General features: G+C 69.8%; 58 protein-coding genes (1 of these 58 running past the window's edge). 33 read left to right on the top strand and 25 right to left on the bottom strand.

Annotated elements, in window-relative coordinates:
- Nucleotides 1–737, top strand: partial view of an epoxide hydrolase family protein gene (locus Air01nite_RS18880; RefSeq protein ID WP_203703955.1) — the 3' portion only. It extends 403 nt beyond the left edge of the window; only the last 737 of its 1,140 coding nucleotides appear in the window; its start codon lies beyond the left edge, outside the window; its stop codon occupies nt 735–737.
- Between the two features lie 117 nt (nt 738–854).
- Here Air01nite_RS18880 and Air01nite_RS18875 read toward each other — a convergent pair whose 3' ends face one another.
- Together Air01nite_RS18875 and Air01nite_RS18870 are read right to left on the bottom strand one after the other, a co-directional pair.
- Nucleotides 855–1,232 carry a hypothetical protein gene (locus Air01nite_RS18875; protein ID WP_203703954.1) on the bottom strand — a complete coding sequence of 126 codons (378 nt, stop codon included), beginning with the start codon at nt 1,230–1,232 and terminating at the stop codon, nt 855–857.
- A 32-nt stretch (nt 1,233–1,264) separates the two neighbouring features.
- The gene (locus Air01nite_RS18870) at nt 1,265–1,936 is read right to left on the bottom strand and encodes a DUF305 domain-containing protein (protein ID WP_203703953.1); all 672 of its coding nucleotides are present in this window, start codon (nt 1,934–1,936) and stop codon (nt 1,265–1,267) included.
- A gap of 259 nt (nt 1,937–2,195) precedes the next feature.
- Between Air01nite_RS18870 and Air01nite_RS18865 the strand changes: the two genes are divergently transcribed.
- Entirely contained in the window at nt 2,196–4,871 is a 2,676-nt protein-coding gene (locus tag Air01nite_RS18865; RefSeq protein WP_203703952.1) for a discoidin domain-containing protein, read from the top strand.
- Here Air01nite_RS18865 and Air01nite_RS18860 read toward each other — a convergent pair.
- The 7 genes from Air01nite_RS18860 to Air01nite_RS18830 form a co-directional block, all read right to left on the bottom strand.
- On the bottom strand, nt 4,862–5,737 hold the full coding sequence (locus tag Air01nite_RS18860; protein WP_203703951.1) for an aminoglycoside phosphotransferase family protein: 876 nt from the start codon (nt 5,735–5,737) through the stop codon (nt 4,862–4,864). The genes Air01nite_RS18865 and Air01nite_RS18860 overlap by 10 nt on opposite strands.
- 813 nt (nt 5,738–6,550) lie before the next feature.
- Nucleotides 6,551–7,576, bottom strand: coding sequence for an FAD-dependent monooxygenase (locus Air01nite_RS18855; protein ID WP_203703950.1), 1,026 nt, complete (start codon nt 7,574–7,576; stop codon nt 6,551–6,553).
- A gap of 299 nt (nt 7,577–7,875) precedes the next feature.
- Complete coding sequence (locus Air01nite_RS18850) at nt 7,876–8,268, bottom strand: ribonuclease FAU-1 family protein (protein WP_203703948.1); 393 nt, start codon at nt 8,266–8,268, stop codon at nt 7,876–7,878.
- Nucleotides 8,232–8,417 carry a hypothetical protein gene (locus tag Air01nite_RS18845; protein ID WP_203703947.1) on the bottom strand — a complete coding sequence of 62 codons (186 nt, stop codon included), beginning with the start codon at nt 8,415–8,417 and terminating at the stop codon, nt 8,232–8,234. Before Air01nite_RS18845 ends, Air01nite_RS18850 begins: the two co-directional genes overlap by 37 nt.
- Entirely contained in the window at nt 8,414–8,791 is a 378-nt protein-coding gene (locus Air01nite_RS18840; RefSeq protein ID WP_239090802.1) for a YchJ family protein, read from the bottom strand. The genes Air01nite_RS18845 and Air01nite_RS18840 overlap by 4 nt, the downstream gene beginning before the upstream one ends.
- Nucleotides 8,792–8,869: 78 nt before the next feature.
- On the bottom strand, nt 8,870–9,664 hold the full coding sequence (locus Air01nite_RS18835; RefSeq protein WP_203703945.1) for an ABC transporter permease: 795 nt from the start codon (nt 9,662–9,664) through the stop codon (nt 8,870–8,872).
- Entirely contained in the window at nt 9,661–10,557 is an 897-nt protein-coding gene (locus Air01nite_RS18830; RefSeq protein WP_203703944.1) for an ABC transporter ATP-binding protein, read from the bottom strand. Before Air01nite_RS18830 ends, Air01nite_RS18835 begins: the two co-directional genes overlap by 4 nt.
- Nucleotides 10,558–10,692: 135 nt before the next feature.
- On the opposite strand from Air01nite_RS18830, the gene Air01nite_RS18825 reads away from it, so the two are divergent.
- The 4 genes from Air01nite_RS18825 to Air01nite_RS18810 are packed head-to-tail and all read left to right on the top strand — an operon-like array spanning nt 10,693 to nt 14,092.
- A complete protein-coding gene (locus tag Air01nite_RS18825; RefSeq protein ID WP_373310432.1) occupies nt 10,693–11,904 on the top strand; it encodes a sensor histidine kinase in 1,212 nt (403 codons plus the stop codon).
- Entirely contained in the window at nt 11,901–12,563 is a 663-nt protein-coding gene (locus Air01nite_RS18820) for a response regulator (RefSeq protein WP_203703942.1), read from the top strand. Before Air01nite_RS18825 ends, Air01nite_RS18820 begins: the two co-directional genes overlap by 4 nt.
- Before the next feature lie 10 nt (nt 12,564–12,573).
- Complete coding sequence (locus Air01nite_RS18815) at nt 12,574–13,731, top strand: low temperature requirement protein A (RefSeq protein ID WP_239090801.1); 1,158 nt, start codon at nt 12,574–12,576, stop codon at nt 13,729–13,731.
- Between the two features lie 10 nt (nt 13,732–13,741).
- Complete coding sequence (locus Air01nite_RS18810; protein WP_203703941.1) at nt 13,742–14,092, top strand: DUF2255 family protein; 351 nt, start codon at nt 13,742–13,744, stop codon at nt 14,090–14,092.
- A 125-nt stretch (nt 14,093–14,217) separates the two neighbouring features.
- Here Air01nite_RS18810 and Air01nite_RS18805 read toward each other — a convergent pair whose 3' ends face one another.
- Nucleotides 14,218–14,832, bottom strand: a complete 615-nt coding sequence (locus tag Air01nite_RS18805) for a TetR/AcrR family transcriptional regulator (RefSeq protein WP_203703940.1) — start codon at nt 14,830–14,832, stop codon at nt 14,218–14,220.
- A 111-nt stretch (nt 14,833–14,943) separates the two neighbouring features.
- Between Air01nite_RS18805 and Air01nite_RS18800 the strand changes: the two genes are divergently transcribed.
- On the top strand, nt 14,944–16,407 hold the full coding sequence (locus Air01nite_RS18800) for an MFS transporter (RefSeq protein WP_203703938.1): 1,464 nt from the start codon (nt 14,944–14,946) through the stop codon (nt 16,405–16,407).
- 218 nt (nt 16,408–16,625) lie between these two features.
- Here the strand turns inward: Air01nite_RS18800 and Air01nite_RS18795 are convergent, their stop codons facing one another.
- The 4 genes from Air01nite_RS18795 to Air01nite_RS18780 form a co-directional block, all read right to left on the bottom strand.
- Complete coding sequence (locus Air01nite_RS18795) at nt 16,626–18,386, bottom strand: pectate lyase-like domain-containing protein (RefSeq protein ID WP_239090800.1); 1,761 nt, start codon at nt 18,384–18,386, stop codon at nt 16,626–16,628.
- 94 nt (nt 18,387–18,480) lie between these two features.
- A complete protein-coding gene (locus tag Air01nite_RS18790) occupies nt 18,481–19,272 on the bottom strand; it encodes a PIG-L deacetylase family protein (protein ID WP_203703937.1) in 792 nt (263 codons plus the stop codon).
- An 18-nt stretch (nt 19,273–19,290) separates the two neighbouring features.
- The gene (locus Air01nite_RS18785; RefSeq protein WP_203703935.1) at nt 19,291–20,424 is read right to left on the bottom strand and encodes a hypothetical protein; all 1,134 of its coding nucleotides are present in this window, start codon (nt 20,422–20,424) and stop codon (nt 19,291–19,293) included.
- Nucleotides 20,421–21,503, bottom strand: a complete 1,083-nt coding sequence (locus Air01nite_RS18780) for a helix-turn-helix domain-containing protein (RefSeq protein ID WP_203703934.1) — start codon at nt 21,501–21,503, stop codon at nt 20,421–20,423. Before Air01nite_RS18780 ends, Air01nite_RS18785 begins: the two co-directional genes overlap by 4 nt.
- 306 nt (nt 21,504–21,809) lie before the next feature.
- On the opposite strand from Air01nite_RS18780, the gene Air01nite_RS18775 reads away from it, so the two are divergent.
- Genes Air01nite_RS18775 through Air01nite_RS18765 form a run of 3 tightly spaced genes read left to right on the top strand, consistent with a single transcriptional unit; the run spans nt 21,810 to nt 23,442 of the window.
- Nucleotides 21,810–22,052 (top strand): hypothetical protein, encoded by a 243-nt coding sequence (locus Air01nite_RS18775; protein ID WP_203703933.1) that lies wholly within the window; start codon nt 21,810–21,812, stop codon nt 22,050–22,052.
- Nucleotides 22,053–22,096: 44 nt separating this feature from the next.
- Complete coding sequence (locus Air01nite_RS18770; protein ID WP_203703932.1) at nt 22,097–22,588, top strand: GNAT family N-acetyltransferase; 492 nt, start codon at nt 22,097–22,099, stop codon at nt 22,586–22,588.
- Nucleotides 22,589–22,605: 17 nt separating this feature from the next.
- Nucleotides 22,606–23,442 (top strand): LLM class flavin-dependent oxidoreductase, encoded by an 837-nt coding sequence (locus Air01nite_RS18765; RefSeq protein ID WP_203703931.1) that lies wholly within the window; start codon nt 22,606–22,608, stop codon nt 23,440–23,442.
- Here Air01nite_RS18765 and Air01nite_RS18760 read toward each other — a convergent pair.
- The 4 genes from Air01nite_RS18760 to Air01nite_RS18745 form a co-directional block, all read right to left on the bottom strand.
- Nucleotides 23,439–23,933, bottom strand: a complete 495-nt coding sequence (locus tag Air01nite_RS18760) for a beta-class carbonic anhydrase (RefSeq protein ID WP_203703930.1) — start codon at nt 23,931–23,933, stop codon at nt 23,439–23,441. The two genes, Air01nite_RS18765 and Air01nite_RS18760, sit on opposite strands and share 4 nt — an antisense overlap.
- A gap of 87 nt (nt 23,934–24,020) precedes the next feature.
- Nucleotides 24,021–24,458, bottom strand: a complete 438-nt coding sequence (locus tag Air01nite_RS18755; protein ID WP_203703929.1) for an organic hydroperoxide resistance protein — start codon at nt 24,456–24,458, stop codon at nt 24,021–24,023.
- A gap of 9 nt (nt 24,459–24,467) precedes the next feature.
- Nucleotides 24,468–24,776, bottom strand: a complete 309-nt coding sequence (locus tag Air01nite_RS18750; protein WP_203703928.1) for a lipopolysaccharide assembly protein LapA domain-containing protein — start codon at nt 24,774–24,776, stop codon at nt 24,468–24,470.
- A gap of 106 nt (nt 24,777–24,882) precedes the next feature.
- On the bottom strand, nt 24,883–25,245 hold the full coding sequence (locus Air01nite_RS18745) for an STAS domain-containing protein (RefSeq protein ID WP_239090799.1): 363 nt from the start codon (nt 25,243–25,245) through the stop codon (nt 24,883–24,885).
- A 112-nt stretch (nt 25,246–25,357) separates the two neighbouring features.
- On the opposite strand from Air01nite_RS18745, the gene Air01nite_RS18740 reads away from it, so the two are divergent.
- The 8 genes from Air01nite_RS18740 (at nt 25,358) to Air01nite_RS18705 (ending at nt 36,941) form a co-directional block, all read left to right on the top strand.
- Nucleotides 25,358–25,831, top strand: a complete 474-nt coding sequence (locus Air01nite_RS18740; protein WP_203703925.1) for a MarR family winged helix-turn-helix transcriptional regulator — start codon at nt 25,358–25,360, stop codon at nt 25,829–25,831.
- The gene (locus Air01nite_RS18735) at nt 25,828–26,634 is read left to right on the top strand and encodes an ABC transporter ATP-binding protein (protein WP_203703924.1); all 807 of its coding nucleotides are present in this window, start codon (nt 25,828–25,830) and stop codon (nt 26,632–26,634) included. Before Air01nite_RS18740 ends, Air01nite_RS18735 begins: the two co-directional genes overlap by 4 nt.
- Nucleotides 26,594–27,415, top strand: coding sequence for an ABC transporter permease (locus Air01nite_RS18730; RefSeq protein WP_239090798.1), 822 nt, complete (start codon nt 26,594–26,596; stop codon nt 27,413–27,415). Before Air01nite_RS18735 ends, Air01nite_RS18730 begins: the two co-directional genes overlap by 41 nt.
- Nucleotides 27,416–27,538: 123 nt before the next feature.
- Nucleotides 27,539–31,195, top strand: coding sequence for a methionine synthase (gene metH / locus Air01nite_RS18725; protein ID WP_203703923.1), 3,657 nt, complete (start codon nt 27,539–27,541; stop codon nt 31,193–31,195).
- A gap of 4 nt (nt 31,196–31,199) precedes the next feature.
- Entirely contained in the window at nt 31,200–32,066 is an 867-nt protein-coding gene (locus tag Air01nite_RS18720) for an alpha/beta fold hydrolase (RefSeq protein WP_203703921.1), read from the top strand.
- Between the two features lie 126 nt (nt 32,067–32,192).
- Entirely contained in the window at nt 32,193–32,648 is a 456-nt protein-coding gene (locus Air01nite_RS18715; RefSeq protein WP_203703920.1) for a DUF1203 domain-containing protein, read from the top strand.
- A gap of 104 nt (nt 32,649–32,752) precedes the next feature.
- On the top strand, nt 32,753–34,891 hold the full coding sequence (locus tag Air01nite_RS18710) for a bifunctional diguanylate cyclase/phosphohydrolase (protein ID WP_203703919.1): 2,139 nt from the start codon (nt 32,753–32,755) through the stop codon (nt 34,889–34,891).
- A 73-nt stretch (nt 34,892–34,964) separates the two neighbouring features.
- Nucleotides 34,965–36,941: a substrate-binding domain-containing protein gene (locus tag Air01nite_RS18705; protein WP_203703916.1), complete on the top strand. Its 1,977-nt coding sequence runs from the start codon at nt 34,965–34,967 to the stop codon at nt 36,939–36,941.
- Here Air01nite_RS18705 and Air01nite_RS18700 read toward each other — a convergent pair whose 3' ends face one another.
- Both Air01nite_RS18700 and Air01nite_RS18695 read right to left on the bottom strand, forming a co-directional pair.
- Nucleotides 36,942–37,907 (bottom strand): SEC-C domain-containing protein, encoded by a 966-nt coding sequence (locus Air01nite_RS18700; RefSeq protein WP_239090797.1) that lies wholly within the window; start codon nt 37,905–37,907, stop codon nt 36,942–36,944.
- A gap of 74 nt (nt 37,908–37,981) precedes the next feature.
- Nucleotides 37,982–39,070, bottom strand: a complete 1,089-nt coding sequence (locus tag Air01nite_RS18695) for an FAD-dependent monooxygenase (RefSeq protein ID WP_239090796.1) — start codon at nt 39,068–39,070, stop codon at nt 37,982–37,984.
- A 76-nt stretch (nt 39,071–39,146) separates the two neighbouring features.
- On the opposite strand from Air01nite_RS18695, the gene Air01nite_RS18690 reads away from it, so the two are divergent.
- Nucleotides 39,147–39,743 carry a TetR/AcrR family transcriptional regulator gene (locus tag Air01nite_RS18690; protein ID WP_203703914.1) on the top strand — a complete coding sequence of 199 codons (597 nt, stop codon included), beginning with the start codon at nt 39,147–39,149 and terminating at the stop codon, nt 39,741–39,743.
- Here the strand turns inward: Air01nite_RS18690 and Air01nite_RS18685 are convergent, their stop codons facing one another.
- Nucleotides 39,744–40,217: an SAM-dependent methyltransferase gene (locus Air01nite_RS18685; protein WP_203703913.1), complete on the bottom strand. Its 474-nt coding sequence runs from the start codon at nt 40,215–40,217 to the stop codon at nt 39,744–39,746.
- Between the two features lie 531 nt (nt 40,218–40,748).
- Here Air01nite_RS18685 and Air01nite_RS18680 point away from each other — a divergent pair.
- Nucleotides 40,749–41,639, top strand: coding sequence for a DUF2637 domain-containing protein (locus tag Air01nite_RS18680; RefSeq protein WP_203703911.1), 891 nt, complete (start codon nt 40,749–40,751; stop codon nt 41,637–41,639).
- A gap of 92 nt (nt 41,640–41,731) precedes the next feature.
- Here Air01nite_RS18680 and Air01nite_RS41945 read toward each other — a convergent pair whose 3' ends face one another.
- A complete protein-coding gene (locus tag Air01nite_RS41945; RefSeq protein WP_373310430.1) occupies nt 41,732–42,922 on the bottom strand; it encodes a DUF1152 domain-containing protein in 1,191 nt (396 codons plus the stop codon).
- Between Air01nite_RS41945 and Air01nite_RS18670 the strand changes: the two genes are divergently transcribed.
- The 12 genes from Air01nite_RS18670 to Air01nite_RS18620 all read left to right on the top strand — a co-directional run bounded on the left by Air01nite_RS18670 (nt 42,888) and on the right by Air01nite_RS18620 (nt 51,007).
- Nucleotides 42,888–43,631 (top strand): GntR family transcriptional regulator, encoded by a 744-nt coding sequence (locus tag Air01nite_RS18670; RefSeq protein ID WP_203703909.1) that lies wholly within the window; start codon nt 42,888–42,890, stop codon nt 43,629–43,631. The genes Air01nite_RS41945 and Air01nite_RS18670 overlap by 35 nt on opposite strands.
- 302 nt (nt 43,632–43,933) lie before the next feature.
- Entirely contained in the window at nt 43,934–44,200 is a 267-nt protein-coding gene (locus Air01nite_RS18665) for a hypothetical protein (RefSeq protein ID WP_203703908.1), read from the top strand.
- A 20-nt stretch (nt 44,201–44,220) separates the two neighbouring features.
- Nucleotides 44,221–44,463, top strand: coding sequence for a hypothetical protein (locus tag Air01nite_RS41170; protein WP_239090807.1), 243 nt, complete (start codon nt 44,221–44,223; stop codon nt 44,461–44,463).
- Nucleotides 44,460–44,819, top strand: coding sequence for a hypothetical protein (locus Air01nite_RS18660; RefSeq protein ID WP_203703907.1), 360 nt, complete (start codon nt 44,460–44,462; stop codon nt 44,817–44,819). Before Air01nite_RS41170 ends, Air01nite_RS18660 begins: the two co-directional genes overlap by 4 nt.
- A gap of 205 nt (nt 44,820–45,024) precedes the next feature.
- Nucleotides 45,025–45,579, top strand: coding sequence for a helix-turn-helix domain-containing protein (locus Air01nite_RS18655; protein WP_203703906.1), 555 nt, complete (start codon nt 45,025–45,027; stop codon nt 45,577–45,579).
- A 114-nt stretch (nt 45,580–45,693) separates the two neighbouring features.
- Nucleotides 45,694–46,110, top strand: coding sequence for a hypothetical protein (locus Air01nite_RS18650; RefSeq protein WP_203703905.1), 417 nt, complete (start codon nt 45,694–45,696; stop codon nt 46,108–46,110).
- Nucleotides 46,110–46,493: a DUF397 domain-containing protein gene (locus Air01nite_RS18645; protein ID WP_203703904.1), complete on the top strand. Its 384-nt coding sequence runs from the start codon at nt 46,110–46,112 to the stop codon at nt 46,491–46,493. The genes Air01nite_RS18650 and Air01nite_RS18645 overlap by 1 nt, the downstream gene beginning before the upstream one ends.
- Nucleotides 46,493–47,068 carry a GntR family transcriptional regulator gene (locus Air01nite_RS18640; protein WP_203703903.1) on the top strand — a complete coding sequence of 192 codons (576 nt, stop codon included), beginning with the start codon at nt 46,493–46,495 and terminating at the stop codon, nt 47,066–47,068. The genes Air01nite_RS18645 and Air01nite_RS18640 overlap by 1 nt, the downstream gene beginning before the upstream one ends.
- Nucleotides 47,065–47,493 (top strand): helix-turn-helix transcriptional regulator, encoded by a 429-nt coding sequence (locus tag Air01nite_RS18635; protein ID WP_203703902.1) that lies wholly within the window; start codon nt 47,065–47,067, stop codon nt 47,491–47,493. The genes Air01nite_RS18640 and Air01nite_RS18635 overlap by 4 nt, the downstream gene beginning before the upstream one ends.
- Before the next feature lie 172 nt (nt 47,494–47,665).
- Nucleotides 47,666–48,562: a radical SAM/SPASM domain-containing protein gene (locus tag Air01nite_RS18630; protein WP_203703900.1), complete on the top strand. Its 897-nt coding sequence runs from the start codon at nt 47,666–47,668 to the stop codon at nt 48,560–48,562.
- Nucleotides 48,559–49,608, top strand: a complete 1,050-nt coding sequence (locus tag Air01nite_RS18625) for a mevalonate kinase family protein (protein ID WP_203703899.1) — start codon at nt 48,559–48,561, stop codon at nt 49,606–49,608. Before Air01nite_RS18630 ends, Air01nite_RS18625 begins: the two co-directional genes overlap by 4 nt.
- A gap of 28 nt (nt 49,609–49,636) precedes the next feature.
- Complete coding sequence (locus tag Air01nite_RS18620) at nt 49,637–51,007, top strand: phosphomannomutase/phosphoglucomutase (RefSeq protein ID WP_203703999.1); 1,371 nt, start codon at nt 49,637–49,639, stop codon at nt 51,005–51,007.
- Nucleotides 51,008–51,314: 307 nt separating this feature from the next.
- Here Air01nite_RS18620 and Air01nite_RS18615 read toward each other — a convergent pair whose 3' ends face one another.
- Both Air01nite_RS18615 and Air01nite_RS18610 read right to left on the bottom strand, forming a co-directional pair.
- Nucleotides 51,315–51,851, bottom strand: coding sequence for a hypothetical protein (locus Air01nite_RS18615; protein ID WP_203703898.1), 537 nt, complete (start codon nt 51,849–51,851; stop codon nt 51,315–51,317).
- Nucleotides 51,852–51,857: 6 nt separating this feature from the next.
- The gene (locus tag Air01nite_RS18610) at nt 51,858–52,301 is read right to left on the bottom strand and encodes a hypothetical protein (RefSeq protein ID WP_203703896.1); all 444 of its coding nucleotides are present in this window, start codon (nt 52,299–52,301) and stop codon (nt 51,858–51,860) included.
- 1,562 nt (nt 52,302–53,863) lie between these two features.
- On the opposite strand from Air01nite_RS18610, the gene Air01nite_RS18605 reads away from it, so the two are divergent.
- Nucleotides 53,864–54,775 (top strand): replication-relaxation family protein, encoded by a 912-nt coding sequence (locus tag Air01nite_RS18605; RefSeq protein WP_203703895.1) that lies wholly within the window; start codon nt 53,864–53,866, stop codon nt 54,773–54,775.
- Between the two features lie 297 nt (nt 54,776–55,072).
- On the opposite strand, the gene Air01nite_RS18600 is transcribed toward Air01nite_RS18605, so the two are convergent.
- On the bottom strand, nt 55,073–55,252 hold the full coding sequence (locus Air01nite_RS18600) for a hypothetical protein (RefSeq protein ID WP_203703894.1): 180 nt from the start codon (nt 55,250–55,252) through the stop codon (nt 55,073–55,075).
- Nucleotides 55,253–55,661 lie beyond the last annotated feature (409 nt).

Below are 55,661 nucleotides of genomic sequence, written 5' to 3'. Positions count from 1 at the left end.
CGGGCTTCGGCCTCTCCGGCGGGGTCGCGGAGGCGGGTTGGGACAGCCGCCGGATCGCGGGCGCGTTCGCCGAGCTGATGCGCCGCCTCGACTACTCGCGCTACGGCGCACAGGGCGGCGACTACGGCGCCTTCATCGCACCGGACCTCGGCCGCGTCGACCCCGACCACGTGATCGGCATCCACGTCAACGCGGCGACGCTCGGCTTCATCCCGTTCGGCGAGGTGCCGGAAGAGGAGCAGGCGACGATGACCGACGCAGAGCGGGTGCGGCTGGGCCGCCTGGCCAACTACATGCAGGACATGAACGGCTACTTCCAGATCCAGGCGACCCGGCCACAGACTCTGTCGTACGCCCTGGCGGACTCACCGGTCGGTCAGCTCGCCTGGATCGTCGAGAAGTTCCAGGAGTGGACCCACGGCGGCAAGCTGCCTGAGGACGTCGTCGACCGCGACCACATCCTCACCAACGTGATGCTCTACTGGCTGACCAACACGGCCGGCACGTCGGCCAACCTCTACTACGAGAGCATGCACAGCGGCAACTGGCCGACGAACAGCGGCGTCCCGACCGGCGTGGCGGTCTTCGCGGAAGACGTCTCGATCCGCCGCTACGCGGAACAGACGAACAACATCACCCACTGGACGGAGTACGACCGCGGCGGCCACTTCGCGGCCCTCGAAGCCCCGGACCTGTTCGTCGACGACGTCCGCACGTTCTTCCGCACCCTCCGCTGACCCCACCGCGCGCCACCGGGCGCGCCTGTGACGCGGTGGCCGCGCGCGACGCCAAACGGGGGCGTCACCGCGGCCACCGCCGCATGCGTGTCCGCGGGCGTTCTCGTTGCCGTCCGGCTAGCTGTCCGCGTCGCCGGCCAGGTTGCGGAGGTCGGTTATCTCGGCGCCCGGCAAGCCGGCGATGCCTGTCGTGCCGTGTTGGGCTGCCTGGTCGTCGATCCACCTGGCGTGGGCCTCCCAGGCCGCCTGTTTGCTCGTGCCCAGGGCCGCCCCGATCTGGGACCAGGACGCCCCACTGGCGCGGGCGGTCCGCACGCTGAGCTGCCGGCCATAAGCCGCCTTGCGGGACAGCACCTCGCTCAGCGCGAGCAGTTCCAAGACCTCCGCCTGACCCAGCGCGGGCTCGCCCAGCGCCTCCCAGGTCCGCAGTTGGTCGAAGCGCGCGGTGGCGGTGGCGAGCGTGTGTTCCCGCTCCAGGGCCTCAGGCGTCGTCATAAGACCAGGCCTACCGTCAAGACAGCTTGACGTCAACGCGTGTTCGCGCTGGGCGAAGCGGCCCGGGCGTCCAGTGCGGACGCCCGGGCTCGCTCCTCGCCGACTCCGCGCGCGATCGATTCCGCGAGCGAACGGAACGCCGGGTCGGCGCCGGCGTTCTGTTCGCCCGTGCAGAGTCGGGAGGTCTGGTCGAGGTGCGCGATCATCGCGGCCGCGAAGCCGCGGTCGAAGGCCTTTCCGCTGGATCGCGTCATCTCGTCCCGTTGGGCAGCGGTGGGCATGCCGGGCATGTCGTGCTGTAGGTGCGGGTTGTCGCTGGGCATCGTCACCCCGGCCGCCAGCTTGCGCAGCGACTCGAGTTCCGCCTCGCGCGCCCGTCGCGCCACCGACGCGTAGAGCTGCACCGCCGGGTCGCCGCTGCGGCTCGGCACCAGGTCGAAGATGGGCAGCAGCCGCTCGTTCATCGCGATCAGAAGCTGCAGCCATGCGATGTCGGTCGTGTTCGGTCCCGCGCCGTCCGCGGCACCGTCGCCCGAAGCGGGCCCGCCCGAGGCAGGCCCGCCCGAGCCGGGGCGGCTCCGGGGAGTCGGCGAGCCCGGCACGCCCGGTCCGGCGCCGGCGCGATCCGGCGTCGAGCAAGCCCCGGCCCACCCGCTGACAAGAGCGAGCGGCACGAGCGCGAGCACGGCACGGCGGCGGGTCATCGGTCAGCTCCTCGACGGGGACGGTCGTCGCTGAGAGATCTTGGTTCATCGATGAAATTCTGCGAGAGAGCGCTCTCGCCAGAGGCCAGTTTGTGCGACATTGCGATGCGTGTCAATCCCCGGAAAGCGCTCCCCAGGATATTGACGAGAACCGAATCGCGGTTCAAACTCAGAGCCGCTCGGAGAGCGCTCTCCGAGCGCCACGCCCCCGTCCCGGCGTGCATTTCGCGCGCGCCGCCTATCACCGTTAGGCAGGCACATGAGACCCGAAACACCGCCCCTCGCCGCACCGCCGCCCGAACCGACCCGGTCCAACAAGCGACGGCGTCACGCCGCCACGGCGGCCCTCGCCGCCGCGACCCTGGTCGCGGCCGTGCTGACCGTGTCGTCCGCGGCCAGCGCCGCCGACGCGGTCATCTCGCAGGGCAAGCCGGCCACCGCCTCTTCGACGGAGAACGCCACCTTCCCCGCGAGCGCCGCCGTCGACGGCAACGCCGGCACCCGCTGGGCCTCGGCCTTCTCGGATCCACAATGGATCCAGGTCGACCTCGGCGCCACGGCGAACGTCACCCAGATCACGCTCCAATGGGAAGCCGCGTACGGCCGGTCGTTCCAGATCCAGACCTCCGCCGACGCCAGCGCCTGGACCAACATCTACTCGACCACCACCGGCACGGGCGGCACCCAAGTGCTCCCGGTCACCGGCAGCGGCCGCTACGTGCGCCTCTACGGCACCGCGCGGGCCACCGCCTGGGGCTACAGCCTGTTCGAGTTCCAGGTGCACGGCACGTTCGGCAGCGGGCCCACCAACCCGCCGGCCGGTTGCGGCACGACCAACGCCGCGCAGGGCAAGCCCGTCACTGCGAGCTCGGTCCAGAACGCCGGCTTCCCGGCGACCGCGGCCGTCGACGGCAACGCCGGCACCCGCTGGTCCTCGGCCGCCTCCGATCCACAGTGGATCCGCATCGACCTGGGCAGCGTGCAGAGCATCTGCCAGGTGGTGCTGCAGTGGGAGGCCGCGTACGGCCGCGCGTTCCAGATCCAGACGAGCAGCAACGACTCGACCTGGACCAGCATCTACAGCACCACGACCGGCACCGGCGGCACCCAGACGATCGACGTCACCGCCAGCGCGCGCTACCTGCGGATCTACGGCACCGCGCGGGCGACGGGCTACGGCTACTCACTCTGGGAGATTCGGATCTTCACCGGCACCGGCACGACCAACCCACCGACCGACCCGCCGACCGGCGACCCGGTCGAGCCCACCGACCCGCGCAACCCCAACCTCGGCTCCAACACGTTCGTGTTCGACCCGTCCACGCCGACCGCGACCATCCAGAGCCGGCTCAACACCATCTTCACCCAGCAGGAGACCAACCAGTTCGGCCCGGAGCGGTACGCCGTGCTGTTCAAGCCGGGCAACTACACCGCCGACGTCAACCTCGGCTTCTTCACCCAGGTCGCCGGGCTCGGCATGTCGCCCGACGACGTCAACCTCAACGGGCACGTGCGCGCCGAGGCGTTCTGGTTCGGCGGCAACGCCACGCAGAACTTCTGGCGTGCGGCCGAAAACCTGTCGGTCACCCTGCCGGCCGGCGTGAGCGTCGAGCGGTGGGCGGTCTCGCAGGCGGCACCGTACCGCCGCATGCATTTGCGTGGTGCCGGCAACCAGATCCAGCTCTGGAACGGCGGCGACGGTTGGTCGAGCGGCGGCTTCATGGCCGACACCAAGATCGACGGCATGGTCGTCTCGGGCTCGCAGCAGCAGTGGTACTCGCGCAACAGCGAGTTCGGCTCGTGGTCCGGGTCGGTCTGGAACATGGTGTTCCAGGGCGTGACCGGCGCGCCGCCCAACCACTTCCCGAACCCGTCGCACACGGTCGTCGCCAACACGCCGACCGTACGCGAGAAGCCGTTCCTCTATGTCGACGGCACGGGCGAGTACCGGGTGTTCGTGCCCGCGCTGCGCGCCAACTCGACGGGCACCACGTGGTTCAACAAGACCCCGGCCGGCTCGTCGCTGTCACTGTCGACGTTCTTCATCGTGCGCCCGGGCACGCCGGTCGCGACCATCAACAACGCGCTGTCACAGGGCAAGAACCTGCTGTTCACGCCGGGCGTACACCATGTGACGCAACCGATCCAGGTCAACCGGGCCAACACCGTGATCCTCGGCCTGGGCCTGGCCACGATCCAGGCGGACAACGGCTCGGTCGGCATGCGGATCGCCGACGTCGACGGCGTCAAGGTCGGCGGCATCATGTTCGAGGCCGGCGCGACCAACTCGCCGGTGCTCATGGAGGTCGGCCCGGCCGGCTCCAGTGTGGACCACGCCGCCAACCCGGTCTCGCTGCACGACGTGTTCTTCCGGATCGGCGGCCCCGGCGTCGGCAAGGCGACCAACACGCTCACCGTCAACAGCGACGACGTGATCGGTGACCACATGTGGCTGTGGCGCGCCGACCACGGCGCCGGCGTGGGCTGGTCGGTCAACACCGCCGACACCGGGCTCACGGTCAACGGCGACGACGTCACCATGTACGGCCTGTTCGTCGAGCACTTCCAGAAGTACCAGACCGTCTGGAACGGCGAGCGCGGCCGGACGTACTTCTACCAGAACGAGTTCCCGTACGAGATGCCCAACCAGGCCTCCTGGATGAACGGCACGACACGCGGGTACGCGGCCTACAAGGTCAACGACGCGGTCAACGAACACTTCGCCATCGGGCTCGGCTCGTACTGTGTGTTCACATTGGACGAATCGGTGGTCGCGGAACGCTCGTTCGAGGTGCCGACCAAGGCCGGCGTGCGGTTCCAGAACATGGTGACCGTCTCGCTAGGCGGTCAAGGCACGATCAACCGCATCATCAACAACACCGGTGGTACGGCCCAGCGCGGCGCCGAAACGCAGTATCTGACCAACTATCCCTGATCCGCCAACACCTGAGTGATCGCGTGTTCGCCGGCATCCGCCAAACCGGGGTGGATGTCGGCGAACACCGCAATCGCGGTGCCGATCGCCAGCGCCCAGGCCCGCGCCCGGGTCCAGGTCGCGTCGTCGGCGTCGACCCCGGCCTGGAACGCGGCGCGCCCCTGAGCGTCGAACACCAGCCAGGCGGCCGCGAGGTCAGTCGCCGGATCGCCGGCGTTGAGGTCCCCGAAGTCGAGCACGGCGGCCAGCCGCGACCCGCGCAACACAAGATTGGCCGGGTGCGGGTCACCGTGCACCCAGACCGGCGGCCCGGCCCACACCGGCGCGGTGATCAGCTCGTCCCAGAGCCGGCGCAACTCGTCTTCGCGGGCCAGCTTGCCGCTGGTCAGCCGGTCTTGGATCTGCTCGTCGCGCACGGCCAACGGCACGCCGCGCACGGGGCTGACCGGCGCGTCGGCGGGTGCGGGCACGTGCAGCCGGCGCATGAACTCAGCCAGCTCGCCCGCGACCGCGCGACGCTCGGCCACGGGCACCAGTGAGGCGATCTCGCCGTCAACCCATTCGCAGATCGACCAGGGGTACGGGTAGTCGTCGCCCGGCACACCCACCCGGACGGGCGCGGGAACCCGAGCGGGCAGGGTTTCCGCCAGGGCAGGCAGCCAACGCTGTTCGTTGACAAGCAAGGGCACCGCGACGGCGCGCCGAGGCAATCGCAGGCAGAGATCGTCACCGAGCCGGAAAATCGCGTTGTCCCAGCCGTTGGCGACGAGCCGGAGGGACCGATCGGCGAGATCGGGATGCTGCGCCCGAAGCAGTCGGCCGACGAGCTCGGCGTCGATATCGATGTCGGCAACGGGTGCGGTCACCGGGCAATTGTGCCAGCCACGCCGCGATCGCCACGGGCCGCGACGAAAGCATCAGCGCCCGAGCCGCCAGCCAGGCCCGGGTCGTCGGGCCGGCCAGTGCGCGCGCTGCGATTCAACGTGCCAAACCAATAGCCGGCGCCGCCGTCGCGGCGTGCGGGTCGATGCGGCCCTGCGCCCAGGAGTCGAACCCGCGTCGACACGGACGCTCGGGTCGCTCTGCCCGCAGTCGACGCACGGGCGCGCGGTGGCTAGTTGTCTCGCTGCGCTGCTCCTGGAGGCACGCAGCGGTCTGACTCAGAGCCTGGCACCAACCCGGCCACTCGCGCGCCGAGAAAGGTCGTGCCCACGGGCCCGCCCCACCTCGTTCACAACCGAGGAAACCCACCGGGCTGCCGGGCCCACAGGTCCGCGTCAGGGCAGGGTGCCTGACTGGGTGGGTCGCGCAGCGGTCGGAAGGCGGCCATGAAGCACCGCGAGCCTACGGTGCGGAGCACGGCGTTGCGCAGAGCGGGAACAGGCGGCGAGCGCGATCCCGGCGGTGTGTCTGGTCGGAACGCGGCCTTGAGGAGGCGTGGGCCGACGATGCGCAGCACCGCGTCGCGCAGTGGCGGAGGCAGGTGGCGAGCGCGGCCGCGCGGTCGTGTGGTCGCGGACCCAGCGGGTCCCGCGGCTGTCAGGGAGGGTCATGTAGCGGTCGGAACGCGGCCCTGAAGAGGCACAGGCCCACGGTGCGGAGCGCTGGGTCGCGCAGTGGCGGCGCTAGGTGGTGGGCGCGGTCGCGTCTGGTCGCGGACTCAGCGGGTCCCGCGCCTGTCAGGGTGGGTCGTGCAGTGGTCGGAACGCGGCCTTGAAGAGGCGCGGGCCCACGGTGCGGAGCACTGCGTCGCGGAGTGGGGGTGGCAGGTGGCGGGCGCGGTCGCGGCGGCGGGTCTGGTCGCGGACCCAGCGCGCCCGTGCCACCCGGCGCCGGGCATAGCTGGCCAGGTCGTCGAGGTGCTCGGCCAGCACCAGCCCATCTTCGAGGGCGAGTGCCGCACCCTGCGCCATGTTGGGTGAGAAGGCGTGCGCCGCGTCGCCGATCAGGACCGTCTTGCCACGGGCGACGGTGTCGAGGAAGACGTCTTCGATCGTGCTCGCGTGTGCGTCGGTCGCGCGGGCTACCAGGTCGCGCACCGTCTCCGGGAACTCGTCGAAGACCCGACGCCAGTCGCCGGGCGGCGGTGCGGCAGCGGTCAGGTCGGCGTAGCAGTAGACCTGACCGCCCCCGAGCGAGACGGCCAGAAACGTGCGTCCGTTGCCCTGCCACGTGCACCAGAGGTGGTCGACCACGTAGCCGTCCGCGACGAACCGCCAGGCGAGCTCGCCGACCCGCCGCGGCGCCGCGTCCGGAAAGACCCACCCCCGCACCGCCGACCGTATGCCGTCGGCGCCGACCACCAGGTCATACGGCGCGGCATCGTCGGAGACGAACGTCTTGACGACGATCTCGCTCTCGAGCCCGGACCGCAGAATGCGCCGCAGCTCGGCGTGCCGCACCGCGACGCTCGGCGCGATGCCACCCCAGACCTGCTCGATCGGCAGATCGAGCAACACCTTCCCGCGGTGGTCGAGCAGCCGCTGCCGGCGGATCTCATGGCCGACGGAACGAATCTCGTCACCGAACCCGAGCGAGGTGAGCGCCCGCACGGCATTGGCGGGCAGATAGATCCCGGTGCCGCCGGCGTCGGCCTGCGGATGGCGCTCGACCACGTCGGCCTTAATCCCGTGGGCCCGCAACGCCTGCGCCGCACCCAACCCGGCGATCCCGGCACCCACGATCAACACTCGCGGATCGGTCATGCCGCCCAGTGTCCTCCTACGACGACGATCGGGGTGACCCCGGAACAAGACCAGCCGCTGGGCTCGGGTGGCGCCGGCTTGTCCCGGATCGGCAGCACCTGCGATCGGCTGTGGCATGAGATCCCCGGCGACCAGGCCACCACGACACGGAGAACGTCGGTAATCGGTTGCTGCTACAGCAGCAGCCGATTACCAAGATCTGCCGCCGAGCGACCCAGCGCGGACATGGCAGCGCAGCGAAGCGGAGCGGTGTCCAGCGGGAGCGACGGTCCGCACCACCGCGAGCCCGGGACAGCCCTTTAGGCGCTTCGCGCCGCTTTCATGTCGGTTGCGCTCAGGGCCGGAAGGGCACAGTCCGATGTGGGCGACCAGTCGTGCCAACGGGTGTCGGCGAACGCGCCGCGGCGGGCTTGGGCCAGGGCCAGGGCTCGCTCGCGCGCCGCGGTGAGACGCACATGGTCCGCGGCGTCGATCAACCCCGACCGGCGGCCATCCGCGTACTCGTCCTCGTCCTTCCAGGTCGCCGAGGTCAGGTCGTCGCTGAGCACCAGGTCGACCAACAGGTCGAAGGTGTCGACCGTGCCCGGGCCGCGGACGCACGGGCGTTGGAAGTTGACGTACCACCAGGCGCCCGTGCCAGGAGCCCGAGAGCAGATCAGCGAGCAGGCCCGAACGGGTCGCCGTCGAGCCATGCCGTGGGCACCGCGCACGACACGCCTGGCCAGTGTGCGGCCGTGACCACCCGGCCCGTGTCGTGCAGGACCCGCGTCGGGATCGCCGACCACAGCCGGCCCCCGAAGACGTTGCGCCACGCGACCGTGGTGCCCGGCGCGAAGGTCACAGCGCGCCGACGTAAACCCACTCGCCGTCCTCCCGGACGAATCGGCTCCGCTCGTGCAGGTCGTCCGTGCGCCCGCCATGCCGATAGCTCGCCCGGAACTCGACGACGCCCGACCGGTCGTCGACCCCGCCCGTGCGGGTGGCCAGCACCTCCAGGCCCACCCAGCGCTGCGCCGGGTCGAGTTCCAGCGACTCCGGCCGCGTCCGGCTGTGCCAGGTTCGCAGCAGATAGTCGGCGTCCCCGACCGCGAACGCGCTGTAGCGCGAGCGCATCAGCCGCTCCGCGGTGGCCGCGACGGCCGCGCCGCGGTGCAGTGGACCGCAGCACCGGTCGTACGACTGCCCACTGCCGCACGGGCACGCACCCTTCGCCATACCAGCCATTCTGCGCACAGCGGCGTGGGCGGCCGCGGGACCCCCGACCCGCGACCGCCCACGCCACCTTCTCGGAATTCAGCTCACTTCGCGCTTCAGCAGGCGGACCAGGCCGAGTACGCCCGGCAGCACCACCCAGAAGCTGATCGACGCCGCCAGCCGCGCCCACTCTCCGCCGGACAGCGCCGCGTTCTCGAAGAGTGGCGTCGACGTCATGCTCAGGTCGAACCATTCCGACGGGGTACGCATCGCGGAGATCAGCTGGGTGAGGATCGTCCACACGGTCGGGACGACGAAGTACAGCACGATCGCCACGGCCGAGTTCATGAACAGCATGCCGAACGCCAGGCCGACCAGCACGTTGACGACGTTGAACAGCACCGCGTACGCGAGCAGCAGCGCGCTGAACGACCAGTCGCCCGCCGCGCTGTCCATGCCGCCCGCGACCGCGTTGCCGATCGCCGCCACGCCGAGGCTCGGCAGCAGCGCGACGATGCCCAACACCACCGCGGCCAGGGCCTTCGCGGCCGCGATCCGCTGGCGCTGCGGTGTGATCGCGAACGTGGTCAGCGCCGTGCGCTGGGTCCACTCGCTGGTCACCGACAGGATGCCCAGGACCGGCAGCAGCACCGCCACGGGGAACAGCGTCGATTGGAACAGGTTCTTGAACGTCTGGTCCGGCGGGTCCGCGGCGAACAGCTGGATGACCACGATCGCCACCGAGATCAGCGCGGTGGCCACCATGAGCCAGAACCCGGCCCGGGTGTCGGCCATCTTGCGCAGCTCGATGCCGGTGAGCCGGAGGATGCCGGGCCGGGTGAACGTCCGCGGCGTGGTGGCGGCGGCGGGCGTCGTCGTCAGGGTGGCGGTCATCGCGCGGTCTCCTTGGCCTCGCCGGCGGTCAGGGTCAGGAACAGCTCTTCCAGGCCGCCGGTGTCGACCGGCCGCAGTTCGATCAGCACCGCCGAGATGCTGGCCGCGACCTGCCCGACCTGCTCCGCCTCGGCCTGCACGATCAGCGCACCGTCGGCGCCACCGGTCACCGCGAGGCCGGCCCGCTCCAGGGCCACCCGCAGCGTGGCCGGGTCCAGCGCCCGCACCCGCACGCCGCCGCCGGCCAGCAGCTCGGCCTTGGTGCCGTTGGCCACGATTCGACCGCCCCCGATAACCACGAGTCGATCCGCGACCGCCTCCACCTCGCGCAGCAGGTGAGAAGAGAGCAGCACCGTGCCGCCCCGATCGGCGAACTCGCGCAGCAGGCTGCGCATCCAGAAGATGCCCTCGGGGTCGAGCCCGTTGGCCGGCTCGTCGAGGATCAGCACCCGCGGGTCGCCGAGGAACGCGTGCGCGATGCCGAGCCGCTGCCGCATGCCGAGCGAGTAGCCGCGCACGCGCCGTCCGGCCGCCGGACCGGCCAGCCCGACGGTCGAGAGCAGCTCGTCGACCCGTTCGCGGGCGACACCCTGCGTGCGCGCCGACAGGGCGAGCACCTCCCGCCCCGTCCGCCCCGGGTGTTGCGCCGAGGCGTCGAGCAGCACGCCGACCTCGCGGGCCGGGTTGGGCAGCTGCCGGTACGGACGCCCGGCCACCGCCGACGTGCCGGACGTCGGTGGGGTCAGCCCCGTGATCATCCGCATCGTGGTCGACTTGCCGGCACCGTTGGGGCCGAGGAAGCCGGTCACGGTGCCAGGGGCGCATTCGAAGGAGACGTCGTTGACGGCCGTGTGCGCCCCGTACCGCTTGGTCAAGCTGGTCACACTGATCATGCCGATAAGCCTGCCGGCGCCGGGTGGTCCAGCGCTTCGGGCCAAGGTCGATGCCGCGCGCCGAAGGTAGCCGACCGATATCGACTTTGGTCTGATGCCGCCCGCGCCGGGTGGTCGTACCATTTGATCATGAGTCTGGCAACCCGGGTCGGCCCGGACATACCGTCCATGCTGCCGGGCGGGCTGCTGCACACGGTCGATGCGCGGCCGGTCCGGCGCTCGACCCGGGACTGGGTGGTCGACTCACTGATCTTCGTGCTGGCCATGTTGTCGACGGCGGCCTTGGCCGGCAGTGTGTGGGTCGACGACTCTCTGCCCCTCTGGGTGAAATGCGCCGACATCGCCCTGGGCGTCGCGTCGTCCGCGGCGTTGTGGCTCCGGCGCCGCTGGCCGGTCGGGCTCGCGCTGGTCCTGGTGCCGATCGGCGCGTTCTCGCTGACCGCCGCCGCTGCGGGCCTGGTCACCCTGTTCACCGTCGCGGTGCACCGCCGGGTCGGCATCTCGGCGCCGGTCGCGGTGCTCAGCGCCGCCACGACGCCGGTTTTCCTGGCCTGGCGCCCGGACGAAGCGATGCCCTACTGGGTGGTTTCCGGCTTCGGGATCCTCGCCACGTTCGCGATCTTCGCTTGGGGGATGTTCGTCCGTGCCCGCCGTCAGCTCGTCGTGTCGCTGCACGACCGGGCCAACCGCGCCGAGTCCGAGCAGCAGCTCCGGGTGGCGCAGGCCCAGCATCTGGAACGCACCCGGATCGCCCGCGAGATGCACGACGTGCTGGCCCACCGCATCTCGCTGCTGAGCCTGCACGCCGGTGCGCTGGAGATCCGCCCGGACGCGCCGCCGGACGAGGTGGCCCGGGCGGCGGCGGTGATCCGGAGCAGCGCGCACCAGGCGCTGCAGGACCTGCGGGAGGTGATCGGCGTGCTGCGCGAGGAGGACAGCGAGCCGATTCGCCCGCAGCCCACGCTCGCGGACGTGCCCGCCCTGATCGAGGAGTCGCGGGGCGCCGGGATGAAGGTCCGGGTCGACTGCAAGGTCGAGGATCTCGACGCGGTGCCGGCCGCGGTCGGGCGCAACGCGTACCGCGTGGTCCAGGAGGGTTTGACCAACGCCCGCAAGCATGCGGCTGGCGTCGTGGTCGACATTCTTTTCGAGGGTACGGCCGGCAGCGGTCTGACCATCGCGGTGCGCAACCAGGCCCCGGTCGGCGCGCCCGCGAGCATTCCGGGCACCGGCACGGGGATCGTGGGTCTGGTCGAACGCACCGGCCTGGCCGGCGGCCGGCTGACCCACGGCCGCACCGACACGGGCGAGTTCGAGCTGCGCGCTTGGCTACCGTGGCCGGCATGACTGACGAGCCCGTCCGCGTTCTGATCGTCGACGACGACCCGCTGGTCCGGGCCGGGCTCTCGATGATCCTCGGCGGCACGCCCGTGCTGACCGTGGTCGGCGAGGCCGCCGACGGCAGCGAGGTGGCCGCCGCCGTCGCCGAGGTGCGGCCCGACGTCGTGCTGATGGACATCCGGATGCCCAAGATGGACGGTCTGACCGCCACGGAGCGCCTGCGCCGCACGGAGGGCGCGCCCGAGGTCTTGGTGCTGACAACCTTCGAGGCCGACGAGTACGTGCTGCGCGCGCTGCGGGCCGGCGCCAGCGGCTTCCTGCTCAAGGACACCCCGCCGGCCGAGATCGTGGAGGCGGTGCGCCGCGTCGCGGCCGGCGACCCGATCCTCTCGCCGCGGGTCACCCGGCGGCTGATCGCGCACCTCGCGGACGACGGCGTCGACGCGCGCCGCAACCGGTCGCGCGAGCTCCTGGCCCGGCTCAGCGAGCGGGAGCTCGAGGTCGCGATCGCGGTGGGCCAGGGCAAGTCCAACGCGGAGATCGCCGCCGAGCTGTTCATGAGCGTGGCCACGGTCAAGGCGCACATGACCCGCATGCTCACCAAGTTGGACCTCAACAACCGGGTCCAGGTCGCGCTCCTCGCGCAGGATGCCGGATTGACCTAGGGTCCGGGGCGTGACCGAAGCGGCAGCGACGCCCATCGAGCCCACCGTGCGGGTCTCGACCCTCGAGCTCTTCTTCGACCTCGTCTTCGTCTTCACGATCACGCAGCTCACCGACACCCTGGCCGACCACCTCGACTGGGGCGGGCTCGGGCAGTCGCTGCTGATGCTGGCGATCATCTGGTGGATGTACTCGGGCTACGCCTGGCTCACCAACGCGATGGCGCCGACGAGCACGTACCGCCGGACGCTCCTGCTCGTCGGCATGGCCGGCTTCCTGGTCATCGCGCTGGCGATCCCGGAGGCGTTCGGCGAGACGGGGTGGGCGTTCGGCGTCGGCTATCTGGTCGTCAACCTGGTGCACAGCGCGCTGTTCCTGCGTTCGGCCGGCGAGGCGGCGGTCCGGGCCGCGACCACGCTCGCGCCGCTCAACCTGTTGTCCGCGGGGCTCGTGCTGGCCGGCGGGTTCCTGCCGTCGGACCAGCGGGCATGGTGGTGGGGCGCCGCGCTGGCCGTCCAGTTCGTAACGCCGTACCTGGCCCGGATCGGCGGCTTCACGATCAACGCGCACCACTTCGTCGAGCGCCATGGGCTCGTCATGATCATTGTGATCGGCGAGTCGATCGTGTCGATCGGCCTCGGCTTCGCGGGCGTCGACCTCGACGGTTCCGCGCTGCTGGTGGCACTGCTCGGACTCGGTGTGGCCTACTACTTCTGGTGGGCGTACTTCGCCGGCGACGAGGAGCGCTCGGCGCAGGCTCTGGCCGGGATCACGGACCCGCGACGCAAGGCCTTGATCGCGGTCTTCGCGTGGGCGTACGCGCACTACCCGATGATCATCGGTGTCGTGCTCTTCTCTGCTGGGATCAAGAAGGCGATCCCGGCCGCGTTCGATCCGCTGAAATGGAATGCGGCCGCGGCACTGGCGGCCGGTGCGGCCCTGTTCCTGGTCGGCCACGCCGCGTTCCTGATGCTGCTGAAGATCTGGCGGGGAGTGCCACACCGCCTGATGGCGGCCGTCCTCTCGATGCTCACGATCTTCATCGGCCACATCGACGCGACCGCGCAGGTGGTCGCGCTGCTGGCGATCATGGCGGTCGCCCTGATCATCGAGGACCTGCCGCAGGTGATGCGCACAAGGACGACAAACCTGCACTCATTTGGTCGGTAGGCTCGCGGTTATGACCGCTTTGGACTATCTCGCGAACACCGGCGTCGTCCGCATCGCAACCCCGCTACGCGCCGGCGGCGAGGTGGTGACACCGATCTGGGCGGTGGTGGCCGCGGGCGTGCCATACGTACGCAGCGGCTATGGCCCGGATTCGAAGTGGTATCGGCGAGCCACCCGCGCGGGCCAGGTCACCTTCGTCGACGCGGACCACCGCTACCAGGCGACCGTCTCGCCGATCACCGACACCTCAACGCTGGACGCGGTCGACCAGGCTTACCGAGAGAAATACGCGGGCCAGCCCGGCACAAGCGAAATGATCGCCACAACGGCCAGGGACTGCACCCTCCGGGTGAACCTGTAACGACGAACACCCAGCGGCAAAGGGGTTGATCCCGTTTCGGCCTACGCGGACAACGGAACCGCCCCGCCCTTCCCTGTGGGTCCTCGCAGCTCGGCGGGGTCCGGGGAAGAGCCCCGGAGACGTCCCTATGGGCAAGGCTGAGCAGGCGCCCGCAACCCCGTGATCAGCATCTCGGCGAACAGCTCCCACTTCTCGGTCTGAGCGATCGCCGCCGACAGCCCACCGAGAATCGCCTGAAAATCGGCCACGCTCACGTCGCTCCGGATCGCACCCACGGCCCGGGCCCGCGCGAGCACCTCCTCGGTCCGCGCGACCAACAGGTCAGGAAATGGGCAGGTCCCACCGGACACCCCGCTGAACAGATGACACAGCCCGGCATCACCGGCCATGTCCTCGGCGGTACGCCGGACGAACCACCCGAACGCCTCGGCCGGATCAGGCATCTCGAGCGCCTGGTCGACGATCTCGACGCGCTCGTCCATCCACCGGTCGGCCAGCTCCGCGATCAGCGCCTGCTTGGTCGGGAAGTTGCGGTAGAGCGTGCCGACGCCCACCCCGGCCCGCTTGGCGATCTGCTCCATCTGCACCTCGGCGCCGTCTTCGGCGAAGGCGGCGCGGGCAGCGTCGAGCACCCGGGCGCGGTTGCGGGCGGCGTCGCCGCGCATCGGCCGGGGCGCGCCCGCCAGCTCGGGGCGCAGTGTCTTGCCCTCGGGCGAACCGGGCTGGGCTGTGGTGGTCATCACGCTGATCCTACCGAATCCGATTGACAACCGGAATCTCGATTCCGTAGGTTCGAAGCATACCGGAAGCGGAATTCGACTTCCACTTCAAACCTCGGGGGGAACGCGGAGATGAGCCGCGCTGAACAAGCAGCACCGCACAAGACCTTGGCCTTGGCCTTGCTCGCGGTGACCCAGTTCGTCCTGGTCCTCGATGCGTCGATCGTCAACGTGGCGCTCCCGTCGATCGGCCGCGAACTGAACTTCTCCCAGGACTCGCTGTCCTGGGTGACCAACGCCTACACGTTGGCCTTCGGTGGCTTCCTGCTGCTCGGCGGCCGAATCAGCGACCTGCTCGGCAGACGCCGGATGTTCATGGCCGGTCTCGGGCTCTTCGTCGTCGCGTCGTTCGTCGGCGCGCTGGCGCAGAACCCGGCGATGCTGGTCAGCGCCCGGGCCGCACAGGGCCTCGGCGCCGCGCTGGTCGCACCGGCGGCACTGTCGCTGCTGATGACGATCTTCCCGGCCGGCGCCGAGCGCAACCGCGCGCTCGGGGTCTGGGGCGCGGTCGCCGGCGGCGGCGCGGCCGCCGGTTCGATTCTCGGTGGCTTGCTGACCGAGTGGATCGGCTGGGAGGCCGTCCTCTGGGTCAACGTGCCGATCGGCATCGCCGCACTCGCCCTCGCACCGCGGCTGCTGCCTGCCGCCCGTGAGGCGGTCGGGGCCAACGGCTTCGACGTCATGGGCGCCATCACCGTCACCGCCGGTGTCGCCCTGGGCGTTTACGCCCTGGTCGACGGCAACAACGCCGGTTGGGGTTCGACGCAGACGATCGTCTCCGCGGCCATCGCGATCGCGTTGCTGATCGCGTTCGTGGTGATCGAGTCGCGAGCCAAGCACCCGCTGGTGCCGTTGCACGTCTTCAAGCAGAAGACGCTGCGCAGCGCCAACCTGATCGCGTTGACCGTGACGGCCGCGGTGTTCCCGATGTTCTTCGTGTTGACGCTGTTCATGCAGCAGGTCTGGGGTTACAGCCCGATCGAGGCCGGCTTCGGCCAACTGCCGTTCGCGATCACGCTGATCCTGTTCGCGGGGCTCACCTCGCGCATCGTGACCCGCATCGGCTTCAAGACCCCACTGCTGGCCGGCATGATCATCACCGCCGGCTCGCTGGTCTGGCTGGCACTGCTGCTGACGGCGCAGGGCAGCTACTGGACCGAGCTGCTCGGCCCGTCGCTGCTGGCCGGCGTCGGCGGTGCGCTGATGTTCATCCCGGTCACCCTGGCCGCGACGGCCGGCGCCCGGTCGGACGAGTCGGGCCTGGCATCCGGCCTGATCAACACAACCCAGCAGGTCGGCGGCTCGATCGGCCTGGCAATCGCGGTGGCGATCGCCACGGCGGCCACCACGTCGTCGCTGACCAACGGCAACACGCCACCGGTAGCCGCCACCGACGGCTTCCAGCTGGCCCTGCTGGGCGGCGCCGCGGTAGCGGCACTGGGCGCGCTGTTCACCGCCTGGCTGCTGCCAGGCCTCAAGAACCAGCCGGCTGCTGTCGACGACGAGGTCGACGACCGCGTAGCCGTCACGGTCTGACCTTCGGGGGAATGGGGGCGAGGGCCCGCGCCGGTTCGGCGCGGGCCCTCGCGCATGCACCCGACCCAGAGATACGCCACATCGCTCCAGCCACAGGACCAGGTCGGTGCGGGTTCGCCGTGCTGACTCAGGATGGCTCAGGTTGCGGGTGCGTCCGGTGTTGGACGGCTGGGGCGTGGCGGGCCCGCACCCGGTCCGGGCGGGCCCGCCGCGCCGGATCAGGCGGGGTATTCCGTCAGTGCGCTCGTGCTGAATGAGCCCACGCAGGGCGTGCCCGCGTCGTTGATAGTGCGTTCGATGCCACCGCTGCCGTCCAAGAAGACGGTGATCATGTTGTGGAACCGCACCCCGGGTCGGTCCGGCACCTCGATGCCGCGCGCGGCCCGGATGTCGACACCTTGGTTGAAGTATGAGTAGACGCCCAGGCCCCACGCCTCATGCGTCCGCACGGACGGTGCGACCTTGTAGGACGCCCAGCCGTTGCCCGTCGGGCTGGTCCATGCTGCCTGGCTCGGCGGGTCGTACGGCATCTCGCTCTGGTAGAAGATCGTTCGGCCGCGCTCGCCGTTCCAGATCGTCTGCCACTTCTGATAGTGCTCGACGAACAGGCCGTACGCGGTGACGTCGTCGCCGTTGACCACCACGCCCACGTCGGCCGTGTTCTGGGTCCAGCCGATGCCGTTGCCGTGGTCGCCACGCCACGCCCAGATGTTCTCCAGGATCGTGTCGTCGCTGTTGACCACCAGGCTGGTCTTCGCCCGGCCGACCCACGGGCCGCCGATCCGGATGAAGACGTCCTGCAGCGAGGTCGGGTTGCGCGAATGGTCGCGCCGGCCACCGCGCGAGCCCACCTCGATCAGCGTGTCGGACTCCCGCGCGCCGGCGTCGACCAGCACGCCGGCCACCTTGACGCCGTCGACGTCCGCGATCTTCAGTGCGGCCTCGCCGGTGTCGGGCGCGAGGCTCGGCATGCCGAGGCCGAGCACCACGGTGTTCTTGTGCAGCACCCGCAGCGGCCGGTCGAGGTGGTAGACGCCGGGAGTGAGCAGCAGGTGCTTGCCGAGCGCGAGAGCCAGGTTGATCCGCGCCGCACTGTCGGACGGCTTGGCGATGAAGAAGTCGTCGATGTCGATCGACGAACCGGCCTCGCTGCCGTCGGACCAGGTGGTGCCGGCCGTGTCGCGCTGCAGCGCCGGCACGAAGACGCGGTAACGACCTCGCTCGTCCACGTACAAGTAAGGCTTCTCGCGGGTCACCGGGCTGGTCGGCAGCGTGGTGTAGGGCGGGTTCGGGAAACCGGTCGCCGGCGCTCCGGTCACGCCGGAGAAGACCTGGTTCCAGACACCGTTGGTCCACACGTCACCGAGCTCGCTGTCGCGGGTCAGCCACTGCTGCTGCGAGCCGTTGATGGTGATGCCGTCCACCTTGGAGTTGGCGATGAAGCCGCCGCTGGAGTAGCCGCCGTTGCCGGGCTCCAACCAGAGGATCCCCTTCACGTGTACGCGTCGCATCGGCGACGCCTGGGAAACCGCCCACTGGTTGGACCAGTCGGTCGGCGTCACCGTGAAGTTCTCGGCGGAGCGCCAGAAGTTGGTCAGCGCCGAGACACCGCCGGGCACGTTGGGGTTGACCTGGCCGACCACCCGGACGGCACCGGTGATGTCCACATCGGCCGGCGACCGCCCGAGCCCGGACACCGTGGTGTAGTAGCCGAGCCGGGCGTTGACGTCGTAGTGGCCGGGCTTGAAGAGCACCGCGTACCTGTTGGTGCCCATCTCGTTCTTCTCTTGCTGCGCGAACAGCTCGTCGAACTTGGCCTGGATCTCGGCCGCCGGCGTGCTGGGGTCGTAGACGAAGACGTTCGGACCGAAGTCGGGACCACCGCGATGCGCGGCGGCGCTGCCGGGAAGCGCGAAAACGCCGGCAGCCGTCAAGGTGGCCGCTGCAGCGGCGGCGCCAAGGAGACGGACGGTTCTCATCGACCTGCCTAACGGGGACGGGGATGTGAGAGCGCTCTCTCAGATCGATCCGTTTCTACCCGGTGACAGGGGTGTAGCGCTAGGTGCCGAAGGGTCAGATATCGGTGACGACCGGTGGCTGGGTGCCCTGCTCCCACGGCGGCGGGCCCTCGAAACGCAGCGAGTGCACGTCGAACAGGACCGCGTGCTGCACGCCGAGCGCGGGCCCGGCCATGCCGGACGCCCAGGTCAGCATCCCTTCCGGGTCGGGACCACCGACGCCGAGGCCCTTGGTGTATTCGGCGTGCGCGGCGAGCGAGGCGATGCCGCGCTGGAGCGGCTCACCGGTGACGTCGACGCCGTGCGTGGGCCGCTCGGCGCCCGCGATGCAGACGAAGCGCACCCCGTTCCACGGCTCGACGCCCTCGTCGGCCAGCTCCGGGAAGATCCACCGGTTGCCGGCGTCGCGCGCCGCGTCGAGCGCGGCGAGGCCGACTGCGCGGTGGTCGGCCTGGTTGGTCATGCCGCCGACCATGCGGACCGTGAACGCACCGGTCAGGATGATCTCGGGCCGGTGCCGCCGGATGGCGCGGGTGATGTCGCGGCGCAGCGCGTTGCTGTATTCGACGACGCCGTCGCGGTAGTCGAGGAACTCCACGACGTCGACGCCGACCTCGGCCGCACCGGCGCGCTCCTCCTGCTCGCGCAGCGGCGCGGCCTGCTCCGGCGACATCGAGTCGATGCCGGCCTCGCCACGGGTGGCCAACAGGTAGGTCACCGTCTTGCCCTGCGCCGTCCAGCGCGCGACCGCGGACGCGGTGCCGTATTCGATGTCGTCGGGGTGCGCCGCCACGGCCAGCGCCCGCGACCAGTCTTCCGGCAGCGCCGGCAGAAGAACGTCAGTCACGGAAAAACCCTAGCCCGATCAAGGCTCGAAGACCCGCGTGGCGTTCAGTCCGAGCCGCGACAGAGACCGGCGCGGTCCGAGGCCCTTCGGCAGCCCCTGGATGAAGTCGCGCCAGACCGCCCGGTCGGCGGCGAGCGCGTCGAGATAGCGCACGCAGAGGTCCGGCGTGATGAACCGGCGCCGGCCGTGCGAGGCCCGCATCGCCTCGGTCATCCGGCGCTTCTCGTCCGTCGTGCGGTCGCATCGCGGTATCGCCTCGATGATCCGGTCGACCATGGCCGTGCGGTCGGCCAGGAACGCGGCCCAGAACGCGTGGTCGGCGTCGTCGACCGACCCGCCGTCGTCCAGCAGCGCGTAGATGCCCTCGGCCAGGCAGTCGCCGAACTCCTCGGCCCGGGCCCGCTCGGTCGTCCGGAACGGATCGTAGGGCTCCTGGACCATCAGTCCCGTGACCGCGGTCGGGCTGAAACCGTCCTCGTCGAGCAGGAAGAACCAGTCCTCGTTGTAGATGTCGGGGAAGAACGTGGTGGTGCGCCCGACCGGCACGACCATGGCGCCGCCACCGACGAACGTCTGCTGGTCGACGCCGATCACCCGCAGCGCGTGGCAGACCACAGAGTTGTCGGGGTAGCCGGCGTTGCCGAGCCCCACCATGCTGAACTGGTCGAGCAGGCCCGCGGCCGCCGCCATGTCCTCGGGGCGCACGGAACGGATGTCGTCGTCGAGGAACGCGACCCGGTTCCAGCCCATCATCCGCGAGAGAGCCAGCCCGATGTTGCGCTTGAGGCTCAGGTCTCCCCGGCGACGGAACTTCGGCTCGTCCGGCAGGGCCGAGGTGGCGAACGCCGGCAGCCGGACCCGGTCGTCGACGTCCGTCGCGATGAGCTGCGCGCCGATCCGCTGCGCCGCTCGGAGAGCGCCATCGGCGCCGGAGCGGAGGCTGCACAGCGCCACGAGCGGGCAGTCGAGCTGCTGCGCCAGGCGCAGGGCGAAGGTCAGATAGACGGTCGGCCGGCCCGTCGGCACGATGATGGCGTCGAGCTGCTCGGTCGCGGTCACCTGGTCGACGCGGCGCAGCAGGCGGGTGTGCGACGTGTGATGGCGCGGAGCGCGCGCCGGCGACTCGGCGGGCCGGCTGGCCACGTCGGTCACGCGGACCACTCGTGGAGGACGTTCTCCGGCTTGGTCCAGTCGGGCGTGACGACCTCGCCCCGCACCACCCGCACCCGGGACAGGATGCTGTAGGTCTGCGCGTCTTCGAAGCGACTCCGCACGTGGCCTGCGTTGCGATCGCGGAAACGCTGGTCGGTGAGCGCGCGGACCGCGCCGTAGACTCCCCGACCGAACATGCCGTTGCACACGGTGACGGTCCTCAAACTGTTGTATGGGTTCTGGCCGCGACAGAAATGCGCGATGTCCTCGACCAGGATCCGGCGGCCGTGCTCGTTGATGAGGGACGGCCGGTGTTGTCGCCCGCCGCCCTCGCGCACCTCGAAGGCGCCTTCGTCGTCCGGCTCGTCGGTGATGCGGGTCAGTTGCCGCACCGGCACACCCAACGAGTCGAGGACCGCGGTGGTCAGGTCGTTGAAGTCGACGCCTCCCAGCAGGACCAGGTGGGTGGTGAGGTGGTCACTGGTTACCAACGAGGCGCGCATGAACCAGACGTCGCTGTCCGGGTTCGCCGCTCGAACGTGTCCGTGCAGCTCCACCAGGGAATCCAGGTCCGCGTGGCTGTAGAGGGCGACGTAGTCCGGGCTGTCCTGATCGGTGTAGACCGGATCCGCGCGACGCGCCTCGGGCAGCTCGCCACAGACGATCGTCACGGGTGCGCCGTCGCCGAAGTACCACGGGCCGGCGGCCGGCGGATGGTTGGCGAGCTCGGCGGGCTGCCGCGGACCGGGCACCCGGCCGACCGCGGCGGCGCGCAGGCCCAGCAACTCGTCCTCTAGCTCCCGGCGGCGCTCCTCCTCGTCGGTGGTCAGGTCGGTGCGCAACGCCGCCCGGCCGTCCACGACGGACCGTGGTGTGGCGAAGAAGCGGGCGTAGCTGGTGAGCCGCTCGGCGGGCGGCGCCTTCGGCGCCGTCGTGCGTTCCCACGACGAGATCAGCGGCACGCTCACACCGAGCGCCCGCGCGAGCTGCGGCTGCTTTATCGGAGTCGGCCACTCGTTGAGCCGGAGACGGCGTAGGCGCACCGCGAGCACCCGCGCGGGGTCGTCGTCGCCAGCCATGCCGTCTCCTTCAGTCAACTTCAGCGAAGAAGCCTGAAGTTGCGTCCCACGTGGATGACGGCAAATGAATGCCACATTCACGCCGATCGGTGCTGTCTGCTGCACGATAGCAGTTGATTCAGCTCAATGCTGAAGTTTAAGCTGAAGATCCAACGACGTTACTGAATCTTAACGAGAGGGGTGAAGCGCGGGGAGAAGCTTAGCAGGGTCCACTTTGGCTGTGGAACACAAAAGACACCCTCGGCGGCAACCGAGGGTGTCTTGCAAACGGCAAGCTCCTGCGGGTCTGAAGCGAGGAGTCCGTCCATGTCCACGGTAATCGCTCTGTCCGATCTGGCCAAGGACTCCACTGTGCTGGATCAGGGCACCATCACCCCCTTGCTCGCCGCCTTCGCCGGACTCGTGCTGATCGGTGCGTTCTACGACCTCATCACGCAGGTAGGCAAGGCATTCGTGCACGCCGTGCGGATCGTGGCGGCTGTCGCGCTCGGCGCCTCGGCTCTGCTGACCGTCATGGTCGTATTGGCCGTCGTCGTGGTCCGCGCATAACGCGGATCTGACGAGACTTCACCTTCGACCGGCACCATGGCGGTGTGGAGATCCGGCCGGCGTCCGCCGAGGACATGCTCCTTCTCGAGCGTGTCCTCGGCCCCGAGCGGACGGCCTTCTATCGCCACCGGCTGAAACGCCAGGGTGTGGTGCTCACCTCCTGGGAGGGCGAGGACCTCACCGGCACCGTCTACGTCACCTGGGAGCCCGCGGACGAGGATCAGGTCCGCCTGTACCTGCCCGGCGTCCCGTTCGTACACCGGCTGTATGTCGTGCCCAGCAGGCGCAAGAAGGGTCGGGGTCAGGCGCTGCTCCGGGAGGCGGAGGAACTCGACGAGGTGCGGCTGGCCGGGCGGCTGGCGATCGGCATCGACCTCGACAACGACCTGGTGGTGCCGCTCTACGAGCGCCTCGGCTACCGGGAGTGGGCGCACGGCGTCGTCGAGACCGAACGGGAGGAGCACCTGCCCGACGGCACCGTCGCGACGTACCCCGATTTCTGCCGGATCTTTGTGAAGGATCTCGATTCGGCCTGACCGGATACTGTCGGCGGGTGCGAATCGGGGTTTTGGTGCTGCCGGCCGATCCTTGGCCGGAGAGCCTGGCGTTGGCGCGGCGGATCGAGGAGATGGGTTACGACCATCTCTGGACCTACGACCACCTCTCCTGGCGTCGCTACCGGGACAAGACCTGGCATGCCGCGATCCCGTGGCTGACGGGTGTCGCGGCGCACACCTCGCGGATCCGCCTCGGCACGATGGTCTCCTCGCCCAACTTCCGCCACCCCGTGACGCTGGCCAAGGAGGCGATGACGCTCGACCACATCAGCGACGGGCGGCTCACCCTCGGGATCGGCGCCGGCGGCATCGGCTTCGACGCGACCGTGCTCGGCGGGCAGGTGCTCACTCCGGGTGAGCGGGCCCGGCGCCTCGACGAGTTCGTCGGCCACCTCGACGCGCTGCTGAGCGAGCCCGCGACCTCCCGGGTCGGCGACTTCTACACCGTCGACGAGGCGCGGATGATCCCTGGCAGTGTGCAGCGGCCGAGGGTGCCCCTGGCGGTCGCCGCGGGTGGGCCCAAGACCATGAAGACCGTCATCCGGTACGCCGACGCGTGGATCACCGAAGGCGACGAGGCGAAGATTCGGACGAACGCCGCTTTGATGGATGAATCCGGCCGCACCATGGACCGGATCCTGCTCGTCGACAACGGCGACGACCGCCCGCTGGCCAGCGTCGACGCGTTCACGGACCTGGTCGGTCGCTACGCGGAGCTCGGCTTCACCGATCTGGTCTTCCACCACCCACGCCCGGACGACCCGGTGTGGACCGACGACCCGGCGATGGTCGAGAAGATCGCGACCGAGGTGCTGCCCAGCCTGCGCGGTTAGCCGGCCTCGACCTCTTCGAGGCGGGCGGTGGCGATGTCGAAGACGAAGCCGCGCACGTCGTCGCGGTGCGGCAGCCAGGGGCAGCCCCGGACGGTGGCGATCGACTTGCGCACGGTCAGCCGGATGTCGCTGAACCCCGGGACGTTCCACTCGGGCACGACGCCGGTCTCGGCGGTGAGTCGCTCGCGGAACGCGTCGTCGTCGAAGCCCTCCATCCCGCACTCGGTGTGGTGGATGACGACGATCTCGCGGGTGCCGAGGTAGTGCTGGCTCACGGCGAGCGACCGCAGCACGTCCTCGGTGGGCAGCCCGCCGGCGTTGCGAATCAGGTGGGCGTCACCGATCTGCAGCCCGAGGGCGCCGAACAGGTCGAGCCGGGAGTCCATGCAGGTGACTATCGCCAAACGCAGTTTGGGCCGCTGTGGGCGCGGCCCGGGGAACGTCGCGGCGTAGGTCTCGTTGGCATGGAGCAGGTGGTCGATCGCTGACACAGATGGAGTACAACAGACCAGCCGACCAGGGTGCGACATCTTCCCGGGGTTTGCCACGCATGTCACGGCGAATTACCCCAGGACCAGCTATTCGACGGGCTTGCCGTTGGCGGTCAGGGCGACGTCGATGTTGCCGCGGGTGGCGTTCGAGTACGGGCAGCTGTCGTGCGCGACCAGCACCAGCTCACGGGCCTGCGCGTCGTCGGTGATCGAGGGGAGGGTCACGTCGAGCTCGACGGCCAGCTTGAAGCCGCCCGTGCCCGTCGGGAGCAGGCTGACCTTGGAGTCGATGGTGGCGTCGCCGGCTTCGACGTGCGCCCGGCGCGCCGCACCCGCCAGGGCCGACTCGAAGCAGGCCGCGTAGCCGACCGCGAAGAGCTGTTCCGGGTTCGTGCCGCCGCCTTCGCCGCCCAGCTCCACCGGGGTGCGCAGGTCGACCTCGAGGGCGCCGTCCGAGGTGCGGCCATGGCCGTGCTGGCGGCCGCCGGACACGTGGGCCTCGGCCGTGTAGAGAACCTTTGCCATGCAGCTAAATTAGCGCGGTGCTCCGTGGTAGTTGCGACTCTTGCGGGTCGCCCGCCGGAGTTGCAGGATGCGCGCGCAGAACGGGACCGCCGCGATCAGTGCGCCGCCGATGGCGGCCAGCAGCAGGGCTACGCCCAGCGGCATCGTGAAGTCCGCGGTCAGGAAGTGGATGCGCACGCTGGCCAGGTTCTGCAACACGAAGACCAACAGGAAGGCGAGCAGGATCACGCCGACCAGAAGGATGATCCACGAGAAGCTGATCTTGGTGCGGCGCATCTCGTCGGGGAGGTTCCCCTTGGTGGAAACGGACCGACTCATGCGACCCACCTCATCCCATAGCTATCCCAAACATAGCCTGTCGAAAACGGAAAATCCCCATAAAAGCCCACGTCAACCCGAGGCCGCACCAGGCGGGCTGCGGTGTTCAGCGGAGGCGGCCCTCTTCGCCGCCGGCCAGAGCCGACGCGACAGTCGCGTAGGCCGGCACCTGACGGGTCAGGCCCACCACCCCCAGCAGCTTGTGCATGAACGGGGACGGGGCCGCGAGGGCGAGGTAGCCGCCGCTGGCCGCGCAGCGCCGGTGCGCGTCGACGAACGTCGACAGGCCGATCGAGTCGCAGAAGCCCAGCAGGGTCAGGTCGATGACGATGCGGTTGGTGGGATTGGGGTGGCGCAGCAGCTTTTCGAGCGCCGCCGCGAGCTCGCCCGCGGTGTCCACGCCCAGCTCACCAGCCAGCTTGACGACCGTCGCGCCGCCGGCGGGTGACTCCGCAACCGTGATGCGCACGAGAACCCCCATTCTCGTCTTCCGTCAAACCGTAACTTCGCTCTAGGGCATACAACGGACAGCGTGTGCGGTGGCCGCGAAATACCTCTGCCACCGAGGTAATCTTTGGAAGATGACCAGCAACGCGGAGGTAGTCGGCGAGTTGATGTCCATCACGGCGGCCCTGCGCCGGCTCTCGCGGCGGCGCACCGCGGAGGCGGTTGCCGTTTCCCCGCTCCCCGAGGCGCAGCGCGAGCTGCTGTTCGTCGTCGCCAACCAGCCCGGCATCGGCGTCGCCGCGGCCGCGCAGGCGCTCGACCTCGCCGGCAACTCCGTGAGCACCCTGGTCAACCAGCTCGTCGACGCCGGCCTGCTGCACCGCGATCCGGATCCGGCCGATCGCCGCGCCGCCCGGCTCAGCCTGACCGACAAGGCCAGGGACCGGATCGCCGCCTGGCGCGCGGCCCGGGCGGCCCTCATCGGCGACGCCCTCGACCGGGCGACGCCGGACGACCAGGCCGCCATCGCCGCGGCGCTGCCGGCCTTGCGCCGGCTGCTCGACCAGGTGCGCGCCGACATCGCCGAACCGGCCGGGAGGGGAGCATGACAAGCCCTGCGGTGGAAGTGCGCGACCTGCACTACAAGTTCGGCGAGACCACGGCCGTCGACGGTGTCGACCTGACCGTCGCACCCGGGGAGATCTTCGGCCTGCTCGGGCCCAACGGCGCGGGCAAGACGACCACCATCCGGGCCATCACCGCGCTGCTGCCCGTACCCGCGGGGGTCATCGAGGTCTTCGGTCTTGACGTCGCGAAGCGCCGGATGGCCGTGCGGCGCCTGATCGGCTACGTCCCGCAACAGCTCTCCGCCGACGGCTCGCTGTCCGGCGTCGAGAACGTGTCGCTGTTCGCCCGGCTCTTCGACGTGCCGAGGGGGCAGCGCAAGGCCAAGGTCAGCGAGTCACTGGAGATGATGGGGCTCACCGAGGCCGCCGGCCGGCTGGCCAAGACGTACTCCGGTGGCATGATCCGCCGGCTCGAGCTGGCCCAGGCCCTGGTCAGCTCGCCGCAACTGCTGATCTTGGACGAGCCGACGATCGGGCTCGACCCGATCGCTCGGGGCAGCGTCTGGGAACGCATCGCCGCCGTGCGCGCGGAGACCGGCATGACCGTGCTGCTCACCACCCACTACATGGAGGAGGCCGAGCAGTCCTGCGACCGCGTCGGCCTCATGCACCGCGGCCTGCTCGGCAAGCTGGGCACCCCGCGCGAGCTGATCGACGAGCTGGGCCGCCCGGAGGCGACGCTCGAGGACGTCTTCCGCGCGTACTCCGGTGGCTCGCTCGACGAGGAACAGAAAGGACTGCGCGATGTCCGTGCCACTCGCCGCACCGCTGGCCGGCTCGGTTGACGTCGACCGGCGGATGAGCCCGCGGCTGGTCCTGTCGCGGGTGGTCGCGCTCTGCATCGTCGAGATCCAGAAGCTCTCGCACGACCGCAGCGAGCTGATCACCCGTGCCGTGCAACCCGCGCTCTGGCTCGTCATCTTCGGCACCACGTTCACGAAGCTGCACGTCATCCCGACCGGCGGGGTGCCCTACCTCGACTTCCTCGCGCCGGGCGTGCTGGCCCAGTCGGTGCTGTTCGTGTCGATCTTCTACGGCATCCAGATAATCTGGGAACGCGACGCGGGCGTGCTGGCCAAGCTGATGGTCACGCCGACGCCCCGGGCCGCGCTGGTCACCGGAAAGGCCTTCGCGGCGGGGGTACGCGGACTCGCCCAGGCGGTCGTCGTCTACGCGATCGCCGAACTGCTCGGCGTGCGGTTCACGGTCAACCCGTTGCGGTTGCTCGGCGTGGTCGTGGTGGTGCTGCTCGGCGCCGCGTTCTTCTGCTGCCTGTCGGTCACGATCGCCGGCCTCGTGCTGTCCCGGGACCGGATGATGGGCATCGGCCAGGCGATCATGATGCCGCTTTTCTTCGCGTCGAACGCGCTCTACCCGGTGGAGCTGATGCCCGGCTGGCTGCAGGTGATCAATCACTTCAACCCGTTGAGCTATCAGGTCGAAGCGCTGCGCGGATTGCTGATCGGCACCCCGGCCCGGCTGCCGCTGGACTTCGGGGTGCTCATCCTCGCGACGGTAGTCGGCATCGCGGCCGCATCCGGACTATTGGCGCGTCTGGCGCGATAGCCCGCTCACACTCTGGTACGCACTCGTCCGAACTCGACCGGATCCCGGTATTCTCGACGGTCGCTCCGGCGATCGGGTGATTGCCCGATGAGGGGGCGATCAGCGACCGGAGGGAATGCGGCGATGATCGATGCGCGGAGCCGGGTTGAGGCCCTTCGTGAGGCCCTGGACAGCCGGATCATGGTCCTGGACGGCGCCTGGGGCACGATGCTGCAGGGCGAGCAGCTGACTCCGGCCGACTACCGCGGCGACCGGTTCACCGAGCACTCGCACGACGTCACCGGCGACCCGGACGTGCTCAACCTGACGCGGCCGGACCTGATCCTCGACGTGCACCGGCGCTACCTCGCCGCCGGCGCCGACATCACCACCACCAACACGTTCACGGCGACCAGCATCGGCCAGGCCGACTACGGCCTGGAGGCCTACGTACGCGAGATGAACCTGGCCGGCGCCCGGCTGGCCCGGCAGGCGGCCGACGAGGCCGGCGGCAGGTTCGTCGCCGGCTCGGTCGGCCCGCTCAACGTGACGCTCTCGCTGTCGCCGAAGGTCGACGACCCGGCCTACCGGGTCGTGGTCTTCGACCAGGTCAAGGCCGCCTACGCCGAGCAGCTCGCGGCGCTGGCCGAGGGCGGCGTCGACGTGTTCCTGATCGAGACGATCTTCGACACGCTCAACGCCAAGGCCGCTATCACCGCGGCCCGCGAGGTGGCGCCGGACGTTCCCTTGTGGATCTCGTTGTTCGTCGACCAGAGCTCGCGGACGCTGTCCGGCCAGACGGTCGAGGCGTTCTGGAACGCCATCGCGCACGCGCAGCCGCTGGTCGTCGGCGTCAACTGCTCGCTCGGCGCGCACCAACTGCGTCCTTACGTGGCCGAGCTGTCGCGGGTCGCGGGCACCTACGTGAGCATCCACCCCAACGCCGGCCTGCCCAACGCGTTCGGCGGCTACGACGAGACGCCCGAGGTGACCGCCGAAGCGCTCGGCGAGTTCGCCGGCGCCGGCCTGGTCAACCTCGTCGGTGGCTGCTGCGGCACCACGCCGGCGCACATCGAGCACATCGCGGCCGCCGTCCGGGGCAGCGCACGGCGCGTGCTGGCCCAGCCCGAGACGAGGAGCAGGTTCAGCGGCCTCGAGCCCTTCGAGATCGGCCCCGACACCGGCTTCGTCGTCATCGGCGAGCGCACCAACGTCACCGGCTCCGCCAAGTTCCGCCGGCTGATCGAGGCCAGCGACCACCAGGGCGCCGTCGAGGTCGCGCTCGACCAGGTGCGCGGTGGTGCCAACCTGCTCGACGTCAACATGGACGCCGACCTGCTCGACGGCGCCAAGGCCATGACCACGTTCCTCAACCTGATCGCCACCGAGCCCGAGGTCGCCCGCATCCCGATCATGGTCGACAGCTCCCGCTGGGAGGTGCTCGAAGCCGGCCTCAAGTGCGTGCAGGGCAAGGGCGTGGTCAACTCGATCAGCCTCAAGGAGGGCGAGGCCGAGTTCCTCGCGCACGCCCGCCGGATCCGCGACTACGGCGCCGGCGTCGTCGTGATGGCCTTCGACGAGCAGGGCCAGGCCGACACCGTCGCGCGCAAGGTCGAGATCTGCGCCCGGGCGTACGACCTGCTCACCCAGCAGGCCGGGTTCCCGCCCGAGGACATCGTCTTCGACCCCAACGTGCTCGCCGTGGCCACCGGCATCGAGGAGCACAACGACTACGCGAAGAACTTCATCGAGGCGCTGCCGCTGATCAAGGAGCGCTGCCCGGGTGCGCACACCAGCGGCGGCATCTCCAACCTGTCGTTCTCGTTCCGCGGCAACGACGTGGTCCGCGAGGCGATGCACTCGGCGTTCCTGTTCCACGCGGTTCGCGCCGGGCTCGACATGGGCATCGTCAACGCCGGCCAGCTCGCGGTCTACCAGGACATCCCGGCCGACCTGCTGGAGCTGGTCGAGGACGTGATCTTCAACCGGCGCGCGGACGCCACGGACCGGCTGGTCTCGTTCGCCGCGACGGTCACCGGCTCCGGCACCAAGCGGGTGGTCGACCTGTCCTGGCGCGAGGCGTCGGTCGAGGACCGGCTCGCGCACGCGCTGGTGCACGGCATCGTCGACTTCATCGAGGTCGACACCGAGGAGGCCCGGCGCCAGGCGGCCCGCTCGCTCGACGTCATCGAGGGCCCGCTGATGGGCGGCATGAAGGTCGTCGGCGACCTGTTCGGCGCCGGCAAGATGTTCCTGCCGCAGGTGGTGAAGAGCGCCCGGGCGATGAAGCGCGCGGTCGCCTACCTCGAGCCGTACCTCCAGGCCGAGAAGGTCGCCGCGGCGGCCGACACCGAGACCGACGACAACGAGACGGGCAAGGGCCGCGGCACCGTCGTGATGGCCACCGTCAAGGGCGACGTGCACGACATCGGCAAGAACATCGTCGGCGTGGTGCTCGGGTGCAACAACTACGACGTGATCGACCTGGGCGTGATGGTGCCGGCGGCGACGATCCTCGACACCGCCGAGGCGGTCAGTGCCGACGTGATCGGCCTGTCCGGGCTGATCACCCCGTCGCTCGACGAGATGGTCTCCGTGGCGGCCGAGATGGAGCGGCGCGGCATGAAGCTGCCGCTGCTGGTCGGCGGCGCGACCACCTCGCGCCAGCACACCGCGGTCCGGATCGCGCCCGCCTACGCCGGCTCGACCGTGCACGTGCAGGACGCCTCGCGGGTCGCCGGCGTGCTGGCGGGCCTGCTCGACCCCGAGCGGGTCGACGAGTTCGACGCCGGCAACCGGGTCGAGCAGCAGCGCCTGCGCGACCAGCACGCCGACCGCGAGAAGCGGCCGCTCGTGCCGATCGCCACCGCCCGGGCCAACCGCGAGGTGGTCTCCTTCGACGAGCTGCCGGTGCCGGCGTTCACCGGGCTCCGCGAGGTCACGCCCGAGATCCGCACCCTGCGCGAGATGATCGACTGGCGGTTCTTCTTCATCGCCTGGGAGCTCAAGGGCAGCTACCCGGCGATCCTCGACGAACCGGTCGCCCGTGAGCTCTACGACGAGGCGCAGGCGCTGCTCGACCGGATCGAGGCCGAGCGCCTCCTGCGGGCCCGCGGCGTCTACGGCTTCTGGCCCGCGCACAGCGAGGCCGACGACATCGTGCTCGGCGTCGGGCCTCCCGACGCGCAGGGGCGCCGCGAGCAGCACCTCCGCTTCCCGATGCTGCGGCAGCAGCGGCAGGACTCGCGGCCGGCCCGCTGCCTCGCCGACTACGTGGCACCAGCCGGCGACCACCTCGGCGCGTTCGCCGTGTCGATCCAGGGCGCCGAAGAGCTGGCGGCGGAATACGAGGCACAGCAGGACGACTACCACGCGATCATGGTCAAGGCGATCGCCGACCGCCTGGCCGAGGCGTTCGCCGAGTGGGTGCACCTGACGGCGCGTCGCGAGTGGTACGAGCCGGACGCCGACCCGAGCCTCGACGACCTGCACCACGAGCGGTTCCGCGGCATCCGCCCGGCGTTCGGCTACCCGGCCAGCCCCGACCACAGCCAGAAGGGCCCGCTGTTCGACCTGCTGGCCGCCGGCGACGTCGGGATGGCCCTGACCGAGAACTTCGCGATGACCCCGGCGGCGAGCGTCTCGGCGCTGCTGTTCGCGCACCCGCAGGCCCGCTACTTCGCGGTCGGCCGGATCGGCGAGGACCAGGTCCGCGACTACGCGCAGCGCGGGGGCGTCCCGCTCGCCGACACCGAACGCCTGCTCCGCCCCAACCTCGGCTACGAGCCCAAGGAGCGCTGATCCCGTGCCTGAAAAGCTGCTACCGGTCGACGACGCCACGCTGTGCGCCGAGACGTTCGGCACGGCCGGCGACCCGGCGATCCTGCTGATCGCGGGCGCCGCCGGCTCGATGGACTTCTGGCAGACCGACTTCTGCACGGCACTGGCCGACGCGGGCCGGTTCGTGATCCGCTACGACCACCGCGACACCGGCCGCTCGACGAACTACCCGGTCGGAAAGCCCGGCTACACGGGCGCCGACCTGACCACCGACGCGCTCGGTGTGGCCGACGCGCTCGGGCTCGCCCGGGTCCACCTGGTCGGCGTCTCGATGGGCGGCGGCATCTCGCAGGAGCTGGGCATCCGCCACCCCGACCGGGTGGCGTCGATCACGTTGATCGACACCAGCGCCGCCCTGCCCCGCCCCGCGGACGCTCCGCCGCTGCCGCCACCGGCGGAGCGGATCCAGGCCCTGTTCGGGTCGGCACAACCGGAGACCGACTGGACCGACCGCGCCGCGGCGATCGACCGCGTGGTCTCCGACCTCGCGACCTTCGGCGGCTCGGTGACGCTCACTCCGGCCGAGGCCCGTGAGCTGGTGGGCCGCTTCTACGACCGGACGACGGACTTCGCGGCCAGCCAGACCAACCACTGGATCGTCGCCGACGGCAGCCTGCCGGTCGCCGGTGGCATGGCCGACATCGCCGTGCCGACGCTGGTGTTGCACGGCACGCAGGACCCGATGTTCCCGCTGCCGCACGGCGAGGCGATGGCCCGGGAGATTCCGGGCGCCCGGCTCGTGCCGCTGCCCGGCGTCGGCCACGAGCACCCACCCCGCCAGGTCTGGCCGATCGTGTTGCCGGCGATCATCGCCCACACGGCGGGGCAGTGAAGGCCGTTGACGGCGTAACGTGATCAACGCTCGCCAGCCGTGCCTTTGTCGGCGTGTCGCACGGCTGGCGAGCCTCACGTCCGGAAGCCGCCAGCATTCCGCCGCCGCGGATCGAAGACTGACCCCATGAGCTTCCGCACCCACGCGATTTCCGACGAGACCCTCACCGGCGTACGCACGAGCGGGCGCGACGTCTCCGGCCACCCGGTCGAGCCCGTGGTGGCCACCGGCGGCGAGCCGCTGCGCTGCTGCCTGCGGGACGCCGAGCCGGGCGAGGACCTGATCCTCTTCGGGTACGAGCCCGCGCTGCCTGCCAGCCCGTACCGCGAGATCGGCCCGGTCTTCGCACACGCACAGCCGTGCTCCACGCCACCCGCGGCGGGCTACCCGGCGGGCTGGCGCGGCCGCCGGCAGGTCCTGCGCGCCTACGACAAGCGGGGCTGGATCCACCCCTCGACCCGCGTGCACGACGGCACCGATCCGGAGGCCGAGATCGCCGCCATTTTCGCCGACCCGGAGGTCGACCGGATCCACAGCCGCAACGTGGCTTACGGCTGCTACATGTTCGCCATCACCCGCTGATCACGCGTGGTCCGCTTCACGTCGCAGTCCCCTTGGAGGTCACCTCAGGCAGGCGTTGAATGGGCAGGCGACCGTAACACCGGGTGACGCTGGAGGGACTGTAGGTGTCGGATGCCGCGTCTTTGGCTTCCTTCGCCCAGCGGGACCGGGCGATGCGGTGGGCCGTCGGCATCGGAGTCGGCTGGCTGGCGGTCTTCGCCATCCTGCTGGTGATAGCCCAGGTCCATCCCTCGACCGTGCTGGTCGATGTGCCATATCTCGTGCCGATCGTGGCGGCTGTCGGATTGTCCGGCGCCGCCGCGTGGGTCACGCGTGGCCGCACCCGGGTCGCCTGGGTCCTGCTCGCGATCTCCAACGCGCTGTGGCTGACCGGCGAGGTCGTCTGGGTCTACTACACCTACGTCCTCCAGCGCGGGCCACCCGCGGTGTCCGCCGCCGACTTCTTCTACCTGTCCTCGTACGTGGTGGCGATCCCGGCGATCCTCGTCGGCATCGGCAGCAGCGGCCACCTGCGGCACGTTCGCGGGCTGCTGGACGCCGGCCTGCTGGCCCTCGGGCTGGGCACGATCGGCTGGCAGGTGGCCATCTCGCCGTCGCTGCCACAGTCGCCACGGTTGGCCGACTTCGTGGCGTTCGCGTACCCACTGTTCGGTGTGGCCATCGTCACCACGCTGGCGGCCGTCGGGCTGGCCGGGCGGCACCGGCTGCCGGCCTGGGGCGTGCTCGTGGGCGCCGGCTTCGCGGTGGCGGGCGTCACCGACGCCGTGTACGCGTACACGATCGCCGCGCAGAACATCAACAGCAACTGGATCAACGTGGGCTGGCAGGTCGAGGCCGTGCTGTTCGGCCTCGCCGCGGTCGCCGCGATCCGCCGACCGGAGCCCGAGGCCCGGGAGCGCACCAGATCCCGGGACCTGACCGCCGTGCCGCTGACGATCGCCGCCCTCGCGGCCATCGGGCTGCTCGTCGCGGACCGCGTGGACCAGGGACCCATCACCGGCGGCATGCTGGTCATACTGCTGGCGCTGTTCGCCGGCCTGCTGTCCCGGCAATTGTTGATCATCCGGGACCGCACCAGGCTGGCGACCCAGCTTCGGGCATCGCTGCGCGAGCAGGAACGGCTGGCCATCACCGACGGTCTGACCGGCGTCTACAACCGCCGCTTCTTCCAGGAGATGCTGCGGATCGAGGCCGAACGCGCGGATCGGACCGACACGCCGCTGAGCGTCGTCCTGCTCGACCTCGACGAGTTCAAGAAGGTCAACGACGGGTACGGCCATCCGGCCGGCGACGCGGTGCTGGCCCAGATCGCCGACCGCATCCGCGGCTCGGTGCGCGCCAGCGACATCGTGGCGCGCTACGGCGGTGAGGAGTTCGGCTGCCTGCTGCCCGGCGTCAACGAGGAGGTGGCCGTCGAGATCGCCGAGCAGATCCGGCAGTCGATCAGCCGCAGCGAGGTGGCCGTCGGCCAGGGCCGCAACGTGCGGCTGACCTCGTCGCTCGGCGTGGCCACCGGCGGCACCCGCGACTCCCACCCGTTGGCCGACCCGGACGGCCTGGTCAACGAGGCCGACGCTGCGCTGTACCGGGCCAAGGCCACCGGCCGCAACCGGGTGGTCGCGGCCGGCATGCTGGTCGACCCCGTGTACGCGGACCCCGACCTGCCGCCGGGCCTGGTCTGGCTGGCGGACCGGATCGACGCGCAGCTCAGCACGCACGAGCACAGCACCGCGGTGTCGCGCTGGTCGATGCTCGTGGCCGAGCGACTGGGCCTCGACATGGCGACGCTGCGCCGGGTGGCGGCCGCCGGCCGGCTGCACGACATCGGCAAGGTCACCGTCGCGGACGCGGTGCTGCGCAAGGCGCTGCCGCTGACCGCGGGGGAGTGGGAGCAACTGCGCCGGCACCCGGACGAGAGCGCGCGGTTGCTCACGGACCTCGGCGGCCGGCCGGACCTGGCGGCGGTCGTGGCGGCCCATCACGAGCGCTTCGACGGCACGGGTTACCCGCGCGGCCTGGCCGGCACGGGGATCCCCATCGAGGCCCGGATCGTCACGGTCACGGACGCCTGGGCGGCGATGCTGGCGGACCGCCCGTACTCGCCGCCGCTGACGGTCGCACAGGCCCGCGCCGAGATCGAACGGTGCCGCGGCACCCAGTTCGACCCGGCGGTGGCCGACGTGTTCCTGGATCTGGTCACCGAGGGCCTGATCGGAGACCTGGCCGAACCGGCCCGCGCCTGACGTTCACGGTGCGCGTGTCCGGCGTACACATCGGCCTCGGACCGAACTCACCGGTTGCCGGCACCCTTCGCGGGTGCGGAGATCGATTGTCGCCCTGTTGGTGTTGCTGGTTGGACTCGTCGTGCTGCCCTCACCGGCACACGCGGCACCGCGACGGGTGCCAATCAACGGCGCCGGTTCGACGTGGACCGCCAACCTGATCGACAAATGGCGGCGGGAGCTGGTGCAGCGCCAGATCTACCTCAACTACAACCCGACCGGATCGGCCGACGGCCGGCAGCAGTTCACCATGGGGACCGTCGACTTCGCCGTCACCGAGGTCCCTTATGGACTCGATGGCGACCCACCGCCGGTGCGGCAGTTCACCTACCTGCCCTTGGCCGCGGGCGGTCTCGCCTTCGCCTACAACCTGCGGGCCGATGGTAGGCAGATCACGAACCTCCGCCTGTCGGGCGACGTCATCTTCAAGATATTCACCCGAAGCATCACGCGCTGGGACGACCCGCTGATCAAGGCGGACAACCCGGGCATCGTGCTGCCGGCCAAGAACATCCTCTCCGTCGTCCGGCAGGACAGCGCCGGCACCACCCTGCAGCTCACCCGCTGGATGAGCACGCGGTATCCGGACGAGTGGAACGCCTATTGCGGCACGCCGCCGTGCGGTGCGACGCCGCTCTTTCCCGCGAACGGCCACGTGTTGCAGCAGGGTTCGCTCGGCGTCACCGGCTACGTCCAGCAGGCCTCGGCCGACGGTGCGATCACCTACGTCGAGAACGCGTACGCCATCGGTGCTCGGCTGCCGGTCGCCAAGGTCCTCAACGAGGCCGGCTACTACGTCTCACCCACGGCCAACGCGGTGGCGGTCGCGCTGAGCGCCGCCGAGGTCGTCGACAACCCCGCCGACCCCGCCACGCTGGATCGGGTCTTCACCAACCCCGACCCACGGGCCTACCCGCTCTCCGGGTACTCCTATCTGGTCGCACCCACCGCGATCGAGCGGGGCCTCGACATCGACAAGGGATACACGCTCGCCGAATCGGCCTCCTACGCGGTGTGTGAGGGTCAGCAGTCGGCCGATGTGCTCGGCTACGCGCCGCTGCCGATCAACCTGGTCCGGACCGCGTTCGACCAGATCCGTCGCATCCCCGGCGCCGAGGTGCCGGCGGATCCGATCGCTGGCTGCGCCAACCCGACGTTCGCGCCGGACGGCACGAACACGCTCCTGGAGACCGCGCCACAGCCCGCGGAGTGTGACAACCGTGCCTCTGGCCAGCAGTGCGCCGGCAGCACGATCGCCTCGGGGATCGACTTGACCGTGAGCGCCACCCAGATCAACCCCGGCGACCCGCTGACGCTGACGGCGTCCGTGCGTCCGTTCGGCGTGACCGGCACGGTCGCCTTCCTGCGCGGGCCGGACGCGACAGCCGTCGGGTCCGTCGAGGCGATCGGCGGCACCCTCGCCCAGTTGACCACGCACACCCTGCCGCCTGGAAGCTACGAGCTGACCGCTCGCTTCGACCCCACCGACCCGAGCCTGTACGCCTCGTCGGTCTCCCTTCCGGTGCGGATCACCGTCGGCGGTACGCCCGGGGACGGTCGACAGGTCGAGATCAGTGCCGAGGTGGCGCCTGGTGCTTTCTCGCTCGCGGTCGCGTCGCCGACGGCGAACCTGGGCGGTGGCGTCGTCGGCGGCTCGGCAGCGGGCCCGCTGCCGGCGGCGACCGTCGTCGACCTGCGCGGCACCAACGGAGGATGGGACCTGACCGCCCAGGTCGAGGACTTCACGAACGGGGTGGCGACGATTCCGGGCGCTCAGTTGGGCTGGACGCCGTCGGCGAGCAAGGTGAGCGGGTCCGGCGCGGTGCTGCCCGGGTTCCCGGTCGTCCCAGGCACGGTGGTGGGCGGCCTCGCCGACGGCGTAACGCTCTGTTCGGCCCCGCCGGCGGGCAGCGCCGGCACCTTCGTCTGCGGTGCGGACCTGCGGCTCGACGTGCCGGACACGGCGGCACCCGGCGACTACGCGGCGACCCTCACCCTGACGCTGGCCTAGTTAGCTGCGCGAGCGGGGGAGGCAGCACTTCTTGTATTTCAGGCCCGAGCCGCACCAGCACGTGGCGTTGCGTTCCGGTGGCCAGGCGATGTGGGTGTCGGGCAGGTCCGTGAGCTGTCGCGCGTAGCGGGCGCGGACGGCGGCGTCGCTCGGGTCTCCGTTGGCGGTCAGCCCGGCCGCGGTGCCGCGCAGGACGCTCAGCCCCGTGGCGCCGCCGTCGGCCAAGCGGACGAGCGCCTTCTCCAGCCTGGCCCGATGCGCGTCCCAGTCGGCGTCCGGGCGCACCTGGTCGAACTCCGCCTGCGGGAAGAAGAGCAGGTCCGCCTCGTCCGCCGGCGGCTGTTGGGCGCCTCGGTTGAGCTGTGTCTCGAGCCGGTCCGCGAGGTCGTCCTGGCGGTCGTGCGGCAGGTTCAGGTCGCGGCGCACCCGGTGCCGCTGCTGGAGCAGGAAGAACAGCACGCCGGGTGCCTCGGGCGGGCCGACCTCCTCCGGCGCCTCGCCGCGGGCCTCGAGCATGCCGTCGACGGCCTCGCTCAGCCACTCCTCGGCGGTCGCGTCCCGCCGGCCGGCGGCCAGCGCGGCGCTGACATAGGCGGCCGCGTCCGCCTGCTCGGTGAGCATGGGCCGCAGCGCGGTGACCACCTCGAGCGCCTCGTCGTCGCGGCCGAGCCGGAACAGGATCCGTGCCCGCAGCGCCCGGGCGAAGCCCGAGCCCGGGGTGTCCTCCTCGGGGAAGGCGGCCACGGCCCGGTCCGCGTACTGGAGGGCGGCACCCAGCCGGGACCGCACCTCGGCGATCTCGGCGGCGAGGCTCAGCGCGTCGCCGGCGTCCTCGGGATTGGCCAGCCGGCCTTCGTCGACGGCTTCGGCCAGGTCAGCGGCGACACCGAGCGGATCTGCCGTCCCGAGCGCGGAGCGGCGAAGTTCGGCGAGGTCGGCGCTGGTGAGTACGTCGTTGGCGAGCACGCTTTCACGGTACGTCGGCGCCCGCCCGGCGCACCGGCAGATCACCTGTTATGTCGATCTCCCGGGCGTGGGTGTCAGCGGAATGCCGCGACACCGCGGGCCGCCAGGTCGCGCACGCGCAGGCCCAGGTGGGTCCTTGGGACCAGCATTCCGGCGGCGCGGCCGACCCGGCGTCGTTTGGGGTCGACCAGGCGGCGGTGGGCCGCCTCGTAGCGGGCGAAGCCCGTCGCCGGGTCCGCGGCCAGCGCGGCCGCCAGCGTCTCCGCGCCGGCCATCGCCAGCGTCGAGCCGTCGCCGAACAGCGAGACGCAGGACGCGGCGTCGCCGAGCAGGGCGATTCGGCCCGCGGACCACGAAGCGAGCCGCACCGCGCTGACCGCGTCGAAGTACAGGTCCTCGGCGGCCGCCAGCCGGTCGAGCAACTCGGGCACGCGCCAGCCCGCGTCCGCGTACGCCATGGTGACGATCTGTTTGTGTTGGGTCTGGTTTCGATGGTCGAAGCCGGGCACGGGCGCGGAGCGGAAGATGAACGCGGCCAGTGCCGCGCCGCGCGCCGGGTGGATGGACACGAGGCGGCCAGGAGTGTTGTGCAGCAACACATCCGTGCCCTCGTCGGAGCCGAGCGGCACGGTCGCCACGTAGAGCCCGAGGTGGCTGACGAACTCGCTTTCCGGGCCGAACGCCAGCCGCCGAGTTGTCGAATGTAGACCGTCGGCGCCGACCACGAAGTCGAACCGACGGGGCGCCGCGCGCTCGAAGGTGACGTCGACGCCTCCTGCGTCATGGGCCAAAGCGGTGATCGTGTCGTCCCAGACGAGCTCGGCGTCGTCGCGGACCGCGTCGAGGAGCACGGCAGCCAGGTCGCCCCGCGGCAGCTCGACCTCGTCACCACGGGTGGCGGGCATCGGGATGCGGGCCAGGGACCGGCCGTTGCCGTCGACCAGTCGCATGGCGGTGGCGTGGGTCGCCACCGCGCGCAGCCGCGGGACGATGCCCATCCGGTTGGCGACGCTCCAGGCCGGGCCGCGGACGTCGACCGGGTTGCCGCTGGACCGCGGGCCCGCACCGCGTTCCACGACCGTGACGGCGAAGCCGTGCCGGGCCAGCCAGTAGGCGAGCGTGGGACCGGCGACGCCGGCACCGGAGATCAGCACTGAGGTCATGTTGTCGACGATAGCTGCACTCGATGCAGAATTGCAACGAGTGCTGGATCGCAGTTGGTGCGATAAGATCCACGCCATGTCGCTCCGTGATCGCAAGCGCGCCCGGACCCGTCAGGCGCTGGTCGAGGCGGCCGCGGCCCTCTTCGAGCGGGACGGCTACGACGAGACGACGATCGCCGACATCGCGGCCGAGGCGGAGATCGGGACCCGGACGTTCTTCAGCTACTTCGCCAGCAAGGAGGAGGTGCTGTTCCCGGAGAGCGACGCCCGGGTGCGGGCGGCCGTCGAGGCGATCGCCGACCGGCAGCCAGGTGAAGGGCCGACCGAGGTGCTGCTGCGCGCGCTCCACAAGATCGGCGACGACAGCGACGACCTCGGCAGCCGGCTGGCCGCGTTGCGGCTGCGCTTCATCAGGGACATTCCGGCGGTACGCGGTCGCGCGCTGCAGATTCAGACGCAGGCGCAGGGTGAGATCGCCCGGCACCTCGCGGCCGCGTTCCCGGACCAGCTCGACGAGGTCGGCGCGGCGGCGCTCACCGGGGCGTTCGTCGGCGCGGTCACCGCCGCGTTGCAGGTGTTGCTGGGTGACATGGACCGGTTGGACGATCCGGCCGCCGTGCAGGCGGCGGTGCGGAAGGCGACCGACGTCGCCCTCCGCCCGTGGGCTGGCTGATCAGCGCTTGCGGCCGACGCCGCCGTAGTGCGGAACCTCGTCTGCCGCCGCGCCCGGGTCGGACCGCCACTGCGAGCAGCTGACCACGCCCGGCTCGATCATCTCGAGGTCACCGAAGAGCCGAGCCACCTGCTCGGCGCTGCGCAGCACCATCTTGGCCGCCGGGCCCTCGTTCCACAGGCGCAGCGCCTCGGTCATGACCTCGCCGTTGACCTCGGTGGTCGGGTGGGAGATCGCCACGTAGCTGCCCGACGGGAGCGCGTCGACCAGGTGCCGCAGCAGGGCGGCGGCCTCCTCGTCGTCAGGCACGAAGTTGAGGATGCCGAGCAGCATGACCGCGATCGGCTGGTCGAAGTCGAGCGTCCGTTTCGCGCCCGCGATGACCGCCTCGGGATCGCGCAGGTCGGCGTCGAGGTAGTCGGTGCTGCCCTCGGCGTGGCTGCTCAGCAGCGCGCGGGCGTGCACCAGCACCATCGGGTCATATCAAGCCTGGTTGTGGACACACAACCGATCACCGTCCAGTCCCTATGCATGGCCAGGACCGGCAAGCCGAATCCCGGAAATAACCCACAGATTTTCGCCTGTATCTATCCGATTTGATCGGGTAGGCGACGCCCGGTCAGCCCGTATCGCGGCGACCGGCAACCACCAACGCCGGCCCGCTGGCGCATGTCCAACGTACCGGGCGGCGCATAAACCCTCCCGCGTCAGCATCCGGACCGCCCGCGTCGTGACCTCTCCGGCGCGCTAACGGGCGGTCGACGCGGACTCTGACCGGCCCGGCGTCGACCGTGCGCCGGTCGCTGCCGACCCCTTGACGTCCTGACCCGCCGCGCGGGCCGGGGCCGATTGCGCGTGCCTCGCGCAGTCAACCTCCCAGCCGCTCCCGGCGCATGTGCCCCCGGTGAGCGCGATCCCGAACCCCTTGCCAGCAAAGGACTTCACCCATGAACAGCACACCCGACAGCTACTCGTACCAGTCGACCCCTCAACGGAGGTGACCCCATGAAGACCCCAACCGACAAGATCCTGTTGACAGTGACGGCGTTGTTCGTCGCTGGGCTGGCCATCGTCGCGGGGGCAATCAGCTTCGCGCATATGCGGGAACTGGCGACCCACCACGGTCAACTCGGCTGGAAGTCGTACGCGTTCCCGATCAGCGTTGACGGCCTGGAAATCGTCGCCAGCCTCTATCTCGTGGCACAACGCCGGGCCGGGCGGCCCACCGGCGTGATTCCGTGGGTCGCGCTCATCGTCGGCACCCTGGCCAGCCTGGCGGCGAACGTGGCCGTAGGCGGCGCGGACCCGATCGGCAAGGCACTTGCCGGGTGGCCCGCGCTGTCCATGCTCGTCTCGGTCAAGCTCCTCTTCGGCCTGATCGACCACAACACCGATGGTCACCAGGCGGACGGCCGGGACGATCAGCGGACGTCCGCAACCGTCCCGGACGTCCCAGGGACCGTCCGCCAGACGGGACGAGACGACACGGCACCGTCCGGGACCGTCCTCGCTGAGCGGACGAACGTCCCCGTGCCGTCCGTGACCGGCCCGGCCGACCGGCCCGCCGCGCCGACCACGCTCGCCCCGGGCGGGGCGGGACAGCGCGCGGCGAGCGACTCCGGCGAGCAGGCGGCGGCGCCGCTGGCTATCCGGACCGTGGCGCATCTCGTGCCGGCGGCGCGGGCGGCCCGCGCGACTCTTGCTAGTGATGGCCGGACGCTGTCGCGGGACAACCTCGCGGACGTGATGCGCGACGATGGGCACGGCGTATCCAACGAACGGGCCTCACTCCTACTCAAGATCCTCAAAGCCGAGCGGGATGTGACCACAATCGGCCCGGCATCCGCCCGGCCCCGTCCGGAAGATCTCGACCCGCTGTCGGAGGTGGTGGCGTAAGCCCCGATCGTAGGTTCTCGCGGACAACGAGGGGCGCTCCTACATGGGGTGTCCCTTGGCCAGTTGCTACGTAGCGCGCGTCCGGGACTTCGCTAATCGGCCCTCAGCGGTTTGGTGCCGGTCGGCCACAAGAGGCCGGCGGCGCGGTCGGGTCGACGGGCGCGCAGTAGTGCCCTGAGGGTTGGTACGTCAACATTGCCGAGCGCTTCGGCCAGGCGGCGGTACGTTACGTAGTCAATGCCCCGCTCTCGGGCCGCCTCATCCCACCGAGGAAGTGTTCCGAGTATGTCGTCGCCCGAGAGAGGACGGCGCTCTCTTCGCTGACTTGCCTTAACGCGTTCTACATCCAGTTCGGTGCTTCCCAGGACTCCCACGGCGAGCCGTTCGGCTTCTGACAACGACTCAGTCTGCGCCAAGGCTGGGACGAGCGGGTTCGCGTGGCAGACGGCCGACATATCCAGCTCGTGGACGCTGGGGCTGCGCGCCGTCAAGGGGACTGGAATGCCAGCGTCACGGATTTCAACCGTGCCACGGGTGCCGAGACTCGCCGAGGCAAGCAACGTCGTTGCCTCCGACGGATGCCACTGCAAAACGGCAAGGTACGGCTCCCAGAGAGCGGCATCAACCGACAGGACGGTGGCATCAGCACAACGCTCAACCACGACATTCTCTGGAAGCTCGCCGTCGAGCCCGGGTCCCGCGATCCAGGCCAGCGACGGCAAGCCCAAACAGCTCGTCGCAGTCAGAGCGTCAGCGAGCGGACTACGAAGACCGGCATCGCCGGGCCGACCGAGCAAATCGCCGCCGACGTCGACTACACGAATGTGTTCGGCGCCCAACTCGGTGGCCGCCGCTGCGATCTGCCGATGGATGGACCGCGCGCCCCCTGACGGATCGAGCAGGATGAGCGGAAATGGGATCTCATCCGCAAGCCGAGGAAGCGTAGATCCAGCCGGTGCCACCGGCCGACTACGCCCGGTCACTTGCCACCAGTCATTGCGACGCTCCAGACCTGCGAAGTCAGCCGCGCTGCGAGGACCGGGTAAAGGGTCAACCAGGAGGCGATCCCAGGCGAACGTAGCGACTCCTACGCCGCCCCCAGGGGCAAGCGGGGACAATGCTGCGGCGGCGATAGCGTCGCCACCACCGCCCGCGGCGACGAGAAGCGTGGTCACCGCGACAGCGTAGCGGTGCCATAATGTCCCCCGAGTTGCTAGTGGTCTAGGCCAGTCACAGAAAGTAACGAGATTGCCGGAAATCCAACGCGTCCTTCCCAAATACATGCAGATCGCCAACTACCTGCGTGACCAAATCTTGCGGGGCGACCTGCGGCCGGGGGACGAAGTGCCGTCTGAGCGGCAGATCGTCGCGGATTGGAGTGTCGCGCGGCCAACGGCTGCACGTGCGCTAGAGGCGTTGCGCCGACAGGGATTTGTTGAAAGCCGTCAAGGTTCGGGCAGCTACGTGCGCGAGGGCATGCGGCCCAACCGACTCGCCCGGGAGCGTTACTCTCGGGCACGCGAGACCGGAAAGATCTACCCGTCGAACGAGCGGGCAGAGATCGTGGCAGCCGGGTACAGCCCCGCTCCCGAGGCCGCCGCGACGGCGCTCGGCATCGCCGTGGGCGCAGATGCGGTCCGACGCCAGCGCGTGATCTACGCTGATGATCACCCCGTGGAGATCTCGACCGCCTGGTATGCGCATCCCATCGGCGAACTCGCGCCGAAGCTCCTTGTTCGTGAGCGCATCCGCGCCGGCACGCTGGTGTACGTGGAGCAGTCGACCGGCAGGCAGGCCCGGTATGCCCGAGACGAGATGAGCGCACGCATGGCCACCTCGGAGGAGCGCGACCGGCTAAACCTGTCGGACCCCTCCGCCGTCCTCCTCGTCCGACATGTGGTCTACGACGGCGAGGATCGACCGTTCGAGTTCACCGAGGCCGTGTATCCCCCGAATCGGTGGGCGTTCGAAGCTACCTATCCCGTCTTCTGAGCCATGCCCCGTTAGGGGCTAGATCCACTGGCAGCATGCGTTGCGGTTCGCAATTGGCCTATGCCACAATGCTGCGCAAGTGGCCTATGCCACTGAGATCAACAACCGGGGCGACTCGGCTGGTCGTCCTCTGAGGGGGCGGCGTGCACACGGGTTCTCGGCGTGTGCACCACAGGAAAGTGCAAGAAGGCTCCTCCGCTGTGGCTCCTGTCGTACGTGAGGTACCTCCGTGCGGCAGGACGCCCGCGCGGACCGCAGTGCGGGCATCAACGCCCGATAGGGAGCGGAAGGAGACGAGTCGCATGAGCGCGACGACGTATTACGCCGCGACAGCGGCCGAGCGATTGGCCGAGGCTCAGCGCACGCTCGATACGCACATCACGTCCAGCGCGACCGGCCTTTGTCTGGCGTGCGGAACGCTTGGCCCTTGCCGCAAACATGAGGCGGCGTCCGGGGTGTTCGAGCGGTCGGCGCGGTTGCCGCGCCGACGTCCGGGTTTGACTCGTCCGGAGTTGGTGGGCGCGCGGCTGGTGTCGGCTCGCGGTGGGTTGCTCGGCGGCGCCGCGTGACCGCGCCGGTGCGGGCGAGGTTGCCCCGTTCCGGTGATGTGCTGGTGTTGAACCGGGCGGCGAGTGTCCAGTTTGGAGGATCGAACGCGATCCTCGCGCGGGTAATCCGCTGCCATGACTGGCCGACCTATGAGGGTTGGTGTTGGTTGGACGTCTACCAGCTCACCGTGACCGGCGACGCGGTCGAGCGTCGCTCGGTGTTCGTTCGGGTCGCGGGGCTGCGGACGATTGTTGGTCCGGCGAAGCGGGGGCGTGTCCGGTGAGTACCGCCGTGATTTTAGTGCACCGGCCGTCGCGTCCTGACTGGCGTTGCCGGGTTGACGGCGGGCAATGGCCGTGTCCGGGTGCGCGGGTCGAGCTGGCGGCGCGGTTCACCGAGGACGGGGCGGCGCTGGCGGTGTTCCTTGTTGAGCACTTGTTCACCGCGTCGGAAGACCTGTTCGGGACAGCCGACGGCAAGCCGCGGTTGCTGGCCGACCGGTTCCTGTTCTGGGCGGGCTGCCCGACCACGACCGAGCGGGCGCTCAATGTTGGCCCGACCGTTCCCGAGACGGCGCCGATGGTCAGCGCATGCGGCGGCATCGACCGATTCCAACCGCGAGACGGGGGAGATCGATGAGGCACTGAACGTAGACAGCAAAAGGTAACGGCCGAGGGTTACGCGCGCCGCTGCGGAGTGCGCGAAGCCGTGGCCCTGTAGGCAACGTTCCCCCGACCACCCACTTTCCCGAGGATGGGCTTTCTCCATGTACCAAGCGGGTCCGAATCACCTGCTATCGAGTGCTCGGCGGGCACGGCAGTCTCCGTCTGGGTCCGGGCGGCCGATGTCCAGGCAGGAGTTGGCCGACGCGGTGAACGTGTGGCTGTTCGAGAATCTGGGGCAACGGTGCTGCGTTGTTGGCGGGTACGTCGCCAAACTCGAACGCGGCGAGAATCGTTGGCCCTCCGCGCACAATCGCAGCGCGTTCCGGGCGGTGCTGGGCGCAGCAACGGATGCCGAGCTTGGGTTCTTCATCATCCAAGGCCACGCCAAGGACGGCGCGGACGAACAGCGTGCCGCGCTGACGGTCCCGGCGTGCGGGTGCGGCCTGGTCGTGGGTCGGTGGACCCCACGGGAAGCGCGGATGTTGCGTGAGGCGCTACGGATGACGGTACGGGCGTTCGGCGAACACCTGGGCATGACCACTAACACCGTTTCGTTGTGGGAGAACGCCCGAGCGGTGACGCCGCTGCGCCTGGCCACCCAATCCGTCCTTGACAGGGCGCTGAAGATGGCCGATGCCGACGCGCGGGGCCGGTTCGCGGTGCTGTTGGGCGCCTCCGGGCATGACCCGGGCACCGCTACCGCGGGGCCGACGCCATTACATGCCGTGGGCTGAAAGCCAAGCGCAGCAACCCGATTCGGTGAAGGGCCAGCCGCGCATGGTGGCGCAGCGTTCGGGTTCTGGGCAGAGGCTGATACGTGGAGATCGAGTCAAGAGGAGAAGGCGTTGATGGCTGAGTTGGACGCGTCGCGGGCGCGGCTGGACGCGTCGCTGTCGGTGTGGGAGCTGGCGTACCGGTTGGCTCTGCACACACAGATCGGGTTCGGCGATCACGCGGTGCTGTTGAGCCTGGACCCGCGCGGAACGGTCCTGGACGACGACACCAGGACGGTCCTGGAACGCGTCGAATGGGCGTTGTCCGACACACAGTTTGTGTTCGATGGCAGCACCTTCATGTTGATGGAGTTCACCGGACACCCGCTGGACGCCATCCCCGCCGTCGCGCACGGCCCCGCATCTGGACGGCTCCGCTGGGCGGTTTCGCGGTCGCTCGTCGGAGTCCTGTTGACAGCGGCGTTGTGGCTCACCCGGCCCCGCACGGTCCGCGTCAACGGCAAAGAACCGACCACGAAGGCGGTCGCCTGATGCCGTACCTGACCGGCATTCCCGACACGATGAGCACGGACAGTGGCGGCTCGCGGTGGGACGTACGGGAGGAGCCGGACGCGGTCTACGTCCGCAACTCCAGGGTCCCGCACGGCGAGGAGCTGCGATTCACCCGTGACGAGTGGTCCGAGCTGCTACAGGTGATCGCAGCCGGCGGCCTCCCACCGTACGCAGAGGAACTAGGTAGCGGGCACGTCGTGAAAATCGCCCCGCCCGGCCGCGACAAAGACGCGTTGTTCTTCTGGCTTGACGAGATGGGCGCCTTCACCCACGACGTCCGCACCGGCAAGTACGGGCCGATCCCCGCGTCAGCCCGCTCGGGAGTTGACCAGCAAGCAACAGACCCCCGGTGGCGTAGCTGATGGCCAGGCAACGGTTCTGCGAGATCAACGCTTGGGCGGCGTTCGTCCTCGTCGGGCTGTCGGCGGCGTTCGCGTTAGCGGCCGAGTTCTCCGACAAGGCCGGCTTGTGGCCGTGGGTGGCTCGGACGGTCGTCGCCGGGTTCCTGCTGCTCGTCCTCTGTGCTCTGACCCTGCCGCAGGTGCCCTTCGCTGCCGTAGCGCCCCCGGCTGCGGCGCAAGCCGCGCCGCTGCCCATCGCGGCGCTGCCGGCAACGCCGTCACCTACGCCGGTCAGGTCGTATCCGACGGTGGAGCCGGTGTGGCGCACGTTGGAGCCACTGCACCGTGACGGGAGACCGTTGACAGCGCAGATCGCGCAGCGGATCGCACAAGCTATTGACGCGGGTCGTCTCGAACCCGACGCGAAGCTGCCGTCCCAAGGGAAGATCGCCACACATTACGGCGTGTCCAAGTGGACGGCGTACGACGCCATCGAGGCAGTGGTGAAGTCAGGGCACGTGCGACGGCGGGCCGAGGGCGGGTACGCGGTCAACACCCCGAATCCGCAGCCAGCGACCCCGGAGCCGGTCCGATGACCCCGGTCCGCCCTGACGTGCCTTCCCGCCCCTACCCACCGGCGGGACCGGAGCAGGTCGACCGGCAGGTGCAGGGGCGGCTGCGAGTGGGCGAGGCGTGGTTGTCGGCGGGGCGGGTCCTCGCGGCCCACCGGGTCGCGGCCGGGCTGACCCAACACAACCTCGCCGGATTGGTGCCATGGTCACGGAGCACGATCGCGAACGTGGAACGGGGCCGGCAGAACGTCCCGGACGCGTTCTGGGCGCAGTGCGACGCGGTGGTGCACGCGGGGGGCCGATTGACGGCGGCGGCGGCCGATGCGCGGTCGCTGGCCCGTGTCCACGCACAGCAGGTGGCCGCTTCGCGGTCGGCCGTGCCGCAGATGCGGTGGTGCCGGTGCGGCGGCCTGCTGCGGGTTCCGGTCGGGGTCGGGTGGCCGGGTTGATCCCGCGGCCGCGGACGGCGGCCATTCCCGCGGGCGGTCGCCAGCGCCGTCACCGGCGGACTACGGCGCCCGCCAATCGCGCGGGGGTTGCGTTCGCGCACATCCGATAGGCACACGCGTTCTTTTGCTCGATACGGCGACCCTGCTCGGGGTTGGGATCTGGGGAGACACGATGAGCGCAACGACCGCACCACCCGCGACGACGGCACCGGCCGTGCAGGACGGGTCTACACCGGTGCCGATGCCGCGCTATGTGGAAGTGGAGACGTCCCGGCGGTGTAACCGCACCTGTGCGTGGTGCCCCAACGGCGAGAGCGACGCCCGCCGCGCCCAGCAGATCATGGACTGGCGGCTGTTCCGGCGGGTGGTTGATGAGCTGGGCGGGAGCGGCTTCGATGGGTTCTTTGCCTTCCACAACTACAACGAGCCGTTGCTGAACCGGCGCATCCTCGATGAGGTCAGCTACGTGCGGGCGACGATCGGCGCGGCGCGTCCGGCCATCTACAGCAACGGCGACGTGATCGACGCGGCGATGTTCCACCGGCTGATCGACTCCGGTGTGGCGTATCTGCGGGTGACCCGGTATCCGCACCGGGCGGAGACACCCGCCTCGTTCGAGGCCATCCGGGCGTGGCTGCATCAGAAGGGCTTGACCGATGAGGCGCCGTGGCGTTTCGAGCCGGTACGTCAAGGGCTGGCCGCGTTGGCTGACCTGCGGGGCTGCCGGATCGAGGTGATCTCTCCGCAGATCATCGAGGCGTACAACCATCGCGGCGGCGCGGTCACCACGTTGCCGATGCTGGCCAAGTCTCGCACCGCGCCGTGCCTGATGACCGCTACCAGCGCGGTCATCGACTACCGCGGCCGGATGAAGATGTGCTGCTGCGTCTATCCGGAGGCGCCCGCACACGCCGGGTACGTCATCGGGGACCTGCACACGGCCACGTTCGCCGAATTGTGGGGGTCGGCGCAGATGAACGCCTACCGGGCGGCGCACGCCCGTGCCGACTGGTCACTGTCGCCCGCGTGCGCGTCGTGTGTGCAGCCGTTGCCGGAGACCCGGCAATGAGCGCCCCGGTGATGGCCGAGACGCGCGAGCGGGTCCGGTCGGCGGCGGTGTCGGCGTGCGCGCCGGGCCGGCTGTGTCTGGCCGGTGAGTCGCTGGACTGGATGACCGGCGGCCCGTCGGTCGTGGCGGCGGTGCCGCTGCACACACAGGTGAGCGTGACTCGGGGCGACGGCGGCCCGGTGGTGCTGCGCTCCCCGGACAGCGAACCGACCGCGCGTGCGGTGGCCCTGTCGGACCTGGGCGGCTATGCCGGCGACGGGCTGGACTACATGCAGGCCACGGCGAAGGTGGTTAAGGAGTCGTGGCCGTTGCTGATGGGTGGCGCGACGATCGAGGCGCGTTCGTCGGTGCCGGTCGGCGCGGGGTTGTCCAGTAGTGCCGCGTTGACGGTGGCGACGGCGGCGGCGTTGATGCGGTTCGCGGTCGGGGTGATCCCACAAGCCGCGAGCGTGGCATGGGCGGCCTACCACGCGGAGGCGGGCGAGTTGGGCACGGGCGCGGGGTGGATGGATTTCCTGGCCTGCACGCACGGTGGTGTCTGCCGTATCGACGCGGGCGAGCAACCCCGGGTGACGCGGCTCTCGGACAGTCTCGGTACGCCGCTGGTGCTCATCGACACCGTGCAGCGGCGCACCACGCGGGCGGTGCTGGCCTCCAAACGCGACCGGTTCCGGTCCGGTGACCCGGGCATGCGCGCCTACGCCGACGCGGCTACCGGCCTGGTGGACGAGATGACCGGCGAGTTGCGGGCGGCGATGCCGGACCCGGGGCGGGTCGGCGCGCTGCTCAACGAGGGACAGACGTTGCTGCGGGACCTGGTGCGCTGCTCCACCGACCTGACCGACCACTGCGTCATCCGTTGTCTGGCGGCCGGCGCCTACGGGGCGAAGCTGACCGGCTCGGGGCACGGCGGGTGCCTGTTCGCGCTTGTGCCGTTGGATGCCATCGGGCCGGTGCTGGCGACGCTGCGTGACCTACCCGTGCGCGTCATGGTGTTCACTACCAGTGAGTCTCACGGGGTGGTTTTCCCCCCGTCTGAGTTCTAGATCCACAAACAAGGGGGTTTCCGCACCGATGCAGGACCTGGGCAAGCTGATCAAGGCATACGACATCAGGGGCACCGTCCCGGACCAATTCAACGAGGGGCTGGCGCGGCAAATCGGCGCGGCGTTCGCCGAGTGGACCGGCGCGGACACCATCGTGACCGTCCGGGACATGCGCCCGTCCTCACCCGGGCTCGCGGCGGCATTCGCCGAGGGGGCCACCAGCCGAGGTGTGAACGTCATCGACGCGGGCCTCGGGTCCACCGACCTGATGTACTTCGCCTCCGGACACCTGGGCGTGCCCGGTGCGGTGTTCACCGCCAGCCACAACCCGGCCCAGTACAACGGGATCAAGCTCTGCCGCGCCGGTGCCGCCCCCGTGGGACAAGACACAGGGCTACGCGCTATCCGCACCATGATCGAACACGGCATCGGTGCCGGCAACGGCACCCCGGGCACCGTGTCCAAGCTGGACCTGCTCGGCGATTACGCCCGGCACCTGCGGGGCCTGGTGGACCTGTCCGGCATCCGCCCGTTGAAGATCGTCGTGGACGCGGCCAACGGAATGGGCGGGCACGTCGTCCCGGCCGTGCTCGGCGACGCCCTGCTGCCCGCGCTGCCGCTGTCGATCGTGCCGATGTACTTCGACCTCGACGGCACGTTCCCGAACCACGAGGCCAACCCGATCGACCCGGCCAACCTGGTCGACCTGCAAAAGGCGGTCGTGGAACACGGCGCGGACGCGGGGTTGGCGTTCGACGGTGACGCGGACCGGTGTTTCCTGATCGACCAGAACGGCGACCCGGTCCCGCCGTCCGCGATCGTCGGTCTGATCGCGACCCGGGAGCTGGCCCGCGACCCCGGCGCGGCGATCGTTTACAACGTGATCACGTCGCAAGCCGTCCCGGAGATCGTCACCGAGGCCGGCGGTACCCCGGTGCGTTGCCGGGTCGGGCACTCGTTCATGAAACAGCTCATGGCCGACCACGATGCGATCTTCGGCGGGGAACACTCCGGGCACTACTACTTCCGCGACTTCTGGCGCGCCGACACCGGCATGCTGGCCGCCATGCACGTCCTGGCCGCGCTCGGCGGACAGGACCGGCCGCTGTCCGAACTCGCGGGCGAATACACCCGCTACGCTGCGTCCGGCGAGATCAACTCGCAGGTTCCGGACCCGGCCGCGACGCTGCGATCGGTCGGCGCGACCTATGCCGCGACGCTCGGGGCGCAGGTCGATTGGCTCGACGGTCTAACGGTCACCTACGGCAAGTTGTGGTTCAACCTGCGTCCGTCCAACACCGAACCGATGTTGCGCCTCAACGTCGAGGGACCCGACACTGCTTCCGTCGTCCGCCTGCGTGACGAGGTCTTGGCCCACGTACGCGGTGCCGTTGGCTGACCGGACCGATCGTCCGGTGCGACCCGGGGGGACCCGGGTTCCCGCGGCCGGGGAGCCGAGTTCACCATCGGGTGAGCGCCTGCCCGCCGCCCTACCCCGCCCCCCGGGTAGCAACGGGCCGCGCTACCACCACCCTTGCCCGCAGGCTTGGCCTCGGCAAGGGCCGTTCCCGGGGTTGTTGGGGTTCGCCCCGGGAACGCGGGGGCCTCCCATTGCTCCGGGAGGCCCCCACCTACACATTCGTTCCCAAGGGTGGCGTTGTTGAGTGGACGGCTGTGGAGCTGTCCTCGCTTCGCTTGCGTTGACGCTACGGCAGCGCAACCCTGGCGGATCGAATCCACGCAGTCGCGATCCAGAACCCGAACGGAACCACCAGGGCCAGGGCAGGCAGCCACGCCACCCAACCGCCGCCTGGACCCGTCAGTGCCCAACCGATCGCAAGGCCGGCCAGCACCACATCCGCCGACGCGGCGCCGAGCGTTGCGGTCCACGACAACGCGACGTTGCGCCGAGTGCCAGCGCACAGGCAGGCGCTTTCGCCCGTTTTCCAAAACACGATCAACCGGTACAACCCGAAGAGCAGAAAGACTCCACATGCGATCACAGCAGTGGCGCCGATTTGCCGATCGAGCGCGATCGCTGTTGCCAAGCCGATCTCACAAACGCACAAAGAGATAACGAACGAGACTACGTGGCGTCGAGAAACGGGGCGTCGGAGAAGGTTATGCAGTTCCCATGCCCACGATGCAGCCACTGGTGCTCGTCGGCGCACCTTCGCGATCGCCGTCATAGCGAGGGTGATCGTGAGATAGGCACCTATAACCGCGTGCAGCCAGGCGCGCATGTTTTTCTATTTCGGCACAATGTAAACGCGGTCACCCTCAGGAACATGCTGGTTCTTGCCGAGCGCCGTAGCCTCTTCATGGGTGTAGTCGAGGCTCAGGCCGACAACGATGCGGGTCTTGTTCGGATCGAGTCCGCGAAGGTGTTCGAGTGAAACCACGTAATGCGACTTCGTGGCCGTCGCCTTCAGCTCGGCGTCATCGTTGAGTGTGGCCAACTCAATGATCTGTTGCTTCAAACGCTCGCCGATCGGCATGTTGAATTCGTACGCACCCCCTGACTCGGCGAGGTAGTCCCGCAAGAGTCGGCCGGGCTGGCGCTCGACCTTGCCGGCTCGGAACGCCTGCATCGTTGGATGCTGTTCATCGACGACCTCGGCGTACGGGCGCAGGCGTCCGCGTTCAAGGCCAAGTCGATCACCATAAGGGTCGTGTCGCACCGGACCAGGCATGAGAATCTCCTCTTCTCTTCTTAGCAGGGACCCTCGTCGACTGTGAACGTCCGACAATAGTACCCGCAGACGCTGCAGTACACATCGTAGTAGCCGATCATTCGTCCGTGTTGGCACGAGTGCCCGGTGTACCTGAGGTAGGTGTAGCAGAATCCGCAATGGTTGTGAGGAGGGTCTGCCTTAGCAGGCTCTGTATCCCAAAGAACCTTGGACGATGGGATCGCAACCGCTAGGCCAGCCATTAAGTAGCGCAGGAAGCGACGTCGGCTCGTTTCCTTCTTGATCGGCCGCTCTCCAGTCGGACCTGCCTGCAAAGCTGGATCTTCGGACATTGGCACCCCATTAGTTGGTTGCGTTGAGTGACGTGCAGTCGCAGCAACTCCAATGCCTAGGCGGTAGCGAGCCTGTCACGACGCGTAAACCTATACAAGTTTGTCAATCGCCACCCGTCACCATTTGCACACACGGACGGCAGACGGCCCCATAGGCCAGCGGAGGTCTGCGACGGCACGCCGAAGTCTCAACCCGGCCACGCCCTCGGTCTGCATGACCGGCGTCAGTCGCGGCGACGGAGTCGGCGGACCCGTAGTCGGTGCCGGACGCCCGTTGATCGGGGGGTGTCGCCACAGGCGGGCCCGAGTGTCAGAGTGTTAGGTATGACGTGGCGGCTGCCCGGCACGGCTTAAGCGCCCGGTTGCGGGTCGAGGGTCTCCTCGGGCGGCGGCTCGATGCCCAATATTCGATTCGTGATCTTCTCGGTTGCGCGTATGCTGTTGGGGCTGTTTGTTTCACCCCGGTTAGACCTTGCGCGTTCGCACAGGGTTCGTGGGTCTGTTGGATCAGTGTCGTATGGGTGCCCACCCGCCGTGATGGCCGGTCGGCGGCGACGCCCCTTCAGATCGCGGGCCTGCCGCGTCGTTCGCATGGCGCACCAGGCGTCCGTATGGGTGCACACCGAGCCCTTGTGGCAGGTCGGCGACGGACACCGCGTCACTGTGAGCGGCCCCGCAGTGTGGGCTGCGTCAGCGGAGCACCCCGAACACGGGTCGCTGCGACGCTGAACCGTCGACTTTGCTCACCCGCTCGCATCGCGTCGCCTCCACTGTCCGGCGGCTCTCCATGCCCCGTCGCCTTGTCTGTCAGGGCGGCTTTCCGCACCCCCTTCTCTGTCTGTGCTGCTTCCGATGCCCGGGTTTTCGCCGTGTGCGCCTGTCTGTTGACAACTCCATAGCGGAACGACCAAACAGTGTCGGCCCCTGCCCGCTGCTCGCCGCGATCAACGCGGCGAGCTGCTCCCACATCCCGTGAAGGAGTTCCTGTCATGCACGCGAATCCAACTCTGTTCCCACACCGGCCGTCCTACCTCGGCGGTGTGGCTGTCCGTCCGAGGGTCCGTACGGGTGGCCGCGTGGGTGTCCGCCTTGATCCGGACCCCCACACGGACCCCCGCCAACGCCTAACAGCGCTGGTCAACCTACCCAACACCGCTCGCAAGATTGTCCAGAAAGACTCTCTACTTTGTGAGTCTCCCCGAGAACGTATTTATCTAGGGAGGTATGCCTATGACTAGCCGAGACGACGCCCGACTCCTACGGGCACAAGCATCCCTGACCAACCGGGACCTACGCCTACTGGACTGGCTCTACGACCACGGCCTGCTGACCACCCAACAGATCACCATCGCACTGTTCCCCTCACGCGACTACGGCCAACGCCGGTTGCTGCGGCTGACCCGCCTCGGAGCCGTGACCCGGTTCCGGCCGCAACGCCCCACCGGCGGCACGTTCCCCTACCACTACGTCCTGGACCAGCTCGGCGTCGAAGTCATCGCCTCGCAACGCACCGACCCCCTGCCGAGGCGCAGCGAAGCCCGGCGGCGGCTGCACCGACTCACCTCACGCGCCCGCCTTCCGCACCTGCTCGGCGTCAACGGATTCTTCACCGCACTGGCCGCCTACGAACGCCTCCATGACGGTGCCAGCCTCGACCGATGGTGGCCGGAATCAGCGTTCCAAACCCGAGGCGCGTACTCCTTCGCAAACGCCGACGTCAGAGTCGTGCTGGAATCCCGGCTGCCACGCCCAGACGGGCACGGCGTCTTCACCGACGCCGGCATGACGGTGCCGTTCTTCCTCGAGTACGACCGCGGCGGTGAAAGCCTCACCGTCCTCGCCGAAAAGATCGCCAGCTACGAAACCCTGACCCGCTACGTCAACTGGCGGTGGCCCGTCCTGTTCTGGCTCCCCACCACCCGACGCGAGATGAACCTCCACAACCTCCTCGCCGACATCGACGGCACGCTCAACGCCATCGTGGCGACCACCGCCGCCGACCTCATCACCGCACGCGGCCTGAACCCGGCCGAGGCGGTGTGGTGGCTACTAGGCCGTCCCGGCGGGCGGCTGCGCCTCACTGAAGTCCCGTATCAAGGAGCTGCCGACCTACTCGGCACGCGCACGCCACCTACCTCGTGACCCCGATCTGTCCGGCTCCCCGATCTGCCGTCCGGCCTGGCACCAGCTCGGCACGCGCCGGACCCGCCGACCCGTCGAATCCTCACCCGCCCACGCGAACCCCTGGACGACCAGCCGCGCTCGGCCAGCTCGGCAACGACGCGCGGCGCCGGACCCCGAAACACACAACGCCGACTGCTGGGCACCCGGTCGCGCCCTGTTGGGTTGCCCGGTCGGGCTGTTGGGTTGCCCGGCCCCGCGCGTCGATCCGGCGGCTCGGCCTACACCCGATATCACCTCGCCTGACCGCGAGCGCGGTTACGGCTCGGTGGGGTCGTGGCTGTTGAGGTGCCGGCCCTGGTTGGCGCGGACCCGCTGCCACGCCGGCGGTAGCTCGGCACGGCGTCGCCCGGCGTTGGAGGGCTGCCGCCGCGTCCGACCATCGGAACCGTGGTCAGGGTCTGGCCGGTCGGTGTCGTCGTCGGTGTTCTCGCTCATCGTGACCCCGATCCCGTCCGGTGTTTCCCGGTCCAACGATCGGCAGCGGCGGCCAGTAACAGGCCGAGAACAGGCCGCAACGCGGCCTGTCACTTGAGATCGTCGGCCGCTCCGCGGTATCGGGGTCAGCACCTGCCGGTCGTGCGTGTCCGCTACGCGCGGCGGACGGGCAAGCTCGGCAGGCAGCGCCGGCCTAGGCTCGCGTTCTCAATGGCCAGCGGACAGCAGAGGGAGGACTCCGCTGATTTCCAGGACCCGTCGGACAGGCCGGCGGCAGTTCACGACGGTCATCGGGACCGCGAGCTCCCATACGACAGCCGAGGCCGACATCCTCCAGTGACCCGATACGTTCGCTGACAACGCCTGGTCACTTTCGGAACAGTCACCCAACAGCTCGGTCGACGTGCGC

Origin of the sequence: Asanoa iriomotensis (genome assembly GCF_016862515.1) — a bacterium.
GTDB classification, from domain to species: domain Bacteria; phylum Actinomycetota; class Actinomycetes; order Mycobacteriales; family Micromonosporaceae; genus Asanoa; species Asanoa iriomotensis.
This window is presented reverse-complemented; position numbering and strand designations above follow the sequence as displayed.

Bases quoted from the DNA above. Each gene is read 5' to 3' on its own strand.
- Air01nite_RS18605 (WP_203703895.1), top strand. From the start codon at position 53,864: ATGACTAGCCGAGACGACGCCCGACTCCTACGGGCACAAGCATCCCTG.
- Air01nite_RS18855 (WP_203703950.1), bottom strand. From the start codon at position 7,576: ATGACCGATCCGCGAGTGTTGATCGTGGGTGCCGGGATCGCCGGGTTG.
- Air01nite_RS18685 (WP_203703913.1), bottom strand. From the start codon at position 40,217: ATGGTGCTGGTGCACGCCCGCGCGCTGCTGAGCAGCCACGCCGAGGGC.
- Air01nite_RS18610 (WP_203703896.1), bottom strand. From the start codon at position 52,301: ATGCCTGGTCCGGTGCGACACGACCCTTATGGTGATCGACTTGGCCTT.
- Air01nite_RS18750 (WP_203703928.1), bottom strand. From the start codon at position 24,776: ATGAGTCGGTCCGTTTCCACCAAGGGGAACCTCCCCGACGAGATGCGC.
- Air01nite_RS18600 (WP_203703894.1), bottom strand. From the start codon at position 55,252: ATGAGCGAGAACACCGACGACGACACCGACCGGCCAGACCCTGACCAC.
- Air01nite_RS18755 (WP_203703929.1), bottom strand. From the start codon at position 24,458: ATGGCAAAGGTTCTCTACACGGCCGAGGCCCACGTGTCCGGCGGCCGC.
- Air01nite_RS18665 (WP_203703908.1), top strand. From the start codon at position 43,934: ATGAGCGCGACGACGTATTACGCCGCGACAGCGGCCGAGCGATTGGCC.
- Air01nite_RS18780 (WP_203703934.1), bottom strand. From the start codon at position 21,503: ATGGCTGGCGACGACGACCCCGCGCGGGTGCTCGCGGTGCGCCTACGC.
- Air01nite_RS18800 (WP_203703938.1), top strand. From the start codon at position 14,944: ATGAGCCGCGCTGAACAAGCAGCACCGCACAAGACCTTGGCCTTGGCC.
- Air01nite_RS18695 (WP_239090796.1), bottom strand. From the start codon at position 39,070: ATGACCTCAGTGCTGATCTCCGGTGCCGGCGTCGCCGGTCCCACGCTC.
- Air01nite_RS18740 (WP_203703925.1), top strand. From the start codon at position 25,358: ATGACCAGCAACGCGGAGGTAGTCGGCGAGTTGATGTCCATCACGGCG.
- Air01nite_RS18875 (WP_203703954.1), bottom strand. From the start codon at position 1,232: ATGACGACGCCTGAGGCCCTGGAGCGGGAACACACGCTCGCCACCGCC.
- metH (WP_203703923.1), top strand. From the start codon at position 27,539: ATGATCGATGCGCGGAGCCGGGTTGAGGCCCTTCGTGAGGCCCTGGAC.
- Air01nite_RS41945 (WP_373310430.1), bottom strand. From the start codon at position 42,922: ATGTATTTGGGAAGGACGCGTTGGATTTCCGGCAATCTCGTTACTTTC.
- Air01nite_RS18690 (WP_203703914.1), top strand. From the start codon at position 39,147: ATGTCGCTCCGTGATCGCAAGCGCGCCCGGACCCGTCAGGCGCTGGTC.
- Air01nite_RS18810 (WP_203703941.1), top strand. From the start codon at position 13,742: ATGACCGCTTTGGACTATCTCGCGAACACCGGCGTCGTCCGCATCGCA.
- Air01nite_RS18795 (WP_239090800.1), bottom strand. From the start codon at position 18,386: ATGAGAACCGTCCGTCTCCTTGGCGCCGCCGCTGCAGCGGCCACCTTG.
- Air01nite_RS18850 (WP_203703948.1), bottom strand. From the start codon at position 8,268: ATGGCTCGACGGCGACCCGTTCGGGCCTGCTCGCTGATCTGCTCTCGG.
- Air01nite_RS18715 (WP_203703920.1), top strand. From the start codon at position 32,193: ATGAGCTTCCGCACCCACGCGATTTCCGACGAGACCCTCACCGGCGTA.
- Air01nite_RS18820 (WP_203703942.1), top strand. From the start codon at position 11,901: ATGACTGACGAGCCCGTCCGCGTTCTGATCGTCGACGACGACCCGCTG.
- Air01nite_RS18630 (WP_203703900.1), top strand. From the start codon at position 47,666: ATGAGCGCAACGACCGCACCACCCGCGACGACGGCACCGGCCGTGCAG.
- Air01nite_RS18645 (WP_203703904.1), top strand. From the start codon at position 46,110: ATGCCGTACCTGACCGGCATTCCCGACACGATGAGCACGGACAGTGGC.
- Air01nite_RS18840 (WP_239090802.1), bottom strand. From the start codon at position 8,791: ATGGCGAAGGGTGCGTGCCCGTGCGGCAGTGGGCAGTCGTACGACCGG.
- Air01nite_RS18830 (WP_203703944.1), bottom strand. From the start codon at position 10,557: ATGATCAGTGTGACCAGCTTGACCAAGCGGTACGGGGCGCACACGGCC.
- Air01nite_RS18865 (WP_203703952.1), top strand. From the start codon at position 2,196: ATGAGACCCGAAACACCGCCCCTCGCCGCACCGCCGCCCGAACCGACC.
- Air01nite_RS18835 (WP_203703945.1), bottom strand. From the start codon at position 9,664: ATGACCGCCACCCTGACGACGACGCCCGCCGCCGCCACCACGCCGCGG.
- Air01nite_RS18640 (WP_203703903.1), top strand. From the start codon at position 46,493: ATGGCCAGGCAACGGTTCTGCGAGATCAACGCTTGGGCGGCGTTCGTC.
- Air01nite_RS18635 (WP_203703902.1), top strand. From the start codon at position 47,065: ATGACCCCGGTCCGCCCTGACGTGCCTTCCCGCCCCTACCCACCGGCG.
- Air01nite_RS18625 (WP_203703899.1), top strand. From the start codon at position 48,559: ATGAGCGCCCCGGTGATGGCCGAGACGCGCGAGCGGGTCCGGTCGGCG.
- Air01nite_RS18655 (WP_203703906.1), top strand. From the start codon at position 45,025: ATGTCCAGGCAGGAGTTGGCCGACGCGGTGAACGTGTGGCTGTTCGAG.
- Air01nite_RS18730 (WP_239090798.1), top strand. From the start codon at position 26,594: ATGTCCGTGCCACTCGCCGCACCGCTGGCCGGCTCGGTTGACGTCGAC.
- Air01nite_RS18805 (WP_203703940.1), bottom strand. From the start codon at position 14,832: ATGACCACCACAGCCCAGCCCGGTTCGCCCGAGGGCAAGACACTGCGC.
- Air01nite_RS18650 (WP_203703905.1), top strand. From the start codon at position 45,694: ATGGCTGAGTTGGACGCGTCGCGGGCGCGGCTGGACGCGTCGCTGTCG.
- Air01nite_RS18680 (WP_203703911.1), top strand. From the start codon at position 40,749: ATGAAGACCCCAACCGACAAGATCCTGTTGACAGTGACGGCGTTGTTC.
- Air01nite_RS18775 (WP_203703933.1), top strand. From the start codon at position 21,810: ATGTCCACGGTAATCGCTCTGTCCGATCTGGCCAAGGACTCCACTGTG.
- Air01nite_RS18735 (WP_203703924.1), top strand. From the start codon at position 25,828: ATGACAAGCCCTGCGGTGGAAGTGCGCGACCTGCACTACAAGTTCGGC.
- Air01nite_RS18620 (WP_203703999.1), top strand. From the start codon at position 49,637: ATGCAGGACCTGGGCAAGCTGATCAAGGCATACGACATCAGGGGCACC.
- Air01nite_RS18615 (WP_203703898.1), bottom strand. From the start codon at position 51,851: ATGCGCGCCTGGCTGCACGCGGTTATAGGTGCCTATCTCACGATCACC.
- Air01nite_RS18870 (WP_203703953.1), bottom strand. From the start codon at position 1,936: ATGACCCGCCGCCGTGCCGTGCTCGCGCTCGTGCCGCTCGCTCTTGTC.